Source organism: Streptomyces sp. MUM 203J, assembly GCF_022414595.1.
Lineage (GTDB): Bacteria > Actinomycetota > Actinomycetes > Streptomycetales > Streptomycetaceae > Streptomyces.
Genome location: NZ_JADWYO010000040.1, coordinates 1 through 56,558, shown reverse-complemented (window position 1 = coordinate 56,558; position 56,558 = coordinate 1). Strand labels below are relative to the sequence as shown.

The window sequence follows — 56,558 nt, the reverse complement described above, 5'->3', positions numbered from 1 at the left end:
GGCCCACCTGGACCAGGTGGACGCAGGAGGCGGTGTCCGTCTCGTACACCCGGGCCGGGGTGAAGCCGACGCGGGCGCAGGCGGCGTGGAAGCAGTCCCCGAAGCAGCCGTCGCCGGGGACGTCGGTCCAGGCGGTGCCGGAGAGGTCCGCGAGGTGGACCTGCTCGCGCCCGGCGAGGGGGTGCCCGGTGGCGAGCATCACGAAGACGGGGTCGGTGGCGATCTCGCGCCAGGTGAGCCCTTCGCTCTCGGGCGGGGCGCTGGCACCGCAGGTGCCGATGAGCGCGTAGTCGAGCCGCCCTTCGACGACCCCGGCCGCGAGCTCCCGCTCGGACCAGGAGGTCTGGGTGGTGACGGGCGCTCCCGGGTGCGCGGCGGCGAGCCGGTCGACCAGGGCGCCCAGGAGGGGGCCGTGCGTCGCACCGAGCCGGAAGCGGCCCCCGTCCGGCCCCGTACCGGCCCCGGTGGCGAACCGTACGGCGTCGCGCTGCAGTTCGGTCACGGCGGGCAGCACCACCCGGGCCCGTTCCAGGACGAGTTCTCCGAGGGGCGTGGCCCGCACTCCGTGCCGCCCCCGTTCGAACAGCGCCCCGCCGAGGACCCGCTCGATCCGCTTGAGCTGGGCACTGAGGGCGGGCTGGGCCAGTCCGAGGGAGGTGGCGGCCTTGGTGAGACTGCCCGCGTCCGCGATCGCGCGCAGTGTCTTGAGGTGCCGGAGCTCCAGGTCCATGAGCCGAGCTTCGCGGGCCTGACCGGCCGGGGCAAGACTTTGGTCCAGACCTGTCGCACGGAACCCGCGAAGGACCCTGGAGCGAACCCGGGGGGCGACCCGCGGAGGATCCGGGAGGGACCTCTGTCGAGCCGCGCCCGATCACGAGATATCTTGATGTCGAGCAATGTTACAGACGTGGAGCGGAGCACCCGGTGACTGACTCGACCATCATCTACACCCACACTGACGAGGCCCCGGCCCTGGCGACGTACTCGTTCCTGCCCGTGGTCCAGGCGTACGCCTCGGCGGCCGGCGTCAGCGTCGAGACCCGCGACATCTCCCTGGCAGGCCGGATCATCGCCTCCTTCCCGGAGTACCTGAAGGAGGAGCAGCGCATCGGCGACGCCCTCGCGGAGCTGGGCGCGCTCGCCAAGACCCCGGGCGCGAACATCATCAAGCTGCCGAACATCTCGGCGTCGATCCCCCAGCTCAAGGCGGCCGTCGCGGAGCTTCAGGAGCAGGGCTACGCGCTGCCCGCCTACCCGGACGACCCGAAGACCGACGAGGAGCGCGAGATCCGCGCCCGCTACGACAAGGTCAAGGGCAGCGCCGTCAACCCGGTCCTGCGTGAGGGCAACTCCGACCGCCGCGCTCCCGCGTCGGTGAAGAACTACGCCAGGACGCACCCGCACCGCATGGGCGCCTGGACCCCCGAGTCCAAGACCAACGTCGCCACCATGAGCGAGAACGACTTCCGCTCCACCGAGAAGTCGGCCGTCATCGCGCAGGACGGCGCGCTGCGCATCGAGCACGTCGCCGCCGACGGCACCACCACGGTGCTCCGCGAGTCGGTGCCGGTGCTCGCCGGCGAGGTCGTCGACGCCTCGGTGATGCGCGCCGCCGCGCTGCGCGAGTTCCTCTCCGCGCAGGTCGCCCGCGCCAAGGCGGAGGGCGTGCTGTTCTCCGTCCACCTGAAGGCCACGATGATGAAGGTCTCCGACCCGATCGTCTTCGGTCACGTCGTCCACGCCTTCTTCCCGAAGACCTTCGCGCAGTACGGCGAGAAGCTGGCCGCCGCGGGCCTGTCCGCGAACGACGGCCTCGGCGCCATCCTGAAGGGCCTGGAGTCCCTGCCCGAGGGCGACGAGATCAAGGCCTCCTTCGACGCCGAGATCGCCGAGGGCCCGGAGCTGGCCATGGTCGACTCGGACCGCGGCATCACCAACCTGCACGTCCCGAGCGACGTCATCGTCGACGCCTCCATGCCCGCGATGATCCGCACCTCCGGCCACATGTGGGGCCCGGACGGCCAGGAGGCCGACACCCTCGCCGTGCTGCCGGACAGCAGCTACGCGGGCGTGTACCAGGCGGTCATCGAGGACTGCCGGGCGCACGGCGCGCTGGACCCGTCGACGATGGGCTCGGTACCGAACGTCGGCCTGATGGCACAGAAGGCCGAGGAGTACGGCTCGCACGACAAGACCTTCGAGATCGCCGCGGCCGGCACGGTCCGCCTGGTCGACCAGGCCGGTGACGTGGTCCTGGAGCAGGAGGTCGCGGCGGGCGACATCTTCCGCAGCTGCCAGACCAAGGACGCGCCGGTCAAGGACTGGGTGAAGCTGGCCGTCACCCGCGCCCGCGCCACCGGCGACCCGGCCGTGTTCTGGCTGGACGAGAACCGCGCCCATGACGCCCGGCTGATCGAGAAGGTCAGGACCTACCTGGCGGAGCACGACACCGAGGGGCTGGACATCCGCGTCCTGCCCCCGGTCGAGGCCACCAAGCTGTCGCTGGAGCGCATCCGGCGCGGCGAGAACACCATCTCCGTCACCGGAAACGTGCTGCGTGACTACCTGACCGACCTGTTCCCGATCCTGGAGCTGGGCACCAGCGCCAAGATGCTGTCGGTCGTCCCGCTGATGGCGGGTGGAGGCCTGTTCGAGACGGGCGCGGGCGGCTCCGCCCCTAAGCACGTCCAGCAGCTGGTCAAGGAGAACTACCTGCGCTGGGACTCGCTGGGCGAGTTCTTCGCGCTGGTGCCGTCGCTGGAGCAGTGCGCCAAGACCACGGGCAACGCCAGGGCGCAGGTCCTCGCGGACACCCTGGACCGCGCCACGGCGACGTTCCTGAACGAGGACAAGTCCCCGACCCGTCGCATCGGCGGCATCGACAACCGCGGCAGCCACTTCTACCTGGCGATGTACTGGGCCCAGGAGCTGGCCGGGCAGACCGCGGACCCGCAGCTCGCGGAGGCGTTCGCGCCGCTGGCGAAGGCGCTGTCCGAGCAGGAGCAGACGATCGTCGACGAGCTGCTCGCCGTCCAGGGCAAGCCGGCCGACATCGGCGGCTACTACCAGCCGGACCCGGCCAAGGCAGCGGCGGCCATGCGCCCGTCGCAGACCTTCAACCAGGCGCTGGCCACGCTCGTCTGAGCGCCTGAACGCCTGAGCGACCGCGGAGGCCGTGCCGGACAGATCCGGCACGGCCTCCGGCGGCTTCAGCCCTTGATCTGCCTGTGCGAGCCCTCGCTCACATGGATCTCGACCTTGCGCGGCTTGGCGCGCTCCGCGATGGGGATCCGCAGGGTGAGCACGCCCGCGTCGTAGTCGGCGTCGATGTGCTCGACGTCGAGGGTGTCGGAGAGCGTCACCTGCCGGGAGAAGACGCCCAGCGGGCGCTCGGACAGCTCCATCTGGACGTCGTCGGCCTTCGGCACCGGCCGCCGTTCGGCCTTCACCGTGAGCATGTTGCGCTCCACGTCCACGTCGATGGCGTCCGGTGACACCCCGGGCATGTCGAAGGCGATCACATAGTGGTCGCCCTCGCGGTACGCGTCCATCGGCATCGCGGTCGGCTGGGACCAGGTGCCGCTCTGGCCGAGGAGCTGCTGGGCGAGCCGGTCGAGGTCACGGAAGGGATCGGTACGCATCAGCATGGGAGGACACCTCCGGTGGGTCTTGCTCGGTGTTCTTGTGCCCGTGTGTCTTGACTGCACCTGCATGCAACTCAAGCAGATGTAAACCGACATATACGGACATACTAATCTTTTCCTGGGTACGTTCTCTTCAGGTGCTCTTCAGGCAGAACAGAGCCGGGCAGAGCTGAGCCGAGCTGAGGAGACGACGATGGCACGGGCAGTAGGTATCGACCTCGGCACGACCAACTCGGTGGTGAGCGTCCTGGAGGGCGGCGAGCCGACCGTCATCACCAACACGGAGGGCGCGAGGACCACCCCGTCCGTGGTCGGCTTCGCCAAGAACGGCGAGGTGCTGGTGGGCGAGGTCGCCAAGCGGCAGGCCGTCACGAACGTCGACCGCACCTGCCGCTCGGTGAAGCGGCACATGGGCGACAGCGCCTGGCACTTCCCGGACAAGGGCGATATCGACGGCAGCCGGTACACGGCCCAGGAGATCTCCGCGCGGGTGCTGCAGAAGCTGAAGCGGGACGCCGAGGGGTATCTGGGCGAGGACGTACGGGACGCGGTGATCACCGTGCCCGCGTACTTCAACGACTCCCAGCGCACCGCGACGAAGGAGGCCGGTGAGATCGCGGGCCTCAACGTCCTGCGGATCATCAACGAGCCGACGGCCGCGGCCCTCGCCTACGGCCTGGACAAGGAGAACGACCAGACGATCCTGGTCTTCGACCTCGGCGGCGGCACCTTCGACGTGTCACTGCTGGAGATCGGTGACGGCGTCGTCGAGGTGAAGGCCACCAACGGCGACACGCACCTGGGCGGGGACGACTGGGACCAGCGCGTGGTCGACCATCTGGCGGCGCGCTTCAAGGCCGCGTACGGGGTGGACCTGAGCACGGACAAGATGGCCACACAGCGGCTCCGCGAGGCGGCGGAGAAGGCCAAGATCGAACTGTCGGCGGCGACCGAGACGTCCATCAACCTCCCGTATCTGAGCGCCTCCCCGGAGGGGCCGCTGCATCTGGACGAGAAGCTGACGCGAGCGCAGTTCGAGCAGCTGACCTCGGACCTGCTGGAGCGCTGCAAGGGACCGTTCCACAGCGCGGTCAAGGACGCGGGGATCAAGGTGTCCGGCATCGACCACGTGATCCTGGTCGGCGGCTCGACGCGGATGCCCGCGGTGACGGAGCTGGTGCGGGAGCTGACCGGCAAGGATCCGCACAAGGGCGTGAACCCGGACGAGGTCGTCGCGATCGGCGCCTCGCTCCAGGCGGGTGTGCTGAAGGGTGAGGTCAAGGACGTCCTGCTCCTCGACGTGACCCCGCTGTCCCTCGGCATCGAGACCAAGGGCGGCATCATGACCAGGCTCATCGAGCGGAACACGACCATCCCGACCAGGCGGTCGGAGACCTTCACGACGGCCGAGGACAACCAGCCGTCGGTGCAGATCCAGGTGTACCAGGGCGAGCGCGAGATCGCCGCGTACAACAAGAAACTCGGGATGTTCGAACTGACCGGCCTGCCGCCGGCCCCGCGCGGGGTTCCGCAGATCGAGGTCGCCTTCGACATCGACGCCAACGGCATCATGCACGTGACCGCGAAGGACCTGGGCACGGGCAGGGAGCAGAAGATGACCGTCACCGGCGGCTCCTCGCTGCCGAAGGACGACATCGACCGCATGGTCCGGGAGGCGGAGCGGCACGCGGAGGAGGACCGGCGCAGGCGGGAGACCGCCGAGACCCGCAACCGGGCGGAGCAGCTCGTCTACCAGACGGAGAAGTTCCTCAAGGACAACGAGGACAAGGTCCCCGGCGAGACCCGGAGCGAGGTCCGGTCGGCGGTCGACGAGCTGAAGGAGAAGCTGAAGGGCGAGGACAGCGCGGCGATCCGCACCGCCACGGAGAAGGCCGCGGCTGTCTCCCAGAAGCTGGGCCAGGCCGTGTACGCCCAGGCCCAGGCCGCCGGCGACACCACCGGCACCGCGTCCGGCCCGGGGAAGGACGCCGGATCGGGCGAGGAGGACGAGGTCGTCGACGCGGAGATCGTCGACGAGGACGAACGGCGACGCGGAGGCGGGGAATGAAGCGCGCCAGGACCCCGTCCGGCCTCACCCGGGTCCCGCCCCGACCGGCCCCGCCCCCGATGCTGCCGCCCGCCGTGACCCCGTCGCCCCACGCGCTCCCCGTGCCCGCGTTCCGGGTGCGGACCGTGGATCCCGCCCCGGCCGTACGAGGGGCCGCGGGCCCGGCGCCCGGGGCATGGGCACTGGCGGCGGTGCTGGCCGAGCGGAACCGGGACCTCCAGCGGCTGAAGGCCGAGTACGACAACTACCGCTCCCGTGTGCACCGGGACCGGCTCGCGGTGCGGGAGGTCGCCGTGGCGAACGTGCTGCTGCGGCTGCTGCCCGTGCTGGACGCGGTGGACGAGGCGGGCCGGCAGGGTGAGCTGACCGGTGGCTTCCTGCGGGTGGCGAAGGCCCTGGAGGCGGAGCTGGCCGGACTGGGGCTGACCCGCTTCGGCGCGCCGGGCGAGGCGTTCGACCCGCGCGTGCACCGGGCCGTGGCGTACCTGGCGTCGGACCGGGTGAGCCATCCCGTGTGCGCGGAGGTGGTACGGCCCGGCCACCGGGTCGGTGACCAGATGCTGCGCCCCGCCGAAGTGACCGTCCTGGGTCCGCCGTCCGGCGGGTGACTCCCCGTGACGGCCCGTGATGCGCGGCCGGGACCCGCGGGAGAGGATGGGGTGACGGCTCGAAGCGGAGGTGGGGCATGCGACCGGTTCCCGCTACCCCCGACGGGCCCGCCGCCGGCGGCGGCGTGTTCGGGCCGTCGGCGCCGGGCGGGCTGCTGGACGTGCTCAAGGTAGCGGCCGTGGTGCTGGACGACCGGGGCCGGATCGTGCTGTGGAGCCCGCAGGCCGAGGAGCTGTTCGGCTACACCGCGCGGGATGCGCTGGGCCGGTACGCGGCGCGGCTGCTGGTGCACGAGGAGCACCTGGCGCAGGTGATCGAGCTGTTCGCCACGGTCATGCGGGAGGGCATGAGCTGGGCCGGGGTGTTCCCGGTGCGGCACAAGGACGGCAGCACCCGGCTGCTGGAGTTCCGCAACATGCGGCTGCGGGGCGAAAGCGGGGACCTGTACGCACTGGGCCTGGCGACCGAGCAGTCCACCCTGCGCCGGGTGGAGCGGGACCTGGCGCTGTCGACGCGGCTGGTCGCGCAGTCGCCCATCGGGCTGGCCGTGCTGGACCCGGAGCTGCGCTTCGTGAGCATCAACCCGGCTCTGACCCGGCTGAGCGGGCACCCGCCGGAAACACTGACGGGCCGTCCGCTGCGGGTGGCCCTGTCGTTCCTGGACGTGTACCTGATCGAGACGGCGGCCCGCCGGGTGCTGCAGTCGGGCGCTGCGCTGGTCGACCAGAACGTGGTGGGCCGCACCTCGACCGACCCGGACCGGGACCACGCCTGGTCGGTGTCGTACTACCGGCTGGAGGCGGGCGACGGCCGGGTCCTCGGCCTGGCCCTCTCGGTCGTCGACGTCACCGACCGGCACCGCGCGGCGACCGAGGCCGCGCACGCACGGCGGCGCCTCGCCATGATCGCCGACGCGTCGGTCCGGGTGGGCACGACGCTCGACGTGACGCGCACCGCCCGTGAGCTGGCCGGGCTCGTGGTGCCGGAGCTGGCCGACGAGGCCTCCGTGGACCTGCTGGACGAGGCTCTCCGCCCGCCGAGTCTGCCCGGTGTGCGGGACGAGCGTCTGTTCCGCTGCCTGGCGGAGATCCCGGTCCTGCCGAAGGACACGGGACGCCCGGAACCCGGCCGGCCCGACAGTACGTACGAGGCGACGGCGGACAGTCCGGTCGGGCGTTGCGTGGACACGAGCGAGCCCTTCCTGCTGCCGCGGGTCGGTGAGGAGGACCTGGCGCGGATCGCGGGCGGCCCCGAGAACGCCGGGCGGCTCGCGCGCGCAGGGTTCCACTCGTACCTCGTCGTGCCGCTCATCGCGCACGGCAGCGTGCTCGGCGTGCTGCGGCTGCGGCGGACCCGCCACCCGGCGCCGTTCGACGAGGACGACCTGGTGCTGGCGCGCGAACTCGCCGGCCGCGCCGCGGTGTCCATCGGGCACGCCCGCTCGTACCAGCGGGAGCACGACACCGCCCTCACCCTCCAGCGTTCACTGCTCCCCCACCGGCCGTCCCCGCGCCCCGGGCTTGAGCTGGCGTACCGGTACCAGCCCGCGGGCGCGGCCGGCGAGGTGGGCGGGGACTGGTTCGACGTCATCCCGCTGGCCGGCGGCAGGACAGCGCTGGTGGTGGGCGACGTGATGGGCAGCGGGGTCGCCGCGGCGGCGACCATGGGGCAGCTGCGCAACACGACCCGGGCGCTCGCGGACCTGGACATGGACCCGGCCGAGCTGCTGCACCACGTGGACCGCAGCACCACGGGACTCGAGCAGGCGACCGCGACCTGCGTGTACGCGGTGTACGACCCGGAGCGGCACGCGTGCCTGATCTCCAACGCGGGCCATCTGCCGCCGGTCCGCGTCCCGGCGGGCGGCGCGCCGGAACTGGTGGAGCTGCCGACCGGGGTGCCGCTCGGGGTGGGCGGTGTCCCGTTCCACACCCTGAACGTCCCGCTGCGGCCGGGCGACCGGCTGGTGCTCTTCACGGACGGGCTGGTGGAGGTGCGCGACGAGTCCATCGACACCCGCCTGGACCAGCTGATGACCCTGCTGGCAGGCGGCGGCGACCACGGTCTGGACCGGACGTGCGACGAGGTGCTGTGGGCGCTGCGGGACGCGGAGGGGCACGACGACGTGGCACTGCTGATCGCACGGGCGGTGGAGCAGACCGAGTAGACCGGATCGGTGCGCATTCCGTCCGTATGGGCCCGGAGAGCGACCGAATCGTTTCTGCGGAGTTCCGGATCACGCGCAGGTGCGGTGTTCCGCCGCTCGGCGGCCCGGCATGGACGCATGCTGTCCTCCCCTGCCCGTGGACTCCCCCTCCGAGGAAGCCCATGAACCTGAACATCCTGCTCGTGGCCAGCGCCTTCAACAGCCTCTGCCAGCGTGTGTACGCGGAGCTCTCCGACGCCGGGCACCGTGTGGGCGCCGTGCTGGCCCGCCCCGGAGGTGAGGACGCGGTACGCGCCGCCGTGCGCGAGAGGCGGCCGGACCTCGTGGTGGCCCCGATGCTGCGGACCGCCCTGCCGGAGGACGTGTGGGCGCGCCACACCTGCCTGGTCGTCCACCCGGGGCCGCCGGGCGACCGGGGCCCCTCGTCGCTGGACTGGGCGATCGACTCGGGGGCGGAACGCTGGGCGGTGACGGTGCTCCGGGCGGAGGCGGGCCTGGACGCGGGGGACATCTGGGCCTCGGTCCCGTTCGACGTGCCTCCGGTCGGCAAGAGCGCCCTGTACCGGGGCGAGTCTGGGGACGCGGCGGTGGCGGCGGTGCTGCTGGCGGTGGAACGGTTCGCGGGTGGAGGTCACAAGCCGCTGTCGCAGAAGGACCCGTCGGTGGACGTGGTGTGGCGGGACGCGTTCCGCCAGGAGCGACGGCGCATCGACTGGGCGTCGGACCCGACCCGGACGGTACTGCGGAAACTGCGCGGCGGGGACTCCCAGCCGGGCGTGCTGGACGAGCTGTGCGGCGTGGAGTTCTTCCTGCACGGGGGGTGCCCGGAGGACGAGCTGCGGGGTCCCGCCCCGGGTACGGGGCGGGGCGCGGTGCCGGGTTCGCTGATCGCCACGCGGGCCGGGGCGGTCTGCCGGGCGACCGTGGACGGCGCGGTGTGGATCCCGGAGCTGCGGGCGCGGCGCGCGTCGGGACTGCCTTCGCCGTTCCGCCGCCCGGCCGCCTCGGTGCTGGCCGACGCGGTGCGGGCCGGACTGGTACCGGAGGACCTGGTGGCGGGCCTCCCGGAGGTCCCGGCGCCGCTGGAGCTGCCCGCGCACCGGCGCACCTGGTCGGACATCCGCTATCGGCAGCGCGGCCCCGCCGGGTTCCTGGAGTTCGGCTTCCCCGGCGGCGCCATGAGCACCGCCCAGTGCCGCCGGCTTCTCACCGCGTACCGCTGGGCGCTGACGCGCCCCACCTCCGTCCTGGTGCTCGGCAGCGGACGGGACTTCTTCTCGAACGGGATCCACCTGGGCGTCATCGAGGCCGCCGTGGGTCCGGCCGAGGAGTCCTGGGCGAACATCAACGCGATGAACGACCTGGTGGAGGCGGTCCTGCGGACCACGGACCGGCTGGTGGTCGCCGCACTCGGCGGCAACGCCGCGGCGGGCGGGGTGATGCTGGCCCTCGCGGCGGACGAGGTGTGGTGCCGCGGCGGGGTGGTGCTGAACCCGCACTACCGCCGGATGGGCCTGTACGGCTCCGAGTACTGGACGTACAGCCTGCCCCGCCGGGTGGGCGCGGAGGCGGCGCGTCGCCTCATGACGGAGGCCGTGCCGGTCAGCGCGGCGGCAGCGGTAGGCATGGGCCTCGCGGACCGCCTCGTACCGGCGTCCCCGCAGGGTTTCGGGCCCGAGGTGCACCGCCTCGCGGCGGAGCTGGCCGGAGCACCGGGGCTGCGGGCCCGTGTCGCGGCCAAGGAGGCGGTACGGCACCGCGACGAGGCGGCCCGCCCCCTCGCGGCGTACCGGAGCGCGGAACTGGCCCGGATGCGCCGCACGTTCTTCGACGCCCGGGCGCCCTACCACGCGCTGCGCTCGGCCTTCGTCCGCAAGGCCGCGGGTGGCCCGGCCGATCCGCTCGCAGGTCCCTGACGGGGCGACGGCTCAGCGGTAGTCGGGGTTGGCGAAGTCGAACCGGCAGCCGGCCTCCCAGGCCGAGCGCTGGTTGCCGTGCGCGGGGATGCCGCCCGCGTCCTTGAGCATCCGGGCCAGATGGAGCAGGTTCCAGGTCATGAAGGTGGTGTTGCGGTTGGTGAAGTCGTTCTCGGGGCCGCCGGAACCGGGGTCGAGGTACGAGGGCCCGGGCCCCGCCTCACCGACCCAGGCGGCGTCGGCCTGCGGCGGTACGACGTACCCGAGGTGCTGGAGGCTGTAGAGCACGTTCATGGCGCAGTGCTTGGCACCGTCCTCGTTGCCGGTGACCAGGCAGCCGCCGGCCCGGCCGTAGTAGGCGTACTGCCCGGCGTCGTTGAGGAGGCCGGAGCAGGCGTACAGCCGCTCGACGACCCGCTTCATGACGGAGCTGTTGTCGCCCAGCCAGACCGGTCCGGCCAGTACCAGGATGTCGGCGTCCATCACTCTCGGGTAGAGCACCGGCCACTCGTCGCTCGCGGCGCCGTGTTCGGTCATGTCCGGGTAGACGCCGGGCGCGAGATCGTGGTCGACGGCCCGGATCTGGTCCACCCGTACCCCCTGTTCCTCCATGATCCTCCGGCTGATGTCGACGAGCCCCTGGGTGTGGCTCCGCTCGGGCGAGGGCTTGAGGGTGCAGTTGACGAACAGGGCGCGCAGATCGTTGTAGCGGGACCGTCCGGGAGGAGTGCTGTCAGAGGACATGGGGGTGCCTTTCTGTGAGCGGGGGCGCCTGCGCGGGCACGGCGATGCGCACATGCTCGCACGCTGCGTAGCGGAATGGTGACGAACTGTGCCCACACGTCGAGCGTGCCGGGCCCCTGCCCGGACACTTCACGCCGGAGCGGCCGTCGGTCCGGCCGGAGGCCCGGCTCAGAGGGCGGCCGTGCGCACGCGGCCGTAGCGGCACGCGGCGGCGGTGGCGGCTCCGGCCGCGCTCACGCTGTCGGCGGCGTCATGCGACGGCCGGGGGAGCGGGGCCCGGAGGACCCCCCGGCCCGCCCCGACCGGCCCGGCCGCGGCCACCGGACCCGCGGACGGCCACGGGGACCACGCAGACGACCGCGCCTCACGGCCCCGGCGGAGACGGCCGAGGCCGTGACCGCGACGAAGAGGCGGGCCGCCGCACGGGACCTGCGGCCATCAGCCCTTCGGCCCTCCAGGACGGCCGGTCACACGGCTCGCGCAACACCGGCGGCGCACGGTTCCGGCCGGAGCCGTACGGCGCGGCGGCGCGCCGGAAGGCGACCAGGGCGCACGACGGGAGTACGCCGAGGGCGCCGTCGCGCGGCGCGGCGCACTCGAACCGCCCTCGGGCACCCCGGAGTCCGGCCGAACGGTCAGGGTGCGGGCCGACGGGCGGCACCGAGGCGCCCGGCCGGATTCTGGACCGTCGGCCGGCCACCCGGCCCGGAGCGGACCGCACATGCGTCCCTGCGGCTCCGCTGCCGGTGGCCGACGCGGGGCCGCCAGGTGCGACGATCACCGGATGACCGACGGCTCCTTCACCCTCCGGCAGTTCACCTGCCCCGGCGATGTCCCTCTTCGGCTCCGGCAAGCGCTCACCGCGTGCTGGGTCGAGGTGACCAACGCGGGCGGCGCGGCGGGCTTCCCCTTCCCGCCCGTCGACGCGGCCGAGGTCGCACCCGCCCTGGACCGCATCGTCGGCCTCCTCTCCCCGGACACCGGCCGACTGCTCACGGCGACCGCCGACGGGGATCTCGTGGGCTGGCTCAGCCTCCGCCGCGACCCCGGGCGGCTGATCGCGCACTGGGGAACCGTGCACCACGTCCAGACCCGGCCCGACGTCCGCGGACGGGGAATCGGGCGTGCCCTGATGGACGAGGCCCGCAGGGCGGCCCGCGACGAGATGGGTCTGGAGCAACTGCACCTCGCCGTCCGGGGCGGGCTCGGCCTGGAGGACTTCTACGATCGGCTCGGCTGGAGGGAGATCGGCCGCCGGCCAGGGGCCCTGCGCCTCGCCCCGGGCGACGACCGCGACGAGATACTCATGCTTCTGTCACCCCTCTGACCGCCACCGCCACGGACGTCACATACGGCTCGTCCAGCTCCCCGCCGGGGAAATGCCGGGTGAGGTGTCCGCGCTCCGCCGCCAGGAAGGCCCCGGCCTCGGGCTCGCCGAGCACGATGAAGGCCGAGTGCGTCGCCAGCTTGGCGAGATGGAAGTCGACGGAGACCCGGCGCGACCAGCGCAGCGTGCGACGCCGCCAGCGAAGTCCGGGCGGGGTCTTCACGTCGGAGATGTAGCGGCCGGGCCCGAACCGGTCCTCGATCCTGGCCTGCTGCCCGGCCACCCACGGTACGGACGGGTCCGGGTCGTTCCACCAGAGCGCGAGCGCGCCTCCGGCACGCAGGGCCCGCATGGCGGACGGAAGGGCTCGCGCGGCGTCGGTCCAGTGCCAGGACTGGGCATAGGTGACGAAGTCGAGCGAGCCCTCGGCCAGCGGCAGCCGGTTGCCGTCCCCGCGCACCAGCGGCACCCCGGGCAGCTCGCGCCGGAACTGTGCGGCCATTCCGGCGCCGGGCTCCACGCCCACCACCCGGGCCCCGCGCTCGCGCAGCGCCCGGGCGGCGATGCCGGACCCGGTGCCCACATCGGCCACCCGGGCCCCGGCCAGCCGCTGCCCGCTGAACTCCTCCACGGTCTCGAAGACCGCCGCGGGGTACGGCGGGCGGTGGACGGCGTACGCACGCGCGGCCCGGCCGAAGGCCAGAGCCCGCTCACGGGCGGGGATCTCGTATGCCATGCCCCGACTGTTCCGCAGACCGCGGGCACGCGACAGGGCGCATACCCGGCCAGCGGTCCGTCATCGGACAGCGCCGGCGGGAACCGCCGGATCGCGCGTCGTCTCCGCAGTGAGGCAGAAGCGCACGCCACCGTGGCGCCATCGAGGCGCCACACGACACCAGAGATGGCGTCACATTCGCTTGCCATGGCGCCAAAATGGTGCCACTATATTCTCCATGGACCTGACCCCCTACGTCGATCACCTTCGCCACGAACTGGCGGTCGCCGCGAACGCCGGCGGGGACGAGGCGCGTGCCCTGGCCGAACGGCTCACCACACCGCTGGAGTCCGCCGTCCGGCTGATGCTCCTCAACGCCCTGTCCGCCGCCTCCGACGAGATCACCCGCGAGCTGGCCCCGGGCTCGGTGGACGTGCGCCTGCGGGGGCTCGACCCCGAGTTCGTCGTGACGACGCCTCCGGGCGCCGAGCACCCCGTCGGCGAGGCACCGATCGCGACGGCGCCCATGGCACCGGCAGTGGCGCCATCGATGGCGCCATCGGGGGACAGCGAGGAAGGGGCAACGGCCCGGATCAACTTCCGGCTGCCCGCCCCCTTGAAGGCCCGGGTCGAGGAGGCGGCCGGGCGCGAGGGACTGTCCGTCAACGCCTGGCTCGTCCGGGCCGTGGCTGGCGCCCTGGAACCCGGCGGAGAACCGGCCCGGCCCGCCGCCCGTGCCCCCCGTTACGGCCAGAGCTACCGGGGCTGGGTCCGCTAGCCGGAGCCCTTCCCCCCCACCTCGCGCATCACCGCCCCACCTGCGGAAACACCCACAGCGTCAAGAGGACGGAACAGCCATGCCTTCTTACGAGACACCCCAGCCCATCAACGCGGTCCTCGAGTTCGAGGTCGGCGACGTCCGGCTCAGCGCGAGCGAGCGTCAGGACACGGTCGTCGAGGTGCTGCCGAGCAACGGCGCCGAAGAGGCCGACGTACGCGCCGCACAGCAGACCGAGATCACTTACGCCAACGGGATCCTCACCCTCAAGGGCCCCAGGAAGCGCTCCCTGTTCGGCAAGACCGGATCGATCGACGTGATCGTCGAACTGCCCGCCGGATCGCACATCCGGGGCATCTCCCCGATGGGCGACTACACCGGCGCGGGACCACTCGGAGAGTGCCTGGTCAAGACCTCGCTCGGTGACATCCGGCTGGACGAGGCCACCGACGTGAACCTGCGGACCGGCCACGGTGATATCCACGTCGGCCACGTGGCGGGCGACGCCGAGATCCAGGGGGCGGGGCGGGTCGGCGTCGGAGCGATCACGGGCGCGGCGACCGTCAAGAACGGGAACGGCGAGACCGTGATCGGTGAGATCACCGGTGACCTGAAGGCGAACGCCTCCAACGGCCACATCACCGTGGGCGTCGCACGCGCCTCGGTCGAGGCCAGGGCCGCCAACGGGGCCATCAGCGTGAAACACGTGGAACGCGGCGTGATCGGCCTCCACGCGGCCGTCGGTGACGTGGAGATCGGCATCCCCGAGTCCACCGCGGCCTGGCTGGACGTCAGTGCCAAGGTCGGCACCGTCCGCAACACGCTCGGCACCGCCGAAGGCCCCGCCACCACCGACCGGACCGTCGAGGTCCACGCCCGTACCGGCGTCGGCGACATCGTCATCCACCGTGCCTGACCTCCACTGAAAGCCTGACGTCCCCGGAAGGGAGAGCCGACCCGTGACCGCGATGCCCACCGCCGCAGCCGTCGCCAAGACCGCGCCCGCCATCTCCGCCCACGGCCTGCACAAGTCGTACGGCGACAAAGCCGTCCTGAACGGCATCGACCTGAGCATCCCCGAGGGCGAGGTCTTCGCCCTCCTCGGACCCAACGGAGCAGGCAAGACCACCACCGTCGAGATCCTCTCGACCCTCGTCGCGCCCGACGCCGGGCAGGCGCGGGTAGGCGGCCACGATCTCGCCGCCCGGCCCGAGGGCGTGCGCTCCGTCATCGGTGTGACCGGCCAGTTCGCCGCCGTCGACAGCCTCCTCACCGCCGAGGAGAACCTGCTCCTGATGGCGGACCTGCGGCACCTGCCCCGGCGCCAGGGCCGTCGGCGAGCGGCCGAACTCCTGGAACGGTTCGAACTCCGCGAGGCCGCCCGCCAAGCGGTGTCCACCTTCTCCGGCGGCATGCGCCGCAAGCTCGACCTGGCGATGACCCTGGTCGGCACCCCGAGGATCATCTTCCTCGACGAGCCGACCACGGGTCTCGACCCCCGCAGCCGCCGCACCATGTGGGAGATCATCCGCGGGCTCGTCGCGGACGACGGCGTCACCGTCTTCCTGACCACGCAGTACCTGGAGGAGGCCGACCGGCTGGCGGACCGCGTCGCCGTCCTGGACCGGGGCAGGCTGGTCGCGGAGGGCACCCCGGAGGAGCTCAAGCGGCTCGTCCCCGGCGGCCACATCCGGCTGCGCTTCGCGGGCTCCGCCGAACTCGACACCGCGGCAGGTCACTTCGGCGCCACCGCGGTCACCGACCCCGAGGAGCTCACGCTTCGCGTTCCCTGCGACGGAGGCATCCCCGCCCTGCGGACCGTGCTCGACGTCCTGGACGGCGCGGCGGTCCACGCCGAGTCCCTGACCGTGCACACCCCCGACCTCGACGACGTCTTCCTGACCCTCACCGGTCACGGCACGTCCGACACCACCACGGAGACGGTCCGATGAGCAGCCTCACGTACGCCGTCAGCGACTCCATGACCATGCTGCGGCGCAACCTCAAGCACGCACTCCGCTATCCCGCGATGACGATCTCCGTCGTCGCCACACCGGTGATGATGCTGCTCCTGTTCAACTACGCGTTCGGCGGCGCACTCGGCGCCGGCATCTCCGGCGCCTCCGGCGGTGACGCCGCCTACATCGACTACGTGGCGCCCGGCATCATCCTGATGGCCGCGACCGCGGGGGCGGTCATGACGGCGGTCGGCGTCTGCGTAGACATGACCGAGGGAATCGTCAACCGGTTCCGTACGATGTCGATCTCCCGCGCCGCGTTCCTGACAGGGCATGTGGTGGGCGGCGTCATCCAGACCCTGGTCGCCGTCGCCCTCGTCGTCTGTGTGGCGCTGGCCATCGGCTTCCGCCCCGACGCCTCCCTCGTCGAGTGGGTCGCCGCGTTCGGCCTGCTGACCCTGCTCGTCCTCGCTCTGACCTGGCTCTCGGCGGGTGTCGGCCTGGTGGCCCGGAACCCGGAGTCCGCGAGCAACATGCCCCTTCCGCTGACTTTCCTGCCCTTCCTGGGCAGCGCCGTCGTCCCGACCGACTCGATGCCCACGGGCCTGCGCTGGTTCGCGGAGTACCAGCCCTTCACCCCCGTCATCGAGACCCTGCGCGGGCTGCTCACTGGCACCGGGATCGGCACCAGCGGATACCTCGCACTCACCTGGTGCCTGGGCCTCGCCCTCGTCGGCTACCTGTGGGCGCTGTCCGCCTTCGGCCGCACCGCCAAGCGATGAACCGCACCGACCTCACGGAGGAGACCATGCAGCACGAACCGTCGACCCGGCCCGATGCCGCCGAGCCCGTCACGCTTCCCACGGCGCGCGCCGCCGGCTGCCCGTTCGACCCGCCCGCCGGGCTCGCGGTGTTACGGGAGGAACGACCGCTGGCCCGGATGGCCTACCCCGACGGGCATGTCGGCTGGCTCGCCACCGGATATTCCACGGTCCGCTCGATTCTGGGCGACCCCCGCTTCAGCTCCCGGTACGAGCTGATGCACCACCCGTTCCCCGGCGGCCCCGAGGGTCCGCTGCCCCCTGCCCCGGTGGGGGACATGACCGGTATGGACGCCCCCGAACACACGCGCTTCCGGCGCCTCCTCATAGGCAGGTTCACCGTCCGCCGGATGCGGCAGCTGTCCGACCGGGTCGCGGAGATCACGGCTGAGCACCTGGACGCGATGGAGCGCCGCGGACCGGGACTCGACCTGGTCGAGGCGTTCGCCCGGCCCGTCCCCGCGCTGATGATCCGCGAACTGCTGGGCGTGCCCTACTCCGACCGGGAGCGCTTCCAGCATCACGCCCACACGATCATGACCATGGACAAGGAGCCCGAGGAGCGGTACGCCGCCCTCGTCGGACTCGAGGAGTACATGGCCGGGCTGGTCGCCGCCAAACGCGCCGCGCCCTCCGACGACGTGCTCGGGGACCTGGCCGAGGACTCCGGCCTCACCGACGAGGAGCTGACCGGACTCGGGGGCTTCCTGCTCGCCGCCGGGCTCGACACCACCGCCAGCATGATCGCCCATGGCACGTTCGCCCTGCTCGTCGACCCGGCCCGGTCCGAAGCCCTGCGCACCGACCCCGCGCTCGCGCCACGCGCCGTCGAAGAGCTGATGCGGTATCTGACCGTCGCCCCCACGACCGTACGGACCGCTCTGACCGACATCGAGCTGGACGGGCGGACGATCGCCGCCGGCGAGAGCGTGACCCTGTCCCTCGAAGCCGCCAACCGGGACCCGGCGAGGTTCCCCGCCCCGGACGTCCTGGACCTGCACCGCAAGGCCTCCGGACACCTGGGCTTCGGACACGGCATCCACCAGTGCCTCGGCCAGCAACTGGCCCGCGTCGAAATGACGGTGGCCCTGCCCGCGCTGTTCAAACGGTTCCCCACGCTGCGCCTGGACGTCCCCGCCGACGAGATACCGCTGCGCACCGACATGAACATCTACGGCGTGCACCGGCTGCCGGTCGCCTGGGACGAGGACTGAGCGGCCGTGGACATCCGCATCGACCGTGACCGCTGCGTGGGCGCCGGCATGTGCGCGCTGACCGCCCCCGCCGTCTTCGAGCAGGAGCAGGAGGAGGGCCTCGTCCTCCTCCTGGACCACCGGCCGCCGCACGACCAGCACACCGCGGCCCGTCTCGCGGCCGGTCTGTGCCCCGCCTCGGCCGTCACCGTCCGGGAGCAGGGTCCCTCCGCCATCGCGTAGGCCGCCGCCGACGGCACGCCTCCTGTGACGTCGGCGGCCTGTCCCGGGGGCTCAGGGAAGTCGGGCGGGCGGCAGCGGCAGGTGCCGGTCGTACGCCGGTCGTGATGGCCGTCGCCCCACACGGGCACGTCCCTCAGCAAGCGCACCGCCCGGGTCGGAACAGGGCAGAGGGCGACCGGTTCGGTGGCTGCGGCGGACGTGTCGGCCGCAGCAGCCACGGACAATGTGGGGTTGGCGTTGTCGGCGGTGGAAGAACCTGCGGGTTTCGGCGGCGAGTTCGTTCTGGTTCCTGGCCCTGCGGGTGCGGGGCAGGCTGGTGTTTGAGGTCGGCGTTGACCAGCTCGTCCGGATTCAGCTCGGGTGAGTACGAGGGCAGGAGGTGCAGCTCGACCTGGTCCTTGTGGTCGGCGGGCCAGTCCCGAACGGTCTTCGATCGGTGGGCCGACGACCAGGTGGACCTTCCGGTCGAAGTGCCCGGCGAGCCGGGTGAGGAAGCGGCACACCACCTGCGCGTCGAGGGTCCCGGTGAAGGCCATGAAGTGCATCCGCCCCTCGGTTCTGAACGGACATACGCGTTCACCGAGAACCGGTTCCCGGTGCGGCGCACGACCGGGGTCCGGCCCTTGGCACCCCAGGTGCGGCCGGTGATCTGGTCCGAGCGGATCCCGACCTGGTCGGCGAAGAGGACCTCGCCGTTCTCCGCCTTCGCCCTGGCCCGGATCGCCGGCCAGGTCTCCTCGCGCCGGATCCGGACCGCCTCCGGATCCTGCTCGACGGCCCGCTTGTCCGGACGCTGGAACGCCAGTCCCCACCGCTTGAGGTACGTGCCCACCCCGGGCCCGGTGAAGCGGCGTACAGCTTGAAAATCAGCCGTCCTATCTGGCCCCGTGTCCACAGCTGGCCGGAAAGCCCCAGTTCACAGGGGGTGTCATCGAGAACGGCCCGCCGGACAGCAGCCTGCTCGGCCTCGGACAGGACCTGATGCTCACCCACGCGGCGGCCTCGCGGCCGGGACAGGAGCGCGTCCCGGCCACCGGCCTGCCACCTCGGCCACCGGTTGTCCACGGCCCGGACCGACACCTTGAACAGAGCCGCGACCTCCGCCCGGTCCCGGCCCTCCACCAGCGCGGACACCGCCAGCAACCGAACAGCCTCCTGCGCGTCCGGCGACCACGTCCGCGCATCCCCCCACCAGATCACTCAACACACCGTCAACGAGTCTGAACCCAAAGCGTTTGGGATCAGGTACACGACTTGTGCACGCCACGTTTCGGATGGAACTCCGAACCATCCCGAAGAGATGGTTAAGATAACGGCGTGATTACAGGCCGGTCGCGCTCGCGTGCGCCGCACTCCCGCTCTTCAGCGGGGCTGCGACGTCTGCTCGCCCTGGCCGCGCTCCTGTTCGGCCTGATGGCCGGGCACGGAGTGGACGTGGACGGGGTCGTGGTTATCGCATCGCCCGCGATGACGAGCGCTTCCCACGGTATCGAGGCAAGCCCCGGCGAGCACGGTCCGGCGCACCCGGTACACGAATGCACGCCAAGGCCGCCAGAGGGAACACCGGCGCCCAGCACGCCGTGTTCCTCGCAACAGCCCGATGCGACTCGCTCCGCCGGGCCTCGTATCCGGACCAACACCAATGTGGTCGAGGCGCGCACAACGCCGTCGACCGCCCCGAGAGCCTCAACAGTCCTTCAGGTCTAGAACGCCCCGCCGCCCACGCTCCTTCCTGCCCCCGCGCGACTGCGCCCCCGGGACGGCGAGCCGAGCGGCGCGTTCTGCCCCCATGCCCCTGATCTCTCGCGGGTACCGCTCTCTCTTGTCACAAAGGGACCGAGACGGTACGGCCCCGCCCGGAGGAACTGTGCCTCGCCATCCCAACACGCCGTTAATCGTCACGGTGATCGGCGCTCTGCTGCTGTCCGTATTCCTCTGCTTCACGCCTGTCGGCGGAGCCGGGCACCACCACTCCGTAGACAGCGGCGCAGTCACCACCACGGCGCTCAGCCTCGATGCCGAGCGCGCGGAAGACCGGCTCCCGCAGCACCGGCACCACAACCACAGCGCCGACTGTACTTCTCCGGGCCTCGCATCCCACACCTACCTCGCGACCCGGCACGTCCCCGATGCCATCACGCTCGCCGCGTCCTTCGGCGACATCCCCACCGCGCCGTCCAGCGAGGCCCGGACCGCGCCCGGCGATCGAGTGCCGATAGCCCGGTCAGGCCGCTCGACGCAGATCCGCGTCTGCCGGTGGCGCATCTAGACCGTTCGGCCCTCGGCCACGCACAACGCGGCCGTCTCCCGAACGAGTACTTGACGCGCACCACCGAAATGAGAGCGGAACATGCACTCCTCGACCACCGACGTCACACCTCCCACCCGCTCCGCCCTGTCCGGGCTGGTCGGCAATACTCCTCTGCTCCGCGTCTCGGAACCGCTCGCTCCGGCGGGCCGCGGCTTCTGGGCCAAGCTGGAGGGCTTCAACCCCGGCGGTATCAAGGACCGCCCGGGTCTCCACATGGTCGAACGGGCCCGCGCCCGTGGCGACCTGCGCCCCGGCGCACGGATCATCGAGTCCACCAGCGGCACGCTCGGACTCGGCCTCGCTCTCGCCGGCATGGTCTACGGACACCCCGTCACCCTGGTCACCGACCCGGGCCTGGAGATGTCCATGACTCGACTGCTGACCGCGTACGGGGCCCAAGTCAACGTGGTCTCCGAGCCGCACCCCACCGGCGGCTGGCAGCAGGCCCGCCGGGACCGGGTCACCCAGCTGCTCGCACAGCACCCCGGATCCTGGTGCCCGGACCAGTACAACAACCCGGACAACACCACCGCGTACACTCCGCTCGCCCTCGAACTCGCCACCGAGCTCGGCCACATCGACGTCCTGGTGTGCAGCGTGGGCACCGGAGGACACTCGGCCGGAGTCTCCCGCGTCCTGCGCCAGCTCTACCCGGACCTGACCCTGGTCGGCGTCGACACCATCGGCTCCACGATCTTCGGCCAGCCGGCCCGCACCCGGCTGATGCGCGGCCTCGGTTCGAGCATCTACCCGCGCAACGTCGCGTACGACCAGTTCAGCGAGGTGCACTGGGTGGCTCCGAGCGAGGCGGTGTGGACCTGCCGTCAGCTCGCCACCTCCCATTACGCGACCGGCGGATGGAGCGTCGGCGCCGTCGCCCTGGTCGCGGGCTGGCTCTCCCGCGCCCTGCCCAAGGAGACCCGGATCGCGGCGATCTTCCCCGACGGACCGCAGCGCTACCTCGGCACCGTGTACGACGACGACTACTGCGCCGCCCACGGCTTGCTCGACGGCCCGCCCATGCCCGAGCCCGACGTCATCGGCCGCCTGGACGAGAAGGAGGTCACCCGCTGGACCCGGTGCACCACCGTCGTCGACCCGCTCACGCTCGCGGATGAGGCCCCGGTCGCCGACACCCCCGTGGGCACCGACCCCTCGGACACCGTGGAGGAGCGGGACTGATGAAGGGCACGTTCTCCCAATTCCGCTCGTACGAACGCAGCGTGCGGCTGCTGATGGTAAACCAGTTCACCATCAACCTCGGCTTCTACATGCTGATGCCCTACCTCGCCGCCCACCTGGCCGGCCCCCTCGGGCTCGCCGGCTGGCTGGTCGGACTCATCCTCGGCGTACGCAACTTCAGCCAGCAGGGCATGTTCTTGGCCGGAGGTACCCTCGCCGACCGGCTCGGCTACAAGCCGATGATCATCGCCGGTCTCGTCCTGCGCACCGTCGGCTTTGCGACCCTGGGCCTGGTTGACTCCGTGCCCGCGCTGATCGCCGCTTCCGCGGCGACCGGCCTGGCCGGCGCGCTGTTCAACCCGGCCACCCGCGCCTACCTCGCAGCCGATTCGGGTGAACGCAGAGTGGAGGCGTTCGCCCTGTTCAACGTCTTCTACCAGGCGGGCATCCTGCTCGGGCCGCTCGTGGGCATGGTGCTCACCGGGGTCGACTTCCGCATCACGTGCCTGGTCGCGGCCGGCACCTTCGCCGTCCTGAGTGTGGTGCAGATCCGCGCCCTCCCGGCGCGCCGGGCCAAGGAGACGAAGGAGAGGGAGGGGCAGAGCGTGCTGGCCGAGTGGCGCGGCATTCTCGCCAACCGCCCGTTCCTGCTCTTTTCCGTGGCCATGATCGGCTCGTACGTCATGTCCTTCCAGGTCTACCTGGCCCTTCCCCTGGAGGTCCGGCGGCTCGGCGGCGAGGGCGCGTTCGGCACGGCAGCCGTGGCCGCCCTGTTCGCCGTGTCCGGGCTCAGCACGATCGTCTTCCAGACGAAGGTGACCGCGTGGTGCAAGGCCCGTATGAAACCCGGGCGGGCCCTCACCTGGGGTCTGCTCACGATGAGTGTGGCGTTCGTGCCCCTGCTCGTCGCCTCGGCAGTTCCCGTACCGGGCGAAGGCATCGGCCTGTGGCTGCTGGCCTCCGTACCGCCGACGCTCGCCGCGCTGCTCCTGGCCGTGGGCACGATGATCGCGTACCCCTTCGAGATGGACACGATCGTCCGGCTCTCGGGCGACCGCCTCGTGGCCACGCACTACGGCCTCTACAACACCGTCTGCGGAGTCGGCATCACGGTGGGGAACCTGCTGACCGGAGCGGCCCTCGACGCCGCCCGGAAGGCCGGTCTGTCCGCGCTCCCCTGGCTGGCGCTCACCGCGCTCGGCCTGGTGTGCAGCGCCGCACTGTACGGGCTGCACCGCACCGGCCGACTGGCCGAGCCTCCCGCCGAGGCCCGCCCGGAGCCTGTGACCGTCTGACCTGACATCCGCGGCACGGGGGCGGGCACCCGCAAAGCGCCCGCCCCCCGTGCCGCCGCGCCCACATTCGGGAGTGAACCTTGACGACCATCCCGTCGTGGAAGGCACGCACCACTGTGCGGCTCCTTCCGTTCCGCGCCGTCCGATACGACTCGGCGCAGGCCGGCCAGCTGTCCGCCGTGCTCAGCCCCCCGTACGACGACATGAGTCCCGCCCACGCCCGTGCACAGTGCGCCCGGCCCCACCACATAGCCCGGCTGCTCTACACGTCCGATCCACAGAACGCCGCCGGCCAGCTGGAACGGTGGCTCGAGCGCGGCGTCCTGCGCCGCGACCCGACACCCTCGCTGTATGTCTACGAGCAACGTGTCGGCCCGCGGCTCCTCCAACGCGGCCTGATCGGCGAGCTCACCGTGGCCGGCCCACACGCCGGCCCCGTCATCCCCCACGAAGACGTGCAGGAGCATGTCGTGCGGCAGCGGACCGCCCACATGTCCGGTCTGCGGGCCCAGTTGGAACCGCTGCTGCTCACCCACCATTCCACCGAGGGCACGGGCCGCAGTCTCGCGGAGTGGGTCGCCGAGCACCCCCGCATCGCCAGCGCCCGTCTGGGGCCCGTCACGCACTATCTCTGGCAGTGCACCGACCGCGCGGACCAGACCCTCCTCACCGCCGACCTCGGCGCAGGCCGGGTCCCGCTCCTCGCCGACGGCCACCACCGCCTCGCAGCCGCCCGCCGACTCGCCCGGTGGCGGGACGGCCTCCTCTGGCAGCGCAGCCTGGCTCTGCTCGTCGACTCGGCGTCCACCCCACTGCGACTGAGAGCCATCCACCGGGTCCTGCCGGGTCTGGACGCGGAGAAGGCGGCGCGAGCGGCATCGGGCGTCGCGCGCGTCCAGCCGCTTCCGGACGGGCCTCGGCTCCCCCGGCCGGACGAGCTAGTGCTCGTCGGAGAAGGCCGCGCCTGGAGCGTGGCGGAACCGCAGGCATCGGCCCTGTCCGAAGCGCTGGCCGGACTGCCGACTGAATGGCGCGGGCAGCCCGCAGCCGTCACGGACCGTCTCCTCATCGCGAGCTGCTGGTCCATACCCGACCTGCCCGGCACGGTCGTTCACATGCACCACGCCGACCGGGCCGTCGCAGCCGTGACCTCCCAGGGCACAGGCACCGCCGTGCTCCTGCCTGCTCCGACCGAGGACGCGATACGAGAGCTCGCCGAGAAGGACGTCCTTCTGCCCCGCAAGTCCACCTCGTTCGGCCCGAAACCCCCCGCCGGACTCGTGACGAGGGTCCTGCCGAGCACGTAGGCACAGCAGCGGGGCACGGCCGATGCCTACCTGCCGTGCCCCGCTCACGCGGATGTTCGCGGTCACGGTGGCGGGGGCCTTCCTGCTCCGTGGCGTCGGGACCGCCGTCCGCGCAGTCCGGGAGTCGCTGCACAAAGGGGCGTTCAGCGGTGGGCTCGAACCGCGGGAGCACCCGGTGTCCCGGTTCCACGTGCGCTGCTACCCGGTCACGATGATCTTCCTTGCATTCGATGGAGCAGTCCGCACCGATCGTCCTCACGGCCTGGGGTCACCAGGTGGGTGTGAGCAGCGCCGCCGACGCGCGGGTCGGCGGCGCCCTCGGCCGCTACGTCCAGGGGCCGCAGACTCCGAAGCCGGGCGCGACGTGCAGCGGTGGCGTCACCTCATGACGGCGCCGCCGCCGTGTGCGGATACTCAGAGGGTCATCCGGTGCCGCTACGACGCCGCTCGTGACCCCCGCCGCGCCCTCGCCTCAGGCTGTCGTCTGTGCAGCTTATGGCGTGTGTCGTCACGCTGTGCCTGACCGGGCCGGCCCGTCCGGCCATGGCGATGCCAAGCACAGCCATGTCGGAGATGCCCGGTCCGATGCATCCCACAGGCATGGGGAACACGCCCGGCGGGATGCACTCAGCCGGGACCGGCACGAGTCCGACCATGTCCGATGCCCACAGACTTCAGCAGCCCTGTCCGATGTCGAGCGTGACCGACTGCGCGCAGCCCTCCGTCTCGCCGTTCGGCGGTGAGCAGACCTCGTGCACCAACGGCTTCGACCGGCCAGCACCCGCGTTCATGCAGCCGGGACCACCACGCTCCGGTGTGCCGCCGCCTCTCGAACCGCCCTCCCCTCCTGAACTGACCCGTCTCTGCGCCAGCCGGACGTGACGGCACCAGGTGGCCCGGGCCGGGTCGTCGTCCTACTTGAGGTAGCCGAGGACCGTCATCATGCCGGATCCGGCGTGGTAGACGTTGTGGCAGTGGATCATCCACAGCCCAGGGTTGTCGGTGTCTAAGTCGACGTCGAGCTTCTTGCCCGGCAGCACGATCGAGGTGTCCTTCCGCGCGCCGCCGTCGGCGAGCGCGTAGGTGTGGCCGTGCAGGTGCATGAGGTGCCACATCGTCGTGCTGTTCACGAAGGACAGCCGGACGCGCTCACCGGAACGGACCGGGGTAGCGCTGTGCGGGGTCGTACGGACGTCGAGTCGATCCGCCCGCTCGTCGCGCAGCGCATCCTGGGCGCAGGGCCCGATCCCGACGCGCGCATGTTCACCGGCACCCGAGGCGGTCGAATGTCCACCGCCGTCCTGCGTGACGCCACCCACCGGGGGGACGTCATCACGAAACTCGGCTACGAACATCTGCGCCGCCGCGACCTCCGCCACACGGGGCTCACCTGGTTCGCCGACGCCGGGATCCAGGTGCACGTCCTGCGCAAGATCGCCAGGCCATGGATCGCTCACCACCACCCAGCGGTATCTGCACCCCGACGTGCACAAGATCACCGCCGCCTGTACGGCCCTCTCGGCACACCTCAGCGTGCTGCGCGCTCCCCGGTCCCTGCCGAGCCCGATCGTGGTCGCCCGTAGACCGGTCAAGGGGAGTCAGTCCCCAAGAACGACCAAGGGGCCGTTTCAGATTGCTCTGAAACGACCTCTGACCTGCGACTTCGAAAAGTCGGGACGACAGGATTTGAACCTGCGACCCCTTGACCCCCAGTCAAGTGCGCTACCAAGCTGCGCCACGTCCCGTTGCCCGTCTGACCTGGGGTTTCCCCCGGCCCGGCGTGCACGAGAACAATACCGCACTCCGGGTGGTGATCACGAACCGCTTCACGGCGAGGTGCCTGGTCCCGGCATCAGGGACCCGGCTTGCGGGTGGCCAGGCGCCAGGAGTCGGTGAGGATGGCACGCAGCTCGTCCTCGTCGTCCAGCGCGGCCAGCCGGACCCTCAGCCAGGCATAGGCCTCGTCGTGGTTCTCGCGGAGGAAGAACTTGTGCGGCTCGGCGGCGATCAGCTCGTCGCGCTCCTCCCGGGGGCACTTCACGCCCATGACCTGGTCGTCGCCCTCCAGGGCGGCGAAGATCCGGCCCTTGGGCCCGGCGCGGAAGGTGGGCATGCCCCAGGACGCCCCTTCCACCGCCCCGGGAAACGAGAGCGCCACTCTGCGTGCATCGTCAGCCGTCGCCATGTCTCCGACCGTACGCCGCCGGGCCCGGGATCCGCCTGGGGACGCCGCCGGATCGCCGGGGTTCACGCCCCGTGCGCTTCCTGCGCCCCGTACGTCCGGTACGCGCCGTGCGCCCCCGGGCCGGGGCCTGCGCCGTCCTGCGTCGGCCACTCGCGGCGGAGGATCTGCTCCACCAGCTCCGCCGCCAGGGACTTGATCGTCTCCAGCCCGGCCCTGCCCCAGGGGCGCGGCTCGGTGTCGACGACGCAGACGGTGCCGAGGGCGGCCCCCGTACCTTCGAGCAGCGGTGCGCCCAGGTAGGAACGGATGCCGATCTCGTCGACGACCGGGTTTCCGGCGAACCGGGGGAAGTCGCAGACGTCCTCCAGGACCAGCGCCTTGCGGCGGACGACCACATGCGGGCAGTAGCCGTGGTCGCGGGCCATGTGGCGGCCGACGGGTCCCGAGGGCGTGTGGGTGGTGGAGTGGGTGCCCGTCGGGGTGTGCAGGCCGGCGAAGAACTGCCGCTGCTCGTCGATGAAGTTGACCATCGCGTAGGGCGCCCGGGTCGTCTCCGCGAGTCTGCGGGCGAAGGCGTCGAGCGCGGGGTCCGGGTGTTCGCCCAGCCCCAGTCGGCGCAGCCGTTCCACGCGGTGCGGCGCCTCGTGGTCGACGGGGGTGAGCAGCAGGTGCCCGGTCGGGTGGTACGTCATCGCGGTGCTCCATGGTTCGGCTCCGCGGACGGAGCCGGGTCGGTGGCCAGCAGGTGCTGGACCAGGGTGACCAGGGTCTCGGTGCCCGAGCTGGCGAGCCGGGCGTCGCACAGCACGACCGGCACCTCCCGCGGGAGGCCGATCGCGGCCCGTACCTCCTCGGGGTCGTAGCGGTACGAGCCGTCGAACTCGTTGACGGCGACGACGAACTGGATGCCGCGCCGTTCGAGGAAGTCCACGGCGGAGAAGGAGTCCTGGAGGCGGCGGGTGTCGGCGAGCACGACGGCGCCGAGCGCGCCCTCGGACAGCTCGTCCCACAGGAACCAGAAGCGCTCCTGCCCCGGCGTGCCGAACAGGTACAGGACGTGGCGCCGGTCGAGGCTGATCCGGCCGAAGTCCATGGCCACGGTGGTGGTCCTCTTGTTCTCCACACCGTCCAGGCTGTCGGTGCCCGCGCTCACCTGGGTGAGCAGTTCCTCGGTGCTGAGCGGCTCGATCTCGCTGACCGCGCCCACGAACGTCGTCTTGCCCACACCGAAGCCGCCCGCGACGAGGATCTTGAGGGCCGTGGGGAAGACGTCCCCGGCCTCGTGGGCCCGGCCGTCGCGGAGCCGGGCCGCGCGGGCCGGGTCCTCCCGCGGCCGGTCCGGGCGTTCAGAGCCGTCGTCGTAGGCCATCGAGCACTGCCTCCAGCAGCGAACGGTCGGTGGAGTCGTCGAAGCGGTGCCGGGGCTCCCGCGCGGTCAGGGCGCCGCAGTCCACGAGGTCCGAGAGCAGCACCTTGGTGACCATCGCGGGAAGCCTGAGGTGGGCCGCGACCTCGGCCACGGACGTCGGGCCGCCGCACAGCCCGAGGGCCAGGGTGTACTCGGGCCCGAGGGCGTCGGGCGGCACCCGCCCGGTGGCCATCACCTGGGACAGCAGGTCGAGTGTGGTGGTGGGCCGGGTGCGACCGCCGCTCACCGTGTACGGGCGGATGAGGCGGCCGGCCGCGTCGTCGAGCCAGGGCGCGTCCTGGTGGGCCACGGTCAGCGTCCCGTTCGGCCCGGGCCCGGCACGCCCACGCCGCGCCGGGGCGGGGTGACCAGGTACGGGCGCACGCTCTTGACCAGCATGGTCATCTCGTAGCCGAGGACGGCGGCGTCCGTCTCGCGGCCCGCGACGACGGCGAGGCAGGTCCCGGATCCGGCGGTGGAGACGAACAGCAGGGTCGCGTCCAGTTCGACGACGACCTGGCGGACCTCGCCGCCGTCCCCGAATCTGATGCCCGCGCTGCGGCCGAGCGAGTAGAGGCCGGAGGCGAGAGCGGCCATGTGGTCGGCGCTGTCGGGGTCCATGCCGTGTACGGACTTCACCAGGCCGTCCGAGGACAGCAGCACCGCGCTGCGGGTGTACGGGACACGCTGGACCAGGCCGCTGAGCAGCCAGTCGAGATCCGGGGAGGCGCCGGCCGGCACATCGCTCGTCATGTGCATCTACTCCTTGTGCGCTTCGTCGTGTCGCTGCGGTGCGAGGGGGTAGCCGGTCCCGGGCACGGGCGGTACGGGTGGGGCCTCGGTCGCGGGCATGGACTCCGCGAGGCCGATGCCGCGCTGGAACGCCGCCATGAGTCCCGGGTCGTGCAGGGCGTGGTCGTCGTGCTCCGAGTGCCGCACGGGTTCGCCGCGCAGCTGCGGGACGATGTGCTCCTGTGCGCGTCGCTTGGGCAGCAGGGGGCGCCCGTCCCGCGCGGCGGACGTGGCAGGGGGCGGCTCGGGGGTGGATGCCGACGTGGGCGTGGGTGCCGGTGCGGCGTGCCGGGGCCCAGAGGGCCGTACGCCGCCGGGTCCTGCAGGGGTGTGCGGCGGTTCCGGGAGGGGTGCCGCGAGGGCCGGGGCTGTGCTGTCGGTCGACGGGTCGGCGTCGGCGGGGCGCGGCTGTCCGGACCAGGTCGGGTTGTCGGGGTCGTGGCCGAGCAGGCCCTGCGGGATGACCAGGACGGCCTGCACGCCCCCGTAGATGTTGGACTGGAGGCGTACGACGATGCCGTGCCGCCGGGCGAGGGCTGCGACCACGTACAGCCCGATGCGGCCGTCCTGGAGCAGGTGGGCGACGTTGACCTGGTCGGGGTCGGTGAGCAGGGCGTTCATCTTCTCCTGCTCCCCTGCCGGCATTCCGAGGCCGCGGTCCTCCACCTCGACGGCGAGGCCCGCCGTCACGTACTGGGCACGCAGGACGACGCTGGTGTGCGGGGCGGAGAACAGCGTGGCGTTCTCGACGAGTTCGGCCAGCAGGTGGATGACGTCGGCCACAGCGTGCCCGCGCAGCGTGCCGTCGACCGGGGGGACGAGCTTGATGCGCGGGTACTGCTCGACCTCCGCGATGGCGGAGCGCAGCACCTCGGTCATGGTGACCGGGTGGGACCACTGACGGCGGGAGACGGCGCCGCCGAGCACGGCGAGGTTCTCGGCGTGGCGGCGGACACGGGTCGCCAGGTGGTCGACATGGAAGAGACCCTTGAGCAGGTCCGGGTCCTCGACCTGGTTCTCCAGTTCGTCGAGCAGCTGGATCTCGCGGTGGACGAGGGACTGGAGGCGGCGGGCGAGGTTGACGAAGACCTCGACCTTCTGTTCGTTGCCGACGCTGCTGGAGAGCCGGGAGGCCTGTACTGCGGCCGCGACGGCGATCTCGTGGGTGCGGCCGACCTCGTACTCCAGCAGGTCCAGGGCGTCACCGCCGGGCGGGGGCGGCAGGGTCTGCCGCACGGAGGGCCGTTCGCCCCGGCGGAGCCGGTCGACGGCGGTGCGCAGCTCGTTCTGGTCGCGGGTGGCGGCGCGGCGCAGGGCGTGGCAGCGGTCGAGTACGGAGCGGGCGGCGCGGTCCGCGCCGAGCGCCGCCGCGACGATGGCGGTCACGACGATGGCGGCCGAGCAGGCGAGCGCGATCCACAGGGGCGGGGACGGGGCGATGTCGGCGGACCGGACGGTGAACAGCACGGCGGCGGCCCCGCCGAGCGTGGCCACGACCGTCGGGAGCACGGCGGCCCGCAGCAGCTGTGGCCGAAGGCGGGCCTCCGGGGACGAGGTCACGGGGTGTGCCCGTTCGGGGTGCGGCCTGCCGGGGTCCGGCAGGGGGCCGGCGCCCGGCCGGCCGTGCCGCCCGCCGCTGCCCTCACGGCGGTCGGGTCGCGCTGCGGGTGCGCGAAGTTGAGACATCGACGTCCTTGGTGCGTGGATCCCGGGATCGGTGCGTTGCGGTGTCATACGGGTGATCACCGGACACACACGGTAGTCGCCAAGCGTCCAGCTGCGGCGGGCTGTTCGGGAAGTTGCCCGCCGGGGTCCCGCCCCGGTGTGAGGGTTCGCACGGAAGTACGAAAATCCGATGCCCGAGTGGGCGCGGAATCAGGGCGTCGGGGCGCCGGCCTCCCTGTCGGCCGCGCTCCCGGCCGGCACGTGGGCGTCCTGCCCGCCCACGCCCTGCGGCCAGCCGCCGGAGGGCCGCCGGGCCGCGCCGCGCCACCAGAGGTCCCCCGGCAGCGGGCCGGCCGCGGGTTCGAACGGCTCGCCCGGGCGCGGCAGCGCGATCCGCGCCCCCGTGTCCCCGGCCGCCGCCACCGTGCCCTCCCCTGGCTCGGCCCACGGATGCGGCGCCAGGTTGAAGGTAGCCCAGTGGATCGGCAGCATCACACCCGCGGCGGCCCGTCCGCCCTGGAGGTCCAGATGGGCACGCATACCCTCGGCGGGGGTCATGTGGATGTCCGGCCAGAAGTCCGCGTACGCGCCGATCTGGACCATGGTGGCGTCGAACGGGCCGTGTGCGGTGCCGATGTCCCGGAAGCCGGGGAAGTAGCCGGTGTCGCCGCTGTGGTAGATCCGGTGCTCGGGGCCCGTGACCGCCCAGGACGCCCACAGGGTGTGCTGCTGGTTCCGCAGTCCGCGCCCGCAGAAGTGGCGCGCGGGAGTGGCGGTGAGCCGCAGGTCGCCGAGGGCCGCCGACTCTCCCCAGTCCAGCTCGCGCAGCCGGGAGGGGGCGACGCCCCAGCGCTCCAGGTGGGCACCGACGCCGAGGGGTACCGCGAACAGGGTGCCGGTGCCGGCGAGCGCCTGGATGGTGGGCATGTCGAGGTGGTCGTAGTGATCGTGGGAGATCACCACCGCGTCCACCGGGCCGAGGGAGGACAGGGGCAGCGGCACCGGGTGGAGCCGCCGGGGCCCGGCGAACGGGAACGGCGAACAGCGCTCGCCCCACACCGGATCGAACAGGACCCGCCGCCCGTCGATCTCGGCGAGGACGCTGGAGTGCCCCATCCAGGTGAGCCGCAGGCCCGAGGCCGGGGGGCGGGCGAGGTCGGCGGCCGTGGTCCGGTGGAGCGGGACCGGGATCGCCGGGGCACGGCGGATCCGCTCCTCCTTGCGGAAGTACACCTTGGCGAAGTCCAGGGCCGAGCCCGAGGGTCTGTGCCGCTCGCCGCCGGGATTGCGGAACGACCCGTCCGCGAAGTTCGGTGAGCGGCGGATGCGCTCCAGCCGTTCTGCCGCCGGGTCCGCGCCGAAGGCGGCCGGGCGCAGGGAGCGCAGACGGGCGCGCAGCGCACCGAGAGCGTCGACGCCGGTCACAGCACCTCCAGGTGTCTCGGGTCCTTCCATTATGGGTGGGGCCGCCGACAACGCGTCCTGTTGTCACATCCGGGACGGCTGCCCGGTCGTACCGGGTGAGACCTCACCGGGTCTCAACCCATGACGCAGACCGTCGCAGCCGCGGCGGCAGACCCAAGGAGGCGGCCCCATGGCCCGTGTGTCCCTCACTCCCCCGCGTACTCTTCTCTACCGCGCCGTGGAGTGGTACGCCCGGCGCACGTACGGCAAGATGCTCGACCCGGTGGCCGCGATGGGCCACCACCCGCGTGTCCTGCTCGCCGGGATCCGGTTCGAGCTGGCCGTGGCACGGTGGCGGAGCCTCGACCCGGATCTGAAGGCGCTGGCCGTGATGGGTTCGGCGGCGGCCATCGGGTGCAGCTGGTGCATGGACTTCGGCTACTGGGAGCACACCCGGCACGGCATGGACCCGCGCAAGATCCACGACCTGCCGGTCTGGCGGGACAGCCAGGTCTACACCCCGCTGGAGCGGGATGTGCTCGCATACGCGGAGGCCATGACCGCCACGCCGCCGGACGTGTCCGACGAGCTGGCCGAGCGGCTGCGGACGGCGCTGGGTGAGCGCGCGTTCCTCGAGCTGACCATGATGGTGGCGGTGGAGAACCAGCGCTCCCGGCTGAACTCCGCGCTGGGGCTGACCAGTCAGGGATTCAAGGATCACTGCGAGGTGCGCGTCGGCGGCTGACGGGCGGCGGGCCTTCCCCTCCGCTTCCGGGATACTGTCCGTCCGCGCCACGGCGACCGGTGGCGCGGGTACGGACCGGAAGCGGCGGGGTGGCGGTGTCCAGGACGCGGTGGGGGGCGGCCGAGCGGCGGGAGGCGCTGCTTCGGGCGACGGTGGAGCAGATCGAGGTGCGGGGCGCGGCGGCGGTGCGGATCGCCGATGTGGCGGGTGCGCTGGGGGTGAGCGCGCCGCTGGTGCTGTACCACTTCGCGACCAAGGAGCGTCTGGTGGCCGCTGCGTTCGCGTACGCCGCCGAGTCGGATCTGGCGGAGCTGCGCCGGATCCTGGGGCGGCGGGCCCCGGCGGCCCGGCGGCTGCGGGCGGCGATCCGCTGGTACGCGCCGACGGGCAGCGCGAAGGGCTGGCGGCTGTGGATCGACGGCTGGGCGGCGGCTCTGCGGGAGCCGGCCCTGCGGGAGGTGGCCGCGGGGCTGGACCGGCAGTGGAAGGCGGCGCTGGCCGGGGTGTTCGCGGAGGGAGCGGAGGCCGGGGAGTTCCGGTGCGCGGACCCTGAGGGTGCGGCGTGCCGGCTGACGGCCCTGCTGGACGGGCTGGCGGTGCAGATGACCGTCTACCCGGGAGCGGTGTCCCGGACGACGATGCTGCGCTGGGCGGACGAGGCCCTGTCGCGGGAGCTGAGCCCGGGACCCGTCGTGGGGCCCGCGCCCCTCGCGCCGTAGCGGGCCGTCTCCCCGACCGTCCCTCCCCGGAACCGGGAGTCCGCCCCCTCGGGTCCCCGTTTCGCACCCTGGGGGTACCCCTCCCGAGGGCGAAGGGCTTGGGGCAGCTCGCCCTCGCAAGCCCCCTACGGGCCTGTTTCCCGCCTCACAGCGGCATCAGGTCCGGGCGCTTCGGCGTCACATGGTCACCCGACGATTCCCCCCGCAGGCGGCGGCCGATCCACGGGACCAGGTACTCGCGGGCCCAGTGGATGTCGTCCCGCCGCTCGTCGAGCGTGCCGCGCGGCGGCAGCGGCGGCCAGGGCTGCTCCGGGTCGGCGGGCACCTCCAGGCCCAGGGCCTGGCCGGCCCGCAGCGCGACGCGGGTGTGCCCCTCGGGCGACAGGTGCAGCCGGTCGTCGTCCCAGGCACGGCGGTCCTGGACGCTCCGCAGCGACCACAGGTCCAGCACCGGGCAGCCGTACCGGTCCGCGATGGCCCGGACATGGCCGTTGTACGTGGCGATCTTGCCCCGCAGGTGCTTGAGCACCGGCACGCCCCGGGTGTCGAAGCCGGTCGTCACCAGCACGGTCCCGACCACAGGTGTCAGCTCCAGCACGGCCCGCTCGAAGCGCTCCGCCACATCGTCGGGGTCGGTGCCGGGACGGATGATGTCGTTGCCGCCCGCGCAGAACGTCACCAGGTCGGGGGCGAGTTCCTTCGCTCGCGGGACCTGCTCCTCGACGATCTGGTCCAGCAGCCTGCCGCGTACCGCGAGGTTCGCGTACCGGAAGCCCGCGTCCTCCGGGATCCGGTCGGCGAGCAGGACCGCGAGGCGGTCGGCCCAGCCGACGAACCGCCCGTCCGGGCCGGGGTCCCCCACGCCCTCGGTGAAGCTGTCACCGACCGCCGCGTACGACCCGATCACGTCGTTCTCCCCCCATCGTCGATTCGCCTGCCACAAGTGCACATCGTGCACCTCGGGATGTGACCTACGCGACCGTAAGGAGGGGTTGACGCGGAGTGATCTTTACCACCGCCCTACATCCCCCTTGGGCGGAATACGGCGTTTTGTTCGGGAGGCGTATGCGGAAACGCCGCCGCCCGGCACCTCGCGGGTGCCGGGCGGCGGCGCGCTGTCCCTCATGAGGGCGTATGGGGGTGCGTCAGATCGCGACGCCGTGGCTGCGGAGGTACGCCAGCGGGTCGATGTCCGAGCCGTAGCCCGGGCTGGTGCGGATCTCGAAGTGCAGGTGCGGGCCGGTGGAGTTGCCGGTGGATCCGGACAGGCCGATCTGCTGGCCGCCGCTCACGCCCTGACCGGCCGCGACGGAGAGGGAGGAGAGGTGGGCGTACTGCGAGTAGGTGCCGTCGGTGTGCTTGATGACGACCTCGTTGCCGTATGCGCCGCTCCAGCCGGCGGAGACGACCGTGCCCGGACCGACGGCCTTGACGCTGGTGCCGGCGGCCGCGGCGAAGTCCACGCCCGTGTGGTAACCGGAGGACCACATGGCGCCCGAGGCGCGGTACGGCGTGGTCACACCGGCGGCCACCGGCGCGGTGAACCCGGAGGCGGCGGGGGCCTGGGCGGCCGGGGCCGCGGCCTGGGCGGGGATGGCCGTCTTGGCGGCGGACCGCGAGGCGCGGTCCTCGGACTCGGCCGGCTTGGAGGCCTTCGCCTTGGCCTTCACCTCGGCCTTGTCGGCGACCTTGCCCTTCGCCGGGACCTTCGCCTTGGCCTTCGCCGGAGCCTTCGCGCCGAGTGTGAGCTTCAGGCCGGGGTGGATGAGCGACGGGTCGTCTCCGATGGCCTCGCGGTTGTCCGCGTAGAGCTTCTTCCAGCCGCCCTTGACGTTCTTGTTGTGCGCGATCTTCGCAAGGTAGTCGCCGGGGACGACGGTGTAGGTGCGCGGTGCGGCCTTGGCGGCCTCTACCGCCTGCGCGGCCTCGACGGCCTGCGCCACCTGCACCGCCTGGGCGACCTGCTGCGGCTGAGCGGCGGCCGGGGCCGCCGCGTGCGCGCCGGTCGCGCCGAAGAGCGGGAGCGCGAGTGCGGCGCCGCCGGTGCCGGCGGCGACGAAACCCCGGGTGAGCGCGATGGACTTGGGACGGCGGTGCTTACCCTTCGCGGGCATGGCGAATTCCTCTCCGGCGCCTGCGAGGTGAGCTGTCGGGTTCGGACTGGAGTTGTCCGGCCGCGTGTTGGCGCGACTTCACCCCGAGCCGTCCCGGAATTCCGGTCCGGCGAACTACCTGGGTCCCCCGCTCCTGCCGCACGTGGGTGGGTGCCAAATTCCAGGCGGCGGCAGGATTCGGCGGTCCGCCCGGATGGATCGTGACCGTAAACGAGTGAGGACGCGAGGAACAAGCGAAGGGTTTCAGCCACTCATTCAGGTGCGGGAATTCCTGTGGGAATTCCGGTCACACTCCGTGGATTGCGGATCATGAATTCCCGCGCCACGCAGGGACCTTCACCCCGGCGCTCGGCCACGGTCCGTCACCTTTATGACGCTGCTCACCCTCCCGCCCCATCTCCCTTGTTTTCCGGGCACGTTGGGGCTTAATCCCGTAATACGGACAGAAGCCCCAACTCATGACGGAAGCCTTGATTATCACGAAAATCAACAAGAGCAAACATAATCGATCAGGCGAGGCAACGGATGTGCGAGCCGCACGGACATACATGCCTGGGGCAGCGATGTCGTATCGTCAGATCCGCGACAACGTCGGCGGGCCGCGCCGACGCCAGACGCCCGAGGAGCCGCCGTGACGCAGAAGCTGCCGCACGTCCCGCCGACCACCGAGCCGGAGCTGACCGGTGTGCGCAACTTCCGCGATGTCGGGGGCCTCCCCGCCGTGGACGGCCGACGGGTACGCCACGGCACGCTGTACCGCAGCGGACACCTGGCTCACGCCACCGACGCGGACACGGCCTTCCTCTCCTCGCTCGGGCTTCACACGGTCTTCGACTTCCGCAACGCCGCCGACCAGGCGCTGGAAGGCCAGGACGTGACTCTCCCGGGTGTGCGGAACGTGAACATACCGCTGACCGACCCGGCCGACGGTGCGGAGTTCTGGCAGATGGTCCGCGACGGCGACCTCCGGCAGCTTCGCGATCTGCTCGGGAACGGCCAGGCCGAGGGCCGGATGCTGGAGGCGTACAGGCAGATCATCGTCGAGCGCACCGATGAGCACAGCCGGGTGGTGCACGCCCTCGCGGAGGACAGTGTCCCCGCCCTGATGCACTGCGCGGCAGGCAAGGACCGTGCGGGCCTGTCGATCGCGGTGACGCTGCTCGCGGTGGGTGTCGAGCGCGACGCGATCGAGGAGGACTACCTCAAGTCCAACGACCCCAGCCGCCGCTACAAGGTCTACCGCAGCGACTCCTCCCCGGCGGGGATGTCCCCGGAGGTGATGGAGCTGCTCGGTCCGCTGTTCGACGCGCGCCCCCGTTATCTGGAGACGGCTTACGCGACGATCGAGGCGACCTGGGGGTCGACCGAGCGGTACCTCACCGAGGGGCTGGGGCTGGCCCCGGCGACCCGGGATCGGCTCCGGGAGCGCCTCCTCGAAGGCTGAGCCCCCCGCGCCTCCCCGGGCCCGCGCCCCCGCCCGCTACCGGTTCTGCCCGCCCACCAGGAAGATGAAGTACAGGAAGGCCGCGAACAGGTGGCCCGCCACGAGGTAGGCGAAGAGCCGCAGGATCAGCCCGCGCGGGAAGCCGCCGGTCTCGGATTCGGGGTGGGGGACCTGCTGGTCGGACATGGAAGCCTCCAGGGGCTCGGCTGGGAACGCGCCGCTCCCGGTCAGGGCCGGCGCGTGTGGTCGCCGCCCAGGCACAGGTCGGCGGCGGCGCTCTGCATGAGGGTGTGGACGAACAGCAGCTCCGCCCCGCCCGGGGTGGCCGCGGCGATCCGGTGCGGGGTGAGCGAGCCGAAATGGGCGCTGTCCCCGGGGTCGAGCACATGGACGGCGTCGCCCAGGGCGAGGCGGACGCGTCCCGTGAGGACGTACAGCCACTCCTCACCGGGATGCACCCGCACCCGGTCCGGCTGCCCGGTGTACGGGACGCGCACCCGCAGCGCCTGCATGGCGCGCCCGGCGGCCCCGGCCTGGTGGTAGATCCACCCGTCGGCCTCGACGGCCTCGGGGCGCCCGGCCCGGACGATCGGGTCCCGCTCCGGCGCCACCTCGCCCAGAAGTTCGGACACGGTGACGCCGTACGTCCGGGCGAGCCCGAGCAGCATCGGCAGCGAGGGCTGCCGGTGACCGGTCTCCAGACGGGAGAGGTGAGCCGGGGAGAGCCCGGCACGCTGGGCCGCCGCCTCCAGGGTGAGGCCGCGGCGGCGGCGCAGTGCGCGCAGCTGGGGAGCGACGTCCGGCAGGGCGTCGGCCGCCTCCCCCGGCGGGCCCGGGAAAGGGACCCCTTCGGCGGTGGTCATGCCCCCATTGCGCCAGGAGTTTTCCTCAGGGGCAAATTTCTTGCCCGACAGGCAAAGGGTTTTCCGTCATCGGTTCGCCACCGCCTGTCTGACCAGCGTACGGCCGAAGTCCCAGATCAGTCCGCCCCCGTTGTGCGCCTCGTCCATCAGCTGCGTGAAGGCCGCCACGAAGCGGTCCACGTCCTGTTCGGTGACGACCAGCGGCGGGATCAGCTTGATGACCTCCATCCGGTCGCCGGAGACCTGGGTGAGGATGTGGTGCCGCTGGAGCAGCGGCACCACGATCATCTGCGCGAACAGGCCCCTGCGTGCCGCCTGGAGCATCGCCCATCGACTGCGCAGCCCCAGCGACGACGGCCGGCCGAACTCGATGCCGATCATCAGGCCCCGGCCGCGCACGTCGTGGAGCATCTCGTAGCGGTCGACGAGCGCGGTCAGCCGGGACTTGAGCAGCCCGCCGACCCGGCGGACGTGCGCGACGATCCCCTCGTCCTCGATCACCGCGAGGACGGCGAGACCCGCCGCCATGGCCTGGGCGTTGGAGCCGAAGCTGGCGGAGTGGACGAGAACCCGGTCCATCGACGAATAGACCTTCTTGAAGATCCACTCCTTGCCGAGGGTGGCGCTGGCGGGGACGTAGCCGCCGGACAGAGCCTTCGCCACACACACCAGGTCGGGCTCCACGCCGTCCTCGTGCTGGTACGCGTAGAAGTCGCCGGTGCGGCCCAGTCCGGTCTGCACCTCGTCCGCGATCAGCAGGGCGCCCCGCTTGTGCAGCAGCTCCTGCGCGGCGCGCAGGAAGCCGGGCGGGGCCTCCTGGACCCCCTTGCCCTGCACCGGCTCCACGATGAATGCGGCGACGTCACCGCGCCGCAGCTCCCGGTCCAGTGCGTCCAGGTCGCCCAGGGCCACGGGGGTGTCGGACAGCAGCGGGCCGAAGCCTTCGCGGAAGCCGCGCTCACCGTTGACGGACAGGGAGCCGGTGGTGAGCCCGTGGAAGGCGTGGCCGCAGTAGAGGATCCGGGGCCTCCCGGTGGCGTGCCGGGCGAACTTCAGCGCCGCCTCCACGGCCTCGGTGCCGCTGTTGCCGAAGTACACCCGGTCCAGGTGGGGCGAGTGGGCGAGCAGCCGTTCGGCCAGCAGCCCGGGCAGCGGCGAGCAGTCGAAGCGGGTCAGGTCCGGCAGCCCGGCGTCCAGCACGTCGTGCAGTGCCTTGCGGACGACCGGGTGGTGCCGGCCGAGGCCCATGACGCCGAAGCCGGCCAGCATGTCCAGGTAGTCGTTGCCCTCGGCGTCCTCGAAGTGGGCTCCTTCGCCGCGCTCGTACGTCTTGTCGAAGCCGAGGGTGCGCAGCATGCGCGGCAACTGGTGGTTCAGATACCGGGCGTGCAGGTCGTAGCGGTCACCGGCGCGGTCCGCGAGCAGCTTGCCCAGGTCGAAGTCGCTGTTCATGCCTCGCTCCGCACTCCGCTGCGCGTCTCGTGGCGCCCCGTGGGCTCCGTCTCCTCGCCGGACCGTGCCCCCGCGGGTGCCGCGTCCGGCAGCGCCGCGGCGCCGGGCGGCTCCGCGGGGTGCGGGAGGTTCCCGTCCGGGCGGCGCAGCGCCTCGGCGATCCTCGCCGCGATGCCGACGGGGGTGAGCCCGGCGTCGGCCAGCGTCTCGCCGCGTCCGGCGTGCGGCAGGAAACGCTCCGGCAGGCCGTACGTCCGCAGCGGTACGTCGGTCCCGGCGTCGCGCAGAAGCTGGCCGACGGCCGCGCCGGCGCCTCCGGTGCGGACGTTGTCCTCGACCACCGCGACCAGCCGGTGCCGCGCGGCCGACGGAGCCAGGGCGGGGTCGAGCGGTTTCACCCAGCGCGGGTCGACGACCGTGCAGCCGATGCCCCGCTCCTCCAGCAGCCGCGCCGCCCGCACACCGGTCGCGCCCATGGCGCCGACGGCCACCAGCAGCACGTCGGCCCGCGGGTGGGACTGGTGGAGGACGTCCATGCCGCCGATCCGGCCCACGGCCGGGATGGGCTCACCGACCGTCTCCTTCGGGAAGCGCAGCACGGTCGGGGCGTCGCCGACGTCCACGGCCTCGGCCAGGAGGGCGCGCAGCCGGTCCGCGTCACGCGGTGCGGCGATGCGCAGTCCGGGGACGACCTGGAGGACGGACAGGTCCCACATCCCGTTGTGGGAGGGGCCGTCCGTTCCCGTGGCCCCGGCCCGGTCGAGTACGAACGTCACCCCGCAGCGGTGCAGGGCGACGTCCATCAGCACCTGGTCGAAGGCCCGGTTGAGGAACGTGGCGTAGACGGCCACGACCGGGTGCAGCCCGGCCGTGGCCAGTCCGGCGGCGCACACGGCGGCGTGCTGCTCCGCGATGCCGACGTCCCACACCCGGTCCGGGAACCGCTCCGCGAACCGGGTCAGCCCCGTCGGGTGCAGCATCGCGGCCGTCAGGGCGACCAGATCGGGCCGCCGCTCGCCCAGCTCGGCCAGCGCGTCACCGAAGACGGACGTCCAGGACGGCCCGGCGGCGGGGCTCAGCGGCGCGCAGGTCCGGGGGTCCATGGCGGCCACCGCGTGGAAGCGGTCCGCCTCGTCGTCCAGAGCGGGCTGGTAGCCGCGGCCCTTCTCCGTCAGGCAGTGCACGATGACCGGGCCGCTGAAGCGCTTGGCGCGCTGGAGCGCGGACTCGACGGCGGCCAGGTCGTGGCCGTCGACGGGACCCACGTACTTGAGACCGAGGTCCTCGAAGAGACCCTGGGGCGCGATGAAGTCCTTCAGGCCCTTCTTGGCGCCGTGCAGGGAGCCGTACAGGGGCCTGCCGACCACCGGGGTGCGGCCGAGCACGTCCTTGCCCCAGGAGAGGAAGCGCTCGTAGCCGTCCGTCGTGCGGAGGGTGGCGAGGTGGTCGGCGAGGCCGCCGATCGTGGGCGCGTAGGACCGCTCGTTGTCGTTGACGACGATGACGAGGGGCCGGTCCTTGGCGGCGGCGATGTTGTTGAGCGCCTCCCAGGCCATGCCACCCGTCAGGGCCCCGTCCCCGATGACCGCCACCACGTGGTCGTCCCGGCCGCGCAGCCGGCCGGCCTTGGCGAGGCCGTCGGCCCAGCCCAGGACCGTCGAGGCGTGCGAGTTCTCGATGACGTCGTGCTCGGACTCGGCACGGGCCGGGTAGCCCGAGAGGCCGCCCCTGCCGCGGAGCCCGGAGAAGTCCTGACGGCCGGTGAGCAGCTTGTGCACGTACGACTGGTGACCCGTGTCCCACAGGATCCGGTCCCTCGGCGAGTCGAAGACGCGGTGCAGGGCGATGGTCAGCTCCACCACACCGAGGTTGGGGCCGAGGTGGCCACCGGTCCTGGAGACCGCGTCCACGAGGAACGTCCGGATCTCCCCGGCCAGCCGGTCCAGCTCGGGTCCGGTCAGGTCCCTGAGGTCGCGCGGTTCCCTGATGTTCTCCAGAAGTGTCACGCTCGGGCCCCCTTCACGTCGGAACAACGGTCAGCGATCGGATGGTTCAGGTCATGGGCGTGGGCTGGACACGGCCTCGCGGGCGGCACGCAGGGACTCCCGCAGGGAGCCCATGGTGGCGAGCACGGCGGTCGGCTCGTAGCCGCAGTGAGCCATGCAGTTGGCGCAGCGCGGGTCCTTGCCCCGCCCGTAACTGTCCCAGTCGGTCTCCTCGATGAGCTCCTTGTACGTCGGGACGTAGCCGTCGCTCATGAGGTAGCAGGGGCGCTGCCAGCCGAACAGCGAGTAGTTGGGGATCGCCCACGCGGTGCAGGGGAAGTCGGCTCTGCCTTCCAGGAAGTCGAGGAAGAGCGGGGAATGGTTGAGCCGCCAGCGCCGCCGGTTGCCGTCGGAGAAGGCCTTGCGGAACAGTTCGCGGGTCTGCTCAACGCCGAGGAAGTGTTCCTGGTCGGGGGCCTTTTCGTAGGCGTACGCGGGCGAGATCATCATTTCGTCGACCTTGAGGTCGTCGTTGAGGTAATTCAGCACCTCGATGACGGTCTGCGGGGTGTCGGTGTTGAAGAACGTGGAATTGGTGGTGACGCGGAAACCGCGGCGCTTGGCCTCCTTGACGGCGGCGACGGCCTCGTCGAAGACACCTTCCTTGGCGACGGACTCGTCGTGCCGTTCACGCAGTCCGTCGATGTGCACGGCGAAGGCGAAATAGGGGGAGGGGGTGAACAGCTCGATCTTCTTGCGGAGCAGCAGCGCGTTGGTGCAGAGGAAGACGTACTTCCGGCGGGCGACGAGCTGACGGACGATCTCGTCGATCTGCGGGTGCATCAGCGGTTCGCCGCCGGCGATGGAGACCATGGGCGCGCCCGACTCCAGGACGGCGCCGACGGCCTGCGCGACGGGCATGCGCTGTTTGAGCACTCCGGCCGGGTGCTGGATCTTCCCGCAGCCCTCGCATTTGAGGTTGCAGGCGTACAGCGGTTCCAGCTCGACGATCAGCGGGAACTTGTCACGCCTGCGGAGCCGCTGTCCGAGCAGATAGGTTCCGACCCGGATGGTCTGGCGGAGCGGCATGGCCATCTGGCTCACCTCCTGGGGAGCAGTAACGAACGGTGCCATTCGAGGAACGCGGGGATGACGGCACGAAGAACACGGAAGGCCGATATTCCACCGCGGACCGTGCCGATCCGGACCAGCTCGTGCTCCGGGGCGTCCACGACCACCCGGACGGCGGCAACCGGCCGCGGGCCGGTCGCCAGGGCGGCGTGCAGGGTGGCGGCGGACTCCATGTCCACCGCGAGGGCGCCGGTGGCCCGCAGGTCCGCCCGCTCCTGGCCCCGTACGACGTGGTCACTGCCGAGCAGCGGGCCGGTGTGGACGGTGCGCCCGGGCACGGCGCGGGCGAGCGCGGCGGCCAGGTGAGCGGTGGCCGTGCAGGCGGTGCCGCCGTGCGGGCCACGGGTCTCGTCGGCGACGACCAGGTCGCCGGGGTGCATACCCGGGGCGAGCCCCGCGCAGAACCCGGAGGCGACGACGGAGGCGCCGCACAGCGGTCCGTCGGGGCGCAGGGCACGGGTCACGGCGCGGCGGGCGTTGCCGGGGCCCATCCCGGTGCGCAGCACGGTCACCGCGTCCGCGGGGGCGGCGGTGCCGCTCAGGGCGAGCCGTTCGATACCCAGGGCGCAGGCGACGAGCAGCGGGCCGGGTGCCGGTCCGGATCCCGGTCCGGGGGCTTCCGGCATGTCAGCTCCCCTTGCCGAAGGACGGTTCCCCGTGGACGTACCGGCCCAGCGCGGTGAGCGGGAAGACCTGCCGGTACAGGTGGTAGTTGATGGAGAAGTCCCAGGGGAATCCGGTGCCGGTGAAATGGGGCTCGTCCCAGGAACCGTCCTCGGCCTGGGTGTCGGCCAGCCGGCGCACCCCGCGGGCGACGGCCGCGGAGTCCCGCTCCCCCGCGGCGAGCAGTGCCATCAGCGCCCAGGCCGTCTGGGAGGCGGTGGACGTGCCCCGGGCGATCCATGCCGGGTCGCGGTAGGAGCGCAGATCCTCGCCCCAGCCGCCGTCCTCGTTCTGCACGGACTCCAGCCAGGCGACGGCCCGCCGGACCGCCGGGTGGGCGGGCGGCACTCCCGCGGCGGTGAGGGCGGGGAGTACCGCCCCGGTGCCGTAGACGTGGTTGACACCCCAGCGGCCGAACCAGGCGCCGCCGGGCTCCTGGTTCGCGAGGAGCCAGGCGAGGCCGCGGCGGGTACGGGGGTCGTGGGCGCGCCCCTCGTGGGCGAGCATCTCCACGACGTGGGCGGTGACGTCGGCGGAGGGCGGGTCGACGACCTCGCCGAAGTCGCAGAACGGCAGTTTGTTGGGCAGGGTGCTGGTGTTGTCGGCGTCGAAGGCGCCCCAGCCGCCGTCCCGGGACTGCATTCCGGCGGTCCAGCGGACCGCGCGGGTGAGGGCGGCCTCCATGCGGGCGGAGTCGGGGTGCTCGACCCGGCGCAGGGCGAGGATCACCTCGGCGGTGTCGTCGATGTCGGGGTAGGTGTCGTTGTGGAACTCGAACGCCCAGCCTCCCGGCGGGAGCTGCGGGCGGCGTACGGCCCAGTCGCCGGGCCGGACGATCTGCTCCGCGAGGAGCCAGTCGGCGGCTTTCACCAGCGCCGGATGATCGGCGGGGAGCCCGGCGTCGGCGAGGGCGATGGTGGCCAGGCAGGTGTCCCAGACGGGTGACTGGCAGGCCTCGATCATGCGCGAGCCGTCCTCGTGCCACACGGCGAACCGGTCGAGGGAGGCGAGGCCTTCACGCATGACGGGATGTCCGAGATCGTAGCCGAGCAGGTGGAGGGCGATCAGGGAGTAGACGGCGGGGGGCTGGATGCCGCCCCAGCAGCCGTCGTTCTCCTGGCGCTCGACGATCCAGCGGGCCGCGGCACGCATGGCCGCCCGGCGAAGCGGCCGGATGGCGACACGGCGGTAGGCGTGCAGCGCCTTGTCGAGCCGCTGGAACAGCCCCTCCCAGGAGGCCGCGGGGGCCGCGGGGCGGGGCGGCGCGGGTCGGCGCGGGTCGGTGTGCAGCTCGTCGAGCGCGAACGGGGCGGGCCGGACGGGCCGCCGTGCGGAGACGACGGTCAGCGGGACGATCGTCTGGCGGGCCCACTGGCCGAAGTCGTAGATGTTGAGCGGGAACCAGGGCGGCAGGTAGATCAGTTCGGGTGGCAGCTCGGGCAGGTCGTCCCACTTCCACCAGCCGAACAGGGCGAGCCAGATGCGGGTGAACACCCGGGCCCGGGCCATACCGCCGCGGCTGCGCACCCAGGCGGAGGCACGGGCCATGTGCGGGGCGTCGGGCGGATCCCCGGCGAGCCGCAGCGCGACGTACGCCTCGACGGTGGCGGACAGTTCGCCGGGCCCGCCGTGGAAGGTGGCCCAGGTGCCGTCGTCGCGCTGCTGTGCGCGGATCCAGCGGGCTGCGGCCTCGGTCGTGGGCCCGTCGCGGACGCCGAGGAACTCGCGCAGGAGCAGGTCCTCGGCGTCCATGGTGACGTTGGTCTCCAGGTCGCCCTTCCACCAGCCCTCGTCGTCCTGGCGGTCGAGGAGGTGCGCGGTGGCGCGCTTCAGGGCGCGTCGGGCGGCGTCCTGGAGGTCCGCCGGGGCGGTGCTGGTGCGGTGCGCTTCGTCGGCCGGCGCCGTCCGGGGGCCCAGGGCCCCGGCGCTTCCGTCGGTCGTCGCTGTCATGGCTTCCCCTTCGTGCAGTAGTGGTGCTTCTGCTGCGGGTCTGCCGTCGGCCGGCGCCGGCCCCGAGAGGGCGGCGCCGGCCGGCGACTGCGAACTCATATGCGCGTCGACGTCATCCGGGATGTGGCGGTCGGGAGGGAGGAGGAGACCGGCAGTGGTCTGGGGGCGATGATGGTGATCATCTCTTCCGTACGACGACGAAGTCCGCGAGGGCGACGAGCTGGGCCCGCACCCGGGCGGGCATGTCCACCCGGTCCAGCGCCTCGATGGCGACGGTGTGCTGGCGGCGGGCCTCCTCGGCGGCCCGGTCACGGCCGCCGGCCTCCTCGATGAGGGCGGCTCGGGTGGCGAACTCCTCCTCGGAGAAGGCGTCCAGGTCCTGGGACTTGGCGTCGGCGGCGAGCAGGGTGGCGAGCCGTTCCGAGGCGGGGCCGTCGGCGGCGAGGGCGGCGCAGACCGGCAGGGACTTCTTGCGCTGCCGCAGGTCGCTCCAGGTCTGCTTGCCGGTGGACTCGGGGTCGCCCCAGATGCCCAGCAGGTCGTCGACGGCCTGGAAGGCGAGGCCCAGGTGGTGGCCGTAGGCCTCCAGGGCATCGGCGGTGCGGTCGTCCGCGCCGCCGAGCACGGCGCCGATGGAGGCGGAGCAGGCGAGCAGGGCGCCCGTCTTGTTGCCCTCCATCGTCAGGCACTCGTCGACGGTGACCCTCTCGCGGTGCTCGTAGGAGATGTCCTGGGCCTGGCCGTCGATCAGTCTGCGGGTGGCGGTGGTCAGCCGGCGGGTCGCGCGGCCCGCCTCGACGGTGCCGAGTTCCAGCAGGATCTCGTTGGCGAGGGCGAACAGGGCGTCACCGACGAGGATGGCCTGGGCGGGGCCGTGCAGTTTCCACACCGTGTCGCGGTGGCGGCGCTGCTCGTCGCCGTCCATCAGGTCGTCGTGCAGCAGGGAGAAGTTGTGCACCAGCTCCACCGCGACCGCGCCGGGCACCCCGGTCTCCGCAGGGGCCCCCGCGGCCTCGGCGGACAGCAGGGCGAGGGCGGGACGCACGGCCTTGCCCCCATCGCCGTCCGCGGGCCGCCCGTGGGCGTCGATCCAGCCGAAGTGGTAGGCGGCGACGGTGTCCATGGGCTGCGCGAGCCGGTCGACTGCCGCGCGCAGCACCGGGGTGGACAGCGCGCGCCCACGCTCCAGGAGCGCGGTCACCTCCGCGGTGTCGACGGCGGGGTTCGCCGGGGGCACAGTCGGCACGGTCTCTCCTCTGGTTGCGGTTCTCGGTGTCATGCCGCCTCCTCAAGCGGGTGGACGTGGGGGCGGCCGAGGGCCGAGAGGGCGGCGGACGCCGCGGTGAACCCGCTGCGTACCGCTCCTTCCATGGTGGCGGGCCAGCCGGTGGCGGTCCACGCGCCCGCAAGATACAGGCCGGGCGCACGAGTTCGGGCGCCGGGGCGCAACCGTCCGACGCCGGGCGCGGGCGCGAACGTCGCTGTCCGCTCCCGGGTGACGAAGAAGTCGTGGACGCGGGCGCCCCGGGTGAGCGGGAGCAGCCGCTCCAGCTCAGGCAGGTAGCGCGCGCGGAGTTCGGCCACCGGGGCGTCGATCTCGTCGTGGGCGGCCGACTGGGACAGGGCGAGGTACTGGCCAACGGTGAAGCCGGATGCGGCGGTGCGGTCGAACACCCATTGGACGGGTGAGCCGAGGGCGGCGAAGAAGGGGCGGCTCAGCACGGTCCGGTCGTACAGGACGTGGACGTTGAGGATGGGCGCGGTGCCGATCCTCAGGAGCGCGCCGGGGTCGTCGACGGCGCCGGGCGGCAGCAGGTCGTGGGTCTCGCGCTGGGGCACGGCGAGGACGACGGTGTCGGCTTCGAGGGTGTCGCCGGGGACGGCGACGGTCCAGCGGCCGTCTCCGGTGGGGGTGAGGGAGCGGGCCTTGGTGCGCAGCAGGGTGCGGACGCCTCGGGCGTCGAGGGCGGCGCGGGCCAGGGTGTCGTGGAGGTGGCCGAGGGGGACGCGGGCCCAGCCGATGTCGGCGGCGCCCGGCTCGGACAGCAGGCCGGTCCTGAAGACCATGGCGGCGAGACCGAGCGAGGTGTGGGTGGCGGGCGCGTTGAGCGTGGCGACGCCGACGAGGTCCCAGAGGGCCCGGATCGTTCGGGGGCTCTGGCCGTGGCGGGTGAGCCAGTCCGCGAAGCCGATGTCGTCGAGGGCCGGGTCGGCCGGGTCGAGGGCCTTCAGCGCGAGGGCGGCACGGCCGACGCCCGCCCGCTCGCCGAGGGAGAGGTGGGGGTACGTCGCGAGGCTGGCGGCCAGGTGCAGCGGAACGGGCAGGGCGGCGCGGCGCAGCCGTCCGAGACGCCGCCCGGCGGGGCGGTCGGCGTCCAGCACGGGGACGTCGAGCCGGTCCTGCACGGGAGCGAGGTGGGCGCCGCCGATGCGGTTGAGGAGCCACTGGTAGGCGGTGCAGCAGCGCAGGTGGACGTGCTGGCCGTTGTCGACGGTGAGGCCGCCGCGCTGGAAGGAGAAGGCGAGGCCGCCGAGCCGGGGCCGCCCCTCCAGCAGGGTGACCCGCACGCCTTCGTCCGCGAGGCGGAGCGCGGCGGTGATCCCGCCGAGGCCGCCGCCGACGACGACGGCGGTCGCCGCGCGCGGGCCGCCGGGCACCGCCCGGGCCCCGCACGGGTGCGGCGGCGGGGCGGTGGGATCGCGGTCGGCGGGGTCGGTCACGCGCGCCTCCTGACGGTGTGGCGGGAGACCGTGCGGGTGTCCAGGCCGGACAGGCCGCGCACGGCGACGTACGCCTTCTCGTGGCCCGGCAGGGAGACCCGGCCGCGCAGCACGGCCTCCGGGTCGCGTTCGATGCGGTCGAGCAGACGGCGGTAGATGCCGGCCATCGCGGCGACACAGGCGCCGCTGCGCCGGTCGAGCAGCGGCAGCAGCCGGTAGCCCTCCGCGAACAGGGCGCGGGCACGCCGCACCTCGTGGTGGACGAGCCCGGTGAAGTCTCCGCCCCGGGGCGGAGTGCCGGAGCGGAAGCCGCTGTCGCAGCCGAACTTGGCGAGGTCCTCGGCAGGCAGGTAGGTGCGGCCGTTCTCGGCGTCCTCGCGCAGGTCGCGCAGGATGTTGGTGAGCTGGAGGGCGAGACCGAGCGTGTCGGCGTACTCGGAGGCGCGTGCCGCGTCGCGTGCGCCCGGAGCCGTGCCGAAGACACCGAGGGAGAGGCGGCCGATGGCTCCGGCGACACAGCGGCAGTAGACCTTGAGGTCGTCCCAGGTGTCGTAGGTCTGGCCGCGGACGTCCATGAGGACACCGTCGATGAGCTCGTCGAAACCTTCGAGGGGCAGCGGGAAGCGGCGGGCGGCGTCCGCGAGGGCGACGGCGACCGGGTCGGTGTCGTCCTCGTCGACGGCGCCACGGCGGATCCGGTCGAGCAGGTCGCGGGTGGCGGCGAGGCGGCTCTGTTTGGCGTCGGGGCCGAGGCCGCCGTCACCGATGTCGTCGACCCGCCGGGAGAAGGCGTACAGGGCGGACATCGCCTGACGCTTCTCGGCGGGCAGGAGCCGGATGCCGTACGCGAAGTTGCGAGCCTGCGTCGCGGTGACGGCCTCGCAGTACGTGTAGGCCGCCTGGACCTGGGCGGGCATCGGGTTCGTGGGCTGCACGAGGGAAGCTCACCCCTCTCTACGCGCGGTTCGCAGCACCGCTCCGGCGCGGCGGAGCAGCCGGGGCTTGGTGGGCTTGGGAGGTCCGGGCAGAACGTCGAATCCGGCGGCTGCGATGGCGTCGAGGGCGGCGTGGCCCCCGGCGGTGAACCCGGCGAGAAGCAGCCGGAGCCTTCCGTGGACGCTACCCACGAGGGGGGTCCCTTCATCGAGCAGGCCGCGGGCGCGTTCCGCCTCGTACGCGACCAGGGCGCGCACCGACGCGCCCGCGGTGGGCAGGGCGAGGTCGGTTTCTGTGACGCGGAACCGGTCGAGGTCCTCGGCGGGGAGGTAGACGCGGTCGCGGCGGAGGTCCTCCGCGACGTCCTGGAGGTGCTCGACGATCTGCAGGGCGGTGCAGACGGCGTCGGAGCGGCGGACCCGCTCGGGGGTGCTGGTCCCGGTGATGGCGAGGACGAGCCGTCCGACGGGGTTCGCGGACAGCTCGCAGTACGCGACGAGTTCGCCGTACGTCCGGTAGCGGGTGACGCGCTGGTCCTGCCGGTTGGCCTCGATCAGCGCGAGGAACGGCTCGGGGGCGAGGCCGTGGCGGTGGACGACCGGCCTCAGCCGGCGGAGCAGCGGGTGACCGGGGTCGGCACCGTCGAAGATCCGGCGCAGGTCGGTCTCGAAGGCGTCGAGCAGCGCGGGCGGACCGGCGTCTGGGGCGGCTCCGAGGTGGCGGGCGTCGGCACCGCCGGGGGCCAGGTCGCCGTCTCCGATGTCGTCGACCAGCCGGGCGTATCCGTACACGGCCATGAGGTCGTCGCGCCAGGCCCGGGGCAGGAAGAACGGCGCCACGGGGAAGTTCTCGTGCGCGGCCTTGTCCAGGGTCGCGACGGCGGTACGCGCGGAGGCGTCAGGGCGCACCTGCGGGACACCCGTCACTGCCGACTGCCCGGCGCGGGGACGGCGGGACCCTCGGCGAGCTGGAGTTCTTCCGTCATGGCCGTCACGTCTCCCGTTCTACACTGCCAACCCAATACAACCCATTTCGGACACGCCGCCGCGCCTGTGGAGCTATCGGCACACTTGGCGTGAATCCATTCGGTCCAGCTTACGCCGCACGGTGACGGCGCCTGCCGGACGGCCTCCCCGTGCGGCCTACTTGCCGGTCTCCTTCTCGTAGGCCTTGAGGACCTCGTCCGTGGGACCGTCCATGAGCAGCTCGCCCTTTTCCAGCCAGAGCACCCGGTCGCAGGTGTCGCGGATGGACTTGTTGCTGTGACTGACGAGGAACACCGTTCCGGCCTCCTTGCGGAGTTCACGGATGCGCTGCTCGGAGCGGATCTGGAACTTGCGGTCGCCGGTCGCGAGGGCCTCGTCGATCATGAGGACATCATGCTGCTTCGCGGCGGCGATGGCGAAACGGAGGCGGGCCCCCATGCCGGAGGAGTACGTCCGCATGGGCAGCGTGATGAAGTCGCCCTTCTCGTTGATGCCGGAGAAGTCGACGATGTCCTGGTAGCGGGACTTGACCTCCTCGCGCGACATGCCCATGGCGAGGCCGCCGAGGATGACGTTGCGCTCGCCGGTCAGGTCGCCCATGAGGGCGGCGTTGACACCGAGCAGGGAGGGCTGGCCGTCGGTGTAGACGCGGCCCTTCTCGGTCGGCAGCAGTCCGGCGATGGCGCGCAGCAGCGTCGACTTGCCGGAGCCGTTGGTGCCGATGAGGCCGATGGCCTCGCCCCGGTACGCGGTGAAGGTGACGCCGCGCACGGCGTGGACCTCGCGCATGCCCCGGCTGCGGCCTTTGTCACGGCGCAGAATGCGGCTCAGGGCCGCGGTGGCGCTGCCCCGGCCGCCCCCGCCGCCGTTGACGCGGTACACGACATGGACGTCGTCGGCGATGACGGTGGGGACACGGGGCCCGATGGGGCCGGCCGTCGGCTCGGGAGCGTTCTGGGGGGTCTCGTCAGCCACGGCCGTACCGCTCCTCAGCCTTCCAGAAGAACACGAACCCGACGGCACCGATGCCGGCTGCCCACGCGAGTCCGGCGAGCCAGACGTGTTCGGGGAGGTTGGCGGAGGTGAAACCGTCGATCAGGGCGAAGCGGACCAGGTCCATGTAGATCGCCGGAGGGTTGTAGCTGAGGACGTCCGCGATCCAGGCCGGCTTGTCCTCCAGCATGATCCGGATGGAGAAGATGACTCCGGACGCGTACATCCAGGTGCGCATCACGAACGGCATCAGCTGGGCGAGGTCCGGGGTCTTCGACCCGAGCCTCGCCATGATCATGGCCAGGCCGGTGTTGAAGACGAACTGCAGGGCCAGCGCGGGCAGGATCAGCAGCCAGCTCAGTGAGGGGTAGCTGCCGAACGCGACCACGATCACGAGCAGCACCAGCATCGAGTACAGCAGCTGCTGGAGCTGCTGGAGGGCCAGCGAGATGGGCAGCGCGGCGCGCGGGAAGTGCAGCGCGCGGACCAGCCCGAGGTTGCCGGAGATGGAGCGGACGCCGGACATCACGGAGGTCTGGGTGAAGGTGAAGACGAACACGCCGGTCACGAGGAACGGGATGTAGACGTCCTTGCCCATGCCGCGGTCGGCGCCCAGGATCAGACCGAAGATCAGGAAGTAGACCATCGCGTTCAGCAGCGGCGTCGCGACCTGCCACAGCTGACCCAGCTTGGCCTGGCTGTACTGGGCGGTGACCTTGGCCCGGGAGAACGTGAGGATGAAGTGGCGCCGTCCCCACAGCTGGCGGACGTACTCCGGCAGGGTCGGCCGGGCGCCGCTGACCGTCAGTCCGTACTTGGCGGCCAGCTCGGCCGGGGTCAGCCCGTCGTCCGGGGAGGGCGGGGCGCTGACGGTGACCGCGCGGTCGTGGGTTGTCTCACTCACAGGTCGAAGCTTTCGTGTGCGCGATGCGGGGCGTGGGCGGTGGCGGTGCGGCGTGTCTTCGGATCCGAGCTTGTCAGATCACCGGGGGGCGGCCCAGTTTGGTGAGCCGCCACACAGTACGCCACCTCATCGGGCGCCGTGGCCCGCAGGGGGTAGTCCAGCCCTCCTTGAAGCCCCCGAACCACGCCTTGAGACCCGCGAGCGACGGACGCCGCGCCAGGGTGAGCAGCAGCCACACCCCGAGGTAGAGCGGGACGAGCGGGGCGGGCAGGTTGCGGCGGGCCAGCCACACCCGGTTCCGGGCGATCATGCGGTGGTAGACCGCGTGCCGGGACGGCGGGGTGGTCGGGTGGTGCAGCACCATGTCGGAGCGGTAGTCGATCAGCCAGCCCGCGTCGAGGGCGCGCCAGGCCAGGTCGGTCTCCTCGTGGGCGTAGAAGAACTCGCCGGGCAGCGGCCCGACCTCCTGGAACACCTGCGTACGGACGGCGTTGGCGCCGCCCAGGAAGGTGGTGACGCGGGAGGAGCGCATCGGGTCGGAGGCGCGCAGCCGGGGAACGTGGCGCCGCTGGGTGGCGCCGGTGTCGGGGTCCGCGATGCGGAAGCTGACGATGCCCAGCTCCGGGTCGGCGTCGAAGGCCCGGCGGACCAGCTCGGCGGTGTCCTTGTTCGGCAGCAGGCCGTCGTCGTCGAGGAACAGCAGGACGTCGACGTCCCGGCCGTTCTCCCCGAAGGCCTCTATGCCGACGTTGCGTCCGCCGGGGATGCCGAGGTTCTCGGGCAGGTCGACGGAGCGGACGCCGTCGGGGAGCCCGGTGACGGGGGCGCCGTTGCCGACGACGACCACCTCGACGGGGTCGCCGTCCTGGGCGGCGACGGACTCGACGAGGGCGCGCAGGTCGTCGGGGCGGTTGCCCATGGTGATGACGACGGCGCCCAGCTTGAGCGGCCCGTTGTTCGCGCGCCGGTCACCCGGCGGCTTCTTCTGTGTGGTCAACTCGGGTCACCCCCTCACCGGAGTCGGCTGGAGGCCAGGACGGACACCAGGTGCAGCACGGTCTGCAGGAGCGCGATGCCGGCGAGCACCGCGACGCCGAGGCGGGTGAAGAACAGGTCACCGCGGATCTGGTCGGCGACGGCCAGGACCAGGATGAGCAGCGACGCCTCGATGCCCAGGATCAGCCGGTGGAACTTCAGCGCCGCGGCGGCCTTGCGGGCCAGCGCCATGCCGGAGGAGCGCGGCTCGGACGCCGACTCCTTCACCGGCGGCAGCCCGCCCTGGTGGCGGGCGACGCCGACCAGGTCGGTCTCGGCCTTGATCAGGATGGCGCCGAGCGCGGCGAGCGTGCCGAGGAACGCCCACAGCCAGTCGATGCGGCCGGTGCCCCACAGGTCCGCGGCACGCAGCCCGAGCCCGACGAGCACGGCCGCGTCGCACAGGTACGCGCCGACCCGGTCCAGGTACACGCCGCCGAGGGAGAACTGCTTCTTCCAGCGGGCGACCTCGCCGTCCACGCAGTCGAGCAGCAGGTAGAGCTGGACCATGAGCACGCCGAGCAGCGCCCCGGGAATGCCGGGGACGAGCAGCGCCGGGGCCGCGAGGACACCGGCCAGGGTCATCACGTACGTGAGCTGGTTCGGGGTCACCCGGGTGCCGACCAGGAGCCGGGTCACCCGCAGCGAGACCTCACGCATGTAGAGGCGGCCGCCCCAGTGCTCGCCGCTGCGCCGGTCCTTCACACCCGCGGGGTGGACCACCGGGCGGAGTTCAGCGATGGATGGTCTTGACATAGTCGGCGTACGCGTCCCTGATCTGATCGGTGGACAGGTCGAGGTGTTCCAGGACGGTGAAGCGTCCGGGGCGGGTCTGCGGCGCGTACGCCACGGTCGCGGCGAACTCGTCGGGGGTGAACCCGATCTCGTCCGGCAGCACGGGCAGGCCGTGCCGGCGCAGCACCTCCGCGAAGAGTCCCGCCTCGTCATGGGCGCCGCGCAGATACGTCGCGAACGCGGCACCGAGCCCGCACTGCTCGCCGTGCAGGGCGCGGCGGGTGGGGTGCAGCAGGTCGAAGGCGTGGCTGATCTCGTGGCAGGCCCCGGAGGAGGGGCGGCTGTCGCCGCTGATCGACATGGCGATGCCGCTGAGCACGAGCGCCTCCGCCAGGACGGTGAGGAACTCGTCGTCACCGACGCCGCCGGGGTGGCGCAGCACGGACTCGCCCGCGGTGCGCGCCATGGCGGCCGCGAGGCCGTCGACCTGCTCGCCGGTGACGCGGTGCGACAGGTCCCAGTCCGCCAGCGCGGACAGGTTGGAGATCGCCTCACCGATGCCGGAGCGGACGAAGCGGATGGGCGCGTCCCGGATGATGTCCAGGTCGATGACCATGGCGATGGGGCCCGGGACACCGTAGGAGCCGCGGCCGTTGTCGTTGTCCAGGGTGGAGATCGGGGAGCAGATGCCGTCGTGCGAGAGGTTCGTCGCGACGGCGACCATGGGCAGGCCCACGCGCGCGGCGGCGTACTTCGTCACGTCGATGATCTTGCCGCCGCCGAGGCCGACGACCGCGTCGTAACGCCTGCCGCGGATGGCGTCCGCGAGCTGTACGGCGGAGTCGATGGTGCCGTCGCCGACGGTGTACCAGTCGGCGTCGGGCAGCAGCGGGGCCAGTTTCTCGCGCAGGGCGCGGCCGGAGCCGTTGCTGATCGCCATGGCGAGCCGTCCGGAGGCGGAGACCCGCTGGTCCGCGAGGAGGCCGGCGAGCCGGTCGGTGGCGCCCCGGCTGATGTCGACGACGACCGGCGAGGGGATGAGCCGGGTCAGTACAGGCACGCGATCTCACGGCCCTTCGCGAGGTCGTCGTGGTTGTCGATCTCCACCCAGCGAACGTCTCCGATGGGGGCCACGTCGATCCGGAAGCCGCGGTTCACCAGCTCCTGGTAGCCGTCCTCGTAGTAGAGGTCGGGGTCCCGCTCGAAGGTGGTCCTCAGGGCGTCCGCGAGGTCGGCGGCGGCGGACGGCTCGATGAGGGTGACACCGATGTACTCGCCGGTGGCGGCCGCCGGGTCCATGAGCTTGGTGATGCGGCGCACGCCCTGGCCGTCCGCCGTGATGACCTTCATCTCCTCGTCCGCGAGGGACTTCACAGTGTCGAGGGCGAGAATGATCCGCTGGTCGCCGCCGCGGGCGGCGAGCAGGGTCCGCTCGACGGAGACGGGGTGCACGGTGTCGCCGTTGGCGAGGATGACGCCCTCCTGGAGGACGTCACGGGCGCACCACAGGGAGTAGGCGTTGTTCCACTCCTCGGCCTTGTCGTTGTCGATGAGCGTGAGCTTGACGCCGTACTTCGACTCCAGGGCGGCCCTGCGCTCGTACACGGCCTCCTTGCGGTAGCCGACGACGACGGCGGCCTCGGTGAGGCCGACCTCGGCGAAGTTGCCGAGGGTGAGGTCGAGGACGGTGGTCTCGCCGTCCACGGGCACGAGGGCCTTCGGGAGCGTGTCGGTGTAGGGGCGCAGACGCCGTCCGGCACCGGCTGCCAGTACGAGGCCGATCATGCGGGTTCTCCTTCGTCGTGTACTGCGGGTGCGCCCGAGGACACCCAGAAGCGGATGGACTCCGCGAGGCCCACGAGCGCCACGGCGCCGGCGAGGGCGGTGAGCGCGAGGGTGAAACGGCCGTCGCCGCCACCGCCCGTCGCGAGGAGGGCGGCCAGGACCACCACGAGGAGGGTGCGTCCGTCGTGGCCGCCCAGGGTGCGCACCAGCCAGGCGGGCGGCGCGCCGGTGCCGCCGCGGATGCGGTACACCGTGTCGTAGTGATGGTAGGCGACCGCTGCGACCAGCCCGAACGCCGCGGGAAGGGCACCGGGGGCGCCGGAGCGGGCGGCGAGGATGAGGATCGTGCCGTACTCGGCGGCACGGAAGACGGGCGGGAGGAGCCAGTCGAGAGGGCCCTTGAGGGGGCGGGCGACAGCGCTGCCGGAAGTGAGGACGTAGACCACGGCGCCGTACACCACGGCGTTGCCGTAGGGGGCGAAAGCCGCACCGACGAGCAGCCAGGCGGCTCCGACGGCGGCGATCAGGGTCCTGGTGGCGGCCGGAGGGAAGGCGCCGCGGGCGGGACCCCTGGCGATCAGCTCGGCCAGCGGGCCGGTGTCGGCCAGGTCGGCGAGGGCGCGGGCGGCCCGGTCGGTCCTCTCGGCCTTGCGGGTCAGGGAGCGCAGGACGCGGCCGGCGGTGGTGTAGCAGGCGGCGAAGGCGCAGCCGACGAGCAGGACGACGAAGACGGTGCGGGGGGTGGTGAGCGCGGTCAGGACCGCGATGAGCGCCCAGCGCTCACCGATCGGGAGGACGATCATGCGGCGGACCCACACGGTCCAGCCGATGCTGTCGAGCCTGTCGGAGAGGGCGGAGGTGGGGCTGCCGGTGACGGATCTGCCGACCGCCGTGGCGTCGTGGTTGGCCTCGTTGAAGGCGAAGTCGACGACATGGCGGCAGGTCTGCAGGACCATCGCGCCGAGAGCGAGCGCCCAGACGTCGTCGCCGCCGCGGGCCGCGCCTATCGCGAGGCCCGCGTAGTAGGCGTACTCCTTGGCGCGGTCGAAGGTGGCGTCGAGCCAGGCGCCGAGGGTCGAGTACTGGAGGGAGTACCGGGCGAGCTGGCCGTCCGTGCAGTCCAGGACGAAGGAGAAGAGCAGCAGCAGCCCCGCCGCGACGAAGCCGCCCCGGGTACCTGTGGCCGCGCATCCGGCGGCGACCAGCGCGGTGAGCAGCGAGGCGGTGGTGACCTGGTTGGGGGTGAACCCCCGGCGGGCGCACCAGCGGGCGAGGTACCGGGAGTACGGGCTGATGCAGAACGTGGTGAAGAACCCGTCACGCGACTTCACCGCCGACTTGAGCCGCACGGCCTCGTCGTCGACCGCCTCGACGGCGTCCCTGGTCTCCTTGCGGGCCTGCGGGCCGGCGGGCACGGCGGCGACCAGCGAGCCGAACTGGGGCCGGTACACGGCGGCGCCGTCGGCTTCCAGCCGGGCGGTGAGGAGGTCGGGGAGGGAGGCCCCGTCGAGGAGCGCGGCGCCGACGGCGTTCGCCCCGAGGGGCTCCGGCGCCTGACCGGCGGGCGTGCCGACGGCCTGGAGGGCCTCCGTGGCGGTGCCGTTCGGGCGTTCGGTGCCGCCGGGGGCGGGTCCACCGTCCTGCCGGGCGGAGGCGGGCCCGGTC

The 56,558-nt window shown here is 72.3% G+C and carries 52 protein-coding genes, 1 tRNA gene, 2 pseudogenes and 1 riboswitch (1 of these 56 running past the window's edge); of the genes and pseudogenes, 20 read left to right on the top strand and 35 right to left on the bottom strand.

What is annotated here, in order from left to right:
- On the bottom strand, positions 1–730 hold the 5' portion of the coding sequence (locus I3F58_RS19950) for a LysR family transcriptional regulator (RefSeq protein WP_240110002.1). It extends 236 nt beyond the left edge of the window; only the first 730 of its 966 coding nucleotides appear in the window; it begins with the start codon at positions 728–730; its stop codon lies off the left edge, out of view.
- A 194-nt stretch (positions 731–924) separates the two neighbouring features.
- Here I3F58_RS19950 and I3F58_RS19945 point away from each other — a divergent pair, with 194 nt between their 5' ends.
- The gene (locus I3F58_RS19945) at positions 925–3,144 is read left to right on the top strand and encodes an NADP-dependent isocitrate dehydrogenase (protein ID WP_240110001.1); all 2,220 of its coding nucleotides are present in this window, start codon (positions 925–927) and stop codon (positions 3,142–3,144) included.
- Between the two features lie 65 nt (positions 3,145–3,209).
- Here the strand turns inward: I3F58_RS19945 and I3F58_RS19940 are convergent, their stop codons facing one another.
- Positions 3,210–3,647 (bottom strand): Hsp20/alpha crystallin family protein, encoded by a 438-nt coding sequence (locus tag I3F58_RS19940; protein WP_240110000.1) that lies wholly within the window; start codon positions 3,645–3,647, stop codon positions 3,210–3,212.
- 190 nt (positions 3,648–3,837) lie between these two features.
- On the opposite strand from I3F58_RS19940, the gene dnaK reads away from it, so the two are divergent.
- From dnaK to I3F58_RS19920, 4 genes are all read left to right on the top strand, one after another.
- Positions 3,838–5,712 carry a molecular chaperone DnaK gene (dnaK, locus tag I3F58_RS19935; protein ID WP_240109999.1) on the top strand — a complete coding sequence of 625 codons (1,875 nt, stop codon included), beginning with the start codon at positions 3,838–3,840 and terminating at the stop codon, positions 5,710–5,712.
- A complete protein-coding gene (grpE, locus tag I3F58_RS19930; protein ID WP_240109998.1) occupies positions 5,709–6,320 on the top strand; it encodes a nucleotide exchange factor GrpE in 612 nt (203 codons plus the stop codon). Before dnaK ends, grpE begins: the two co-directional genes overlap by 4 nt.
- Positions 6,321–6,397: 77 nt before the next feature.
- Complete coding sequence (locus I3F58_RS19925) at positions 6,398–8,488, top strand: SpoIIE family protein phosphatase (RefSeq protein WP_240109997.1); 2,091 nt, start codon at positions 6,398–6,400, stop codon at positions 8,486–8,488.
- A gap of 167 nt (positions 8,489–8,655) precedes the next feature.
- The gene (locus I3F58_RS19920; protein WP_240110011.1) at positions 8,656–10,404 is read left to right on the top strand and encodes an enoyl-CoA hydratase-related protein; all 1,749 of its coding nucleotides are present in this window, start codon (positions 8,656–8,658) and stop codon (positions 10,402–10,404) included.
- A gap of 12 nt (positions 10,405–10,416) precedes the next feature.
- Here I3F58_RS19920 and I3F58_RS19915 read toward each other — a convergent pair whose 3' ends face one another.
- A complete protein-coding gene (locus I3F58_RS19915; RefSeq protein ID WP_240109996.1) occupies positions 10,417–11,148 on the bottom strand; it encodes a flavodoxin family protein in 732 nt (243 codons plus the stop codon).
- 784 nt (positions 11,149–11,932) lie between these two features.
- Here I3F58_RS19915 and I3F58_RS19910 point away from each other — a divergent pair.
- Positions 11,933–12,475: a GNAT family N-acetyltransferase gene (locus tag I3F58_RS19910; protein ID WP_240109995.1), complete on the top strand. Its 543-nt coding sequence runs from the start codon at positions 11,933–11,935 to the stop codon at positions 12,473–12,475.
- On the opposite strand, the gene I3F58_RS19905 is transcribed toward I3F58_RS19910, so the two are convergent.
- Positions 12,453–13,211: a class I SAM-dependent methyltransferase gene (locus I3F58_RS19905; RefSeq protein ID WP_240109994.1), complete on the bottom strand. Its 759-nt coding sequence runs from the start codon at positions 13,209–13,211 to the stop codon at positions 12,453–12,455. The two genes, I3F58_RS19910 and I3F58_RS19905, sit on opposite strands and share 23 nt — an antisense overlap.
- 217 nt (positions 13,212–13,428) lie before the next feature.
- On the opposite strand from I3F58_RS19905, the gene I3F58_RS19900 reads away from it, so the two are divergent.
- From I3F58_RS19900 to I3F58_RS19875, 6 genes are all read left to right on the top strand, one after another.
- Positions 13,429–13,968, top strand: a complete 540-nt coding sequence (locus tag I3F58_RS19900) for a hypothetical protein (RefSeq protein ID WP_240109993.1) — start codon at positions 13,429–13,431, stop codon at positions 13,966–13,968.
- Positions 13,969–14,047: 79 nt separating this feature from the next.
- On the top strand, positions 14,048–14,884 hold the full coding sequence (locus I3F58_RS19895) for a DUF4097 family beta strand repeat-containing protein (RefSeq protein ID WP_240109992.1): 837 nt from the start codon (positions 14,048–14,050) through the stop codon (positions 14,882–14,884).
- A gap of 52 nt (positions 14,885–14,936) precedes the next feature.
- A complete protein-coding gene (locus I3F58_RS19890) occupies positions 14,937–15,920 on the top strand; it encodes an ATP-binding cassette domain-containing protein (protein ID WP_240110010.1) in 984 nt (327 codons plus the stop codon).
- Positions 15,917–16,708, top strand: a complete 792-nt coding sequence (locus tag I3F58_RS19885) for an ABC transporter permease (RefSeq protein ID WP_240109991.1) — start codon at positions 15,917–15,919, stop codon at positions 16,706–16,708. Before I3F58_RS19890 ends, I3F58_RS19885 begins: the two co-directional genes overlap by 4 nt.
- Positions 16,709–16,734: 26 nt before the next feature.
- Positions 16,735–17,961, top strand: a complete 1,227-nt coding sequence (locus I3F58_RS19880; protein ID WP_240110009.1) for a cytochrome P450 — start codon at positions 16,735–16,737, stop codon at positions 17,959–17,961.
- A gap of 6 nt (positions 17,962–17,967) precedes the next feature.
- Complete coding sequence (locus I3F58_RS19875) at positions 17,968–18,183, top strand: ferredoxin (RefSeq protein ID WP_240109990.1); 216 nt, start codon at positions 17,968–17,970, stop codon at positions 18,181–18,183.
- Between the two features lie 133 nt (positions 18,184–18,316).
- Here the strand turns inward: I3F58_RS19875 and I3F58_RS29850 are convergent, their stop codons facing one another.
- The gene (locus I3F58_RS29850) at positions 18,317–19,015 is read right to left on the bottom strand and encodes a transposase (protein WP_374208007.1); all 699 of its coding nucleotides are present in this window, start codon (positions 19,013–19,015) and stop codon (positions 18,317–18,319) included.
- Positions 19,016–19,236: 221 nt separating this feature from the next.
- Positions 19,237–19,305, bottom strand: a pseudogene (locus tag I3F58_RS29845) (helix-turn-helix domain-containing protein); the annotation flags it as partial.
- A gap of 745 nt (positions 19,306–20,050) precedes the next feature.
- On the opposite strand from I3F58_RS29845, the gene I3F58_RS19865 reads away from it, so the two are divergent.
- The 5 genes from I3F58_RS19865 to I3F58_RS19840 all read left to right on the top strand — a co-directional run bounded on the left by I3F58_RS19865 (position 20,051) and on the right by I3F58_RS19840 (position 24,667).
- On the top strand, positions 20,051–20,452 hold the full coding sequence (locus I3F58_RS19865; RefSeq protein WP_240109989.1) for a hypothetical protein: 402 nt from the start codon (positions 20,051–20,053) through the stop codon (positions 20,450–20,452).
- A gap of 81 nt (positions 20,453–20,533) precedes the next feature.
- Positions 20,534–21,676 (top strand): PLP-dependent cysteine synthase family protein, encoded by a 1,143-nt coding sequence (locus tag I3F58_RS19860; RefSeq protein WP_240109988.1) that lies wholly within the window; start codon positions 20,534–20,536, stop codon positions 21,674–21,676.
- Positions 21,676–22,971 carry an MFS transporter gene (locus I3F58_RS19855; protein WP_240109987.1) on the top strand — a complete coding sequence of 432 codons (1,296 nt, stop codon included), beginning with the start codon at positions 21,676–21,678 and terminating at the stop codon, positions 22,969–22,971. The genes I3F58_RS19860 and I3F58_RS19855 overlap by 1 nt, the downstream gene beginning before the upstream one ends.
- 80 nt (positions 22,972–23,051) lie before the next feature.
- Positions 23,052–24,278, top strand: a complete 1,227-nt coding sequence (locus I3F58_RS19850; protein WP_240109986.1) for a DUF1015 family protein — start codon at positions 23,052–23,054, stop codon at positions 24,276–24,278.
- Between the two features lie 230 nt (positions 24,279–24,508).
- A complete protein-coding gene (locus I3F58_RS19840) occupies positions 24,509–24,667 on the top strand; it encodes a DUF3105 domain-containing protein (protein ID WP_240109985.1) in 159 nt (52 codons plus the stop codon).
- Positions 24,668–25,192: 525 nt separating this feature from the next.
- On the opposite strand, the pseudogene I3F58_RS19835 reads toward I3F58_RS19840, so the two are convergent.
- From I3F58_RS19835 to I3F58_RS19795, 9 genes and pseudogenes are all read right to left on the bottom strand, one after another.
- Positions 25,193–25,472 (bottom strand): annotated as a pseudogene (locus I3F58_RS19835) (multicopper oxidase domain-containing protein); the annotation flags it as partial.
- A gap of 477 nt (positions 25,473–25,949) precedes the next feature.
- Positions 25,950–26,023 (bottom strand) — tRNA-Pro (locus I3F58_RS19830).
- Positions 26,024–26,130: 107 nt separating this feature from the next.
- A complete protein-coding gene (locus I3F58_RS19825; RefSeq protein ID WP_240109984.1) occupies positions 26,131–26,463 on the bottom strand; it encodes an MmcQ/YjbR family DNA-binding protein in 333 nt (110 codons plus the stop codon).
- Between the two features lie 62 nt (positions 26,464–26,525).
- Positions 26,526–27,155, bottom strand: coding sequence for a GAF domain-containing protein (locus I3F58_RS19820; protein WP_240109983.1), 630 nt, complete (start codon positions 27,153–27,155; stop codon positions 26,526–26,528).
- Positions 27,152–27,832 (bottom strand): ATP/GTP-binding protein, encoded by a 681-nt coding sequence (locus I3F58_RS19815; RefSeq protein WP_240109982.1) that lies wholly within the window; start codon positions 27,830–27,832, stop codon positions 27,152–27,154. Before I3F58_RS19815 ends, I3F58_RS19820 begins: the two co-directional genes overlap by 4 nt.
- Positions 27,810–28,187, bottom strand: a complete 378-nt coding sequence (locus I3F58_RS19810; RefSeq protein WP_240110008.1) for a DUF742 domain-containing protein — start codon at positions 28,185–28,187, stop codon at positions 27,810–27,812. Before I3F58_RS19810 ends, I3F58_RS19815 begins: the two co-directional genes overlap by 23 nt.
- Positions 28,184–28,624 carry a roadblock/LC7 domain-containing protein gene (locus I3F58_RS19805; protein WP_240109981.1) on the bottom strand — a complete coding sequence of 147 codons (441 nt, stop codon included), beginning with the start codon at positions 28,622–28,624 and terminating at the stop codon, positions 28,184–28,186. The genes I3F58_RS19810 and I3F58_RS19805 overlap by 4 nt, the downstream gene beginning before the upstream one ends.
- Positions 28,625–28,630: 6 nt before the next feature.
- Complete coding sequence (locus I3F58_RS19800) at positions 28,631–30,349, bottom strand: sensor histidine kinase KdpD (protein WP_240109980.1); 1,719 nt, start codon at positions 30,347–30,349, stop codon at positions 28,631–28,633.
- Positions 30,350–30,538: 189 nt separating this feature from the next.
- Positions 30,539–31,753 (bottom strand): MBL fold metallo-hydrolase, encoded by a 1,215-nt coding sequence (locus tag I3F58_RS19795; protein ID WP_240109979.1) that lies wholly within the window; start codon positions 31,751–31,753, stop codon positions 30,539–30,541.
- A 169-nt stretch (positions 31,754–31,922) separates the two neighbouring features.
- On the opposite strand from I3F58_RS19795, the gene I3F58_RS19790 reads away from it, so the two are divergent.
- Both I3F58_RS19790 and I3F58_RS19785 read left to right on the top strand, forming a co-directional pair.
- A complete protein-coding gene (locus I3F58_RS19790) occupies positions 31,923–32,477 on the top strand; it encodes a carboxymuconolactone decarboxylase family protein (protein ID WP_240109978.1) in 555 nt (184 codons plus the stop codon).
- Positions 32,478–32,572: 95 nt separating this feature from the next.
- Entirely contained in the window at positions 32,573–33,196 is a 624-nt protein-coding gene (locus I3F58_RS19785; RefSeq protein WP_240109977.1) for a TetR family transcriptional regulator C-terminal domain-containing protein, read from the top strand.
- A gap of 145 nt (positions 33,197–33,341) precedes the next feature.
- Here I3F58_RS19785 and I3F58_RS19780 read toward each other — a convergent pair whose 3' ends face one another.
- Positions 33,342–34,103, bottom strand: a complete 762-nt coding sequence (locus tag I3F58_RS19780) for an SGNH/GDSL hydrolase family protein (protein WP_240109976.1) — start codon at positions 34,101–34,103, stop codon at positions 33,342–33,344.
- Between the two features lie 238 nt (positions 34,104–34,341).
- Complete coding sequence (locus I3F58_RS19775; protein WP_240109975.1) at positions 34,342–35,310, bottom strand: LysM peptidoglycan-binding domain-containing M23 family metallopeptidase; 969 nt, start codon at positions 35,308–35,310, stop codon at positions 34,342–34,344.
- A gap of 4 nt (positions 35,311–35,314) precedes the next feature.
- Positions 35,315–35,469: riboswitch (cyclic di-AMP (ydaO/yuaA leader) on the bottom strand.
- A gap of 472 nt (positions 35,470–35,941) precedes the next feature.
- On the opposite strand from I3F58_RS19775, the gene I3F58_RS19770 reads away from it, so the two are divergent.
- The gene (locus I3F58_RS19770; protein WP_240109974.1) at positions 35,942–36,754 is read left to right on the top strand and encodes a tyrosine-protein phosphatase; all 813 of its coding nucleotides are present in this window, start codon (positions 35,942–35,944) and stop codon (positions 36,752–36,754) included.
- Between the two features lie 36 nt (positions 36,755–36,790).
- On the opposite strand, the gene I3F58_RS19765 is transcribed toward I3F58_RS19770, so the two are convergent.
- From I3F58_RS19765 to I3F58_RS19680, 18 genes are all read right to left on the bottom strand, one after another.
- Positions 36,791–36,940: a DUF6126 family protein gene (locus I3F58_RS19765; protein WP_240109973.1), complete on the bottom strand. Its 150-nt coding sequence runs from the start codon at positions 36,938–36,940 to the stop codon at positions 36,791–36,793.
- A gap of 41 nt (positions 36,941–36,981) precedes the next feature.
- Positions 36,982–37,617 carry a helix-turn-helix domain-containing protein gene (locus I3F58_RS19760; protein WP_240109972.1) on the bottom strand — a complete coding sequence of 212 codons (636 nt, stop codon included), beginning with the start codon at positions 37,615–37,617 and terminating at the stop codon, positions 36,982–36,984.
- Between the two features lie 66 nt (positions 37,618–37,683).
- Entirely contained in the window at positions 37,684–39,069 is a 1,386-nt protein-coding gene (locus tag I3F58_RS19755) for an aspartate aminotransferase family protein (RefSeq protein ID WP_240109971.1), read from the bottom strand.
- Positions 39,066–41,075, bottom strand: a complete 2,010-nt coding sequence (gene dxs / locus I3F58_RS19750; protein ID WP_240109970.1) for a 1-deoxy-D-xylulose-5-phosphate synthase — start codon at positions 41,073–41,075, stop codon at positions 39,066–39,068. The genes I3F58_RS19755 and dxs overlap by 4 nt, the downstream gene beginning before the upstream one ends.
- Positions 41,076–41,126: 51 nt before the next feature.
- Positions 41,127–42,149 carry an adenosyl-hopene transferase HpnH gene (gene hpnH, locus I3F58_RS19745; protein WP_240109969.1) on the bottom strand — a complete coding sequence of 341 codons (1,023 nt, stop codon included), beginning with the start codon at positions 42,147–42,149 and terminating at the stop codon, positions 41,127–41,129.
- Between the two features lie 5 nt (positions 42,150–42,154).
- Positions 42,155–42,811 (bottom strand): 1-hydroxy-2-methyl-2-butenyl 4-diphosphate reductase, encoded by a 657-nt coding sequence (locus tag I3F58_RS19740; protein WP_240109968.1) that lies wholly within the window; start codon positions 42,809–42,811, stop codon positions 42,155–42,157.
- Position 42,812: 1 nt separating this feature from the next.
- Entirely contained in the window at positions 42,813–44,798 is a 1,986-nt protein-coding gene (gene shc / locus I3F58_RS19735) for a squalene--hopene cyclase (RefSeq protein ID WP_240109967.1), read from the bottom strand.
- 178 nt (positions 44,799–44,976) lie between these two features.
- Positions 44,977–46,035 carry a polyprenyl synthetase family protein gene (locus I3F58_RS19730; RefSeq protein ID WP_240110007.1) on the bottom strand — a complete coding sequence of 353 codons (1,059 nt, stop codon included), beginning with the start codon at positions 46,033–46,035 and terminating at the stop codon, positions 44,977–44,979.
- 38 nt (positions 46,036–46,073) lie between these two features.
- Positions 46,074–47,456, bottom strand: coding sequence for a hydroxysqualene dehydroxylase HpnE (gene hpnE / locus I3F58_RS19725; protein WP_240110006.1), 1,383 nt, complete (start codon positions 47,454–47,456; stop codon positions 46,074–46,076).
- Positions 47,457–47,515: 59 nt separating this feature from the next.
- The gene (gene hpnD / locus I3F58_RS19720; RefSeq protein ID WP_240110005.1) at positions 47,516–48,436 is read right to left on the bottom strand and encodes a presqualene diphosphate synthase HpnD; all 921 of its coding nucleotides are present in this window, start codon (positions 48,434–48,436) and stop codon (positions 47,516–47,518) included.
- A 27-nt stretch (positions 48,437–48,463) separates the two neighbouring features.
- A complete protein-coding gene (hpnC, locus tag I3F58_RS19715; protein WP_240109966.1) occupies positions 48,464–49,381 on the bottom strand; it encodes a squalene synthase HpnC in 918 nt (305 codons plus the stop codon).
- A gap of 216 nt (positions 49,382–49,597) precedes the next feature.
- Positions 49,598–50,416, bottom strand: coding sequence for an ABC transporter ATP-binding protein (locus I3F58_RS19710; protein WP_374208006.1), 819 nt, complete (start codon positions 50,414–50,416; stop codon positions 49,598–49,600).
- Positions 50,409–51,338 carry an ABC transporter permease gene (locus I3F58_RS19705; RefSeq protein ID WP_240109965.1) on the bottom strand — a complete coding sequence of 310 codons (930 nt, stop codon included), beginning with the start codon at positions 51,336–51,338 and terminating at the stop codon, positions 50,409–50,411. Before I3F58_RS19705 ends, I3F58_RS19710 begins: the two co-directional genes overlap by 8 nt.
- A gap of 73 nt (positions 51,339–51,411) precedes the next feature.
- Positions 51,412–52,257, bottom strand: coding sequence for a glycosyltransferase family 2 protein (locus I3F58_RS19700; RefSeq protein WP_240110003.1), 846 nt, complete (start codon positions 52,255–52,257; stop codon positions 51,412–51,414).
- A 92-nt stretch (positions 52,258–52,349) separates the two neighbouring features.
- Positions 52,350–53,129 carry a CDP-alcohol phosphatidyltransferase family protein gene (locus tag I3F58_RS19695; protein WP_240109964.1) on the bottom strand — a complete coding sequence of 260 codons (780 nt, stop codon included), beginning with the start codon at positions 53,127–53,129 and terminating at the stop codon, positions 52,350–52,352.
- Positions 53,107–54,168 (bottom strand): iron-containing alcohol dehydrogenase family protein, encoded by a 1,062-nt coding sequence (locus I3F58_RS19690; protein ID WP_240109963.1) that lies wholly within the window; start codon positions 54,166–54,168, stop codon positions 53,107–53,109. The genes I3F58_RS19695 and I3F58_RS19690 overlap by 23 nt, the downstream gene beginning before the upstream one ends.
- Positions 54,156–54,893, bottom strand: a complete 738-nt coding sequence (locus tag I3F58_RS19685) for a sugar phosphate nucleotidyltransferase (RefSeq protein ID WP_240109962.1) — start codon at positions 54,891–54,893, stop codon at positions 54,156–54,158. Before I3F58_RS19685 ends, I3F58_RS19690 begins: the two co-directional genes overlap by 13 nt.
- Positions 54,890–56,558: DUF5941 domain-containing protein (locus tag I3F58_RS19680; RefSeq protein WP_240109961.1), on the bottom strand; the 1,669-nt coding region annotated here is incomplete at its 5' end. The genes I3F58_RS19680 and I3F58_RS19685, both read right to left, overlap by 4 nt.

Coding starts and splice junctions, on each gene's coding strand:
- I3F58_RS19940 (WP_240110000.1), bottom strand. CDS start 3,647: ATGCTGATGCGTACCGATCCCTTCCGTGACCTCGACCGGCTCGCCCAG.
- dnaK (WP_240109999.1), top strand. CDS start 3,838: ATGGCACGGGCAGTAGGTATCGACCTCGGCACGACCAACTCGGTGGTG.
- grpE (WP_240109998.1), top strand. CDS start 5,709: ATGAAGCGCGCCAGGACCCCGTCCGGCCTCACCCGGGTCCCGCCCCGA.
- I3F58_RS19925 (WP_240109997.1), top strand. CDS start 6,398: ATGCGACCGGTTCCCGCTACCCCCGACGGGCCCGCCGCCGGCGGCGGC.
- I3F58_RS19915 (WP_240109996.1), bottom strand. CDS start 11,148: ATGTCCTCTGACAGCACTCCTCCCGGACGGTCCCGCTACAACGATCTG.
- I3F58_RS19910 (WP_240109995.1), top strand. CDS start 11,933: ATGACCGACGGCTCCTTCACCCTCCGGCAGTTCACCTGCCCCGGCGAT.
- I3F58_RS19905 (WP_240109994.1), bottom strand. CDS start 13,211: ATGGCATACGAGATCCCCGCCCGTGAGCGGGCTCTGGCCTTCGGCCGG.
- I3F58_RS19900 (WP_240109993.1), top strand. CDS start 13,429: ATGGACCTGACCCCCTACGTCGATCACCTTCGCCACGAACTGGCGGTC.
- I3F58_RS19895 (WP_240109992.1), top strand. CDS start 14,048: ATGCCTTCTTACGAGACACCCCAGCCCATCAACGCGGTCCTCGAGTTC.
- I3F58_RS19890 (WP_240110010.1), top strand. CDS start 14,937: ATGCCCACCGCCGCAGCCGTCGCCAAGACCGCGCCCGCCATCTCCGCC.
- I3F58_RS19885 (WP_240109991.1), top strand. CDS start 15,917: ATGAGCAGCCTCACGTACGCCGTCAGCGACTCCATGACCATGCTGCGG.
- I3F58_RS19880 (WP_240110009.1), top strand. CDS start 16,735: ATGCAGCACGAACCGTCGACCCGGCCCGATGCCGCCGAGCCCGTCACG.
- I3F58_RS19860 (WP_240109988.1), top strand. CDS start 20,534: ATGCACTCCTCGACCACCGACGTCACACCTCCCACCCGCTCCGCCCTG.
- I3F58_RS19855 (WP_240109987.1), top strand. CDS start 21,676: ATGAAGGGCACGTTCTCCCAATTCCGCTCGTACGAACGCAGCGTGCGG.
- I3F58_RS19840 (WP_240109985.1), top strand. CDS start 24,509: ATGGAGCAGTCCGCACCGATCGTCCTCACGGCCTGGGGTCACCAGGTG.
- I3F58_RS19825 (WP_240109984.1), bottom strand. CDS start 26,463: ATGGCGACGGCTGACGATGCACGCAGAGTGGCGCTCTCGTTTCCCGGG.
- I3F58_RS19820 (WP_240109983.1), bottom strand. CDS start 27,155: ATGACGTACCACCCGACCGGGCACCTGCTGCTCACCCCCGTCGACCAC.
- I3F58_RS19815 (WP_240109982.1), bottom strand. CDS start 27,832: ATGGCCTACGACGACGGCTCTGAACGCCCGGACCGGCCGCGGGAGGAC.
- I3F58_RS19805 (WP_240109981.1), bottom strand. CDS start 28,624: ATGACGAGCGATGTGCCGGCCGGCGCCTCCCCGGATCTCGACTGGCTG.
- I3F58_RS19800 (WP_240109980.1), bottom strand. CDS start 30,349: ATGTCTCAACTTCGCGCACCCGCAGCGCGACCCGACCGCCGTGAGGGC.
- I3F58_RS19790 (WP_240109978.1), top strand. CDS start 31,923: ATGGCCCGTGTGTCCCTCACTCCCCCGCGTACTCTTCTCTACCGCGCC.
- I3F58_RS19775 (WP_240109975.1), bottom strand. CDS start 35,310: ATGCCCGCGAAGGGTAAGCACCGCCGTCCCAAGTCCATCGCGCTCACC.
- I3F58_RS19765 (WP_240109973.1), bottom strand. CDS start 36,940: ATGTCCGACCAGCAGGTCCCCCACCCCGAATCCGAGACCGGCGGCTTC.
- I3F58_RS19760 (WP_240109972.1), bottom strand. CDS start 37,617: ATGACCACCGCCGAAGGGGTCCCTTTCCCGGGCCCGCCGGGGGAGGCG.
- I3F58_RS19755 (WP_240109971.1), bottom strand. CDS start 39,069: ATGAACAGCGACTTCGACCTGGGCAAGCTGCTCGCGGACCGCGCCGGT.
- hpnH (WP_240109969.1), bottom strand. CDS start 42,149: ATGGCCATGCCGCTCCGCCAGACCATCCGGGTCGGAACCTATCTGCTC.
- I3F58_RS19740 (WP_240109968.1), bottom strand. CDS start 42,811: ATGCCGGAAGCCCCCGGACCGGGATCCGGACCGGCACCCGGCCCGCTG.
- shc (WP_240109967.1), bottom strand. CDS start 44,798: ATGACAGCGACGACCGACGGAAGCGCCGGGGCCCTGGGCCCCCGGACG.
- hpnD (WP_240110005.1), bottom strand. CDS start 48,436: ATGCCCGCCCAGGTCCAGGCGGCCTACACGTACTGCGAGGCCGTCACC.
- I3F58_RS19700 (WP_240110003.1), bottom strand. CDS start 52,257: ATGGGCAACCGCCCCGACGACCTGCGCGCCCTCGTCGAGTCCGTCGCC.
- I3F58_RS19695 (WP_240109964.1), bottom strand. CDS start 53,129: ATGTCAAGACCATCCATCGCTGAACTCCGCCCGGTGGTCCACCCCGCG.
- I3F58_RS19685 (WP_240109962.1), bottom strand. CDS start 54,893: ATGATCGGCCTCGTACTGGCAGCCGGTGCCGGACGGCGTCTGCGCCCC.